Below are 56,458 nucleotides of genomic sequence, written 5' to 3'. Positions count from 1 at the left end.
GCGAGACCCGGCTGACCTTTGATCAGGCGGTCACTTTCGGGGAGGGGATGATCGCGCTCGCCGTCGCGCCCATCGTCCCGGACACCGCCTTCGAGGCGCGGCTGAAGGACTGGCGCACACGCTGGCCGGACACCCTGTATCTTGCGGCCCAGCCCCTGTGGCGCGGCGACGACCGGGCGCGGCTGAACCGGCTGGCGGCTATGGCCGAGCGCACCGGCGCCCCCCTGATCGCCACCAATGCCGTTCTCTATCATCGCCCCGATCGCCGCCCCCTGCAGGACGTCCTGACCTGTATCCGCGAGGGGACCACCATCGACGCCGCCGGCGTCCGGCTCCAGGCCAACGCCGAACGCCACCTGCGCGGCCCGGCCGCCATGGCAAGGCTGTTCAGGGGGCATGAGGCGGCGCTGGAGCGGACCATGGAGGTGGTCGCCGCGTGCAAATTCTCCCTGCGTGAGCTCAGCTACCAGTACCCCGATGAGCCGGTGCCAAAGGGTTGGACGGCGCAGGCCTGGCTTGAGAACCGTGTGTGGAAGGGTGCTGACGAACGCTGGCCGGAAGGGGTTCCTGAGCGAATTCAGGCGACCATCCGCAAGGAACTCGCACTGATCGAGACGCTGAATTATCCGAATTACTTCCTGACTGTGCACGACATCGTCGCGTGGGCGCGCGAGGAGCCGCGAGAGATCCTGTGTCAGGGGCGGGGGTCTGCCGCCAACTCCGTGGTCTGCTTCTGTCTGAAGATCACCAATGTGAACCCACTCGATCAGGACCTTTTGATCGAGCGCTTCATCTCCTCGGAACGCTCAGAGCCGCCGGACATCGATGTCGACTTCGAGCACGAGCGGCGCGAGGAGGTGATGCAGTACGTCTATGACCGGTACGGCCGCGACCGGGCGGGCATTGTGGCGACCATCATCCACTATCGCCCCCGCTCAGCGATCCGGGACGTGGGTAAGGCGCTAGGCCTGACCGAAGATGTGACGGCGCGGCTGGCTGACACGGTCTGGGGCTCCTACGGCTCATCGGTCAAGGACGAGCACGTCGATCAGACGGGTCTGGATCGGGACGATCCCCGCTTCCGGATGGCGCTCGAACTGACCGCCGAGCTGATCGAGTTTCCCCGCCATCTGTCCCAGCACGTCGGCGGCTTCGTGCTCAGTCAGACCCCGCTGGTCGAGATCGTGCCTGTCGGGAATGCGGCCATGGCCGATCGGACCTTCATCGAATGGAACAAGGACGACATCGATTTTCTCAAGCTGATGAAGGTCGATGTTCTGGCTCTGGGCATGCTGACCGCGATGAAGCGGGCCTTCGCCATGATCCAGACGACCTATGGCCGCCGCCTGCTTGATACCGCTGCCGTGCCGAGGGAAAGACGGGGCGTCTACGCCATGCTCCAGAAGGCGGATTCTCTCGGCGTCTTTCAGGTCGAGAGCCGGGCCCAGATGGCCATGCTGCCGCGCCTTCAGCCCAAGGTTTTCTACGACCTGGTGGTGCAGGTGGCGATTGTCCGGCCCGGACCGATTCAGGGTGGGATGGTCCATCCGTATCTGAAGCGCCGCACGGAACGCCGGGCGGTCGAGGCTTTGGGGCAGGTCTACGATTTCGAGATGCCCGGACCTGTGGGCGGCGACCCGGACGAGCTCAGGAATGTCCTGCGAAAGACACTGGGCGTCCCGTTGTTTCAGGAACAGGCCATGAAGATCGCCATGGTCGCTGCCGAATTCACCGGCGAAGAGGCCAATGGCCTGCGCCGGGCCATGGCCACCTTCCGGCACATGGGCACCATCGGGAAGTACGAAGAAATGATGGTCGGCCGGATGATCGCGCGCGGCTATGAACCCGACTTCGCCCAACGCTGTTTCGACCAGATCAAGGGGTTCGGCGAATACGGCTTCCCCGAGAGCCACGCCTGTTCTTTCGCCCATCTGGTCTATGTCTCCGCCTGGGTGAAGCGGTTCTATCCCGAGGTGTTCGCGGCCTGTCTGCTGAACAGTCAGCCGATGGGCTTCTACGCCCCGGCGCAGATCGTTCGAGATGCACGCGAGCACGGGGTCGAGGTGCGGCATCCCGATGTGAACGCCAGCGACTGGGATGCGACCCTTGAGTCCCGTCCCGCAAGACGTCGCTGCGCCCTTCGCCTCGGCTTGCGCGCCATCGATGGGTTCAAGAAGGACTGGGCCCTGAAGATCGCCGCCGAGCGCGCCATCGCCCCCTTCGCCGATCTAGAGGATCTGCGGCTGCGCGCGAAACTGCCGCCGACGGCGCTGGACAGGCTGGCCGAAGCGGACGCCTTCGGGTCGCTGAAACTGTCGCGCAGGCAGGGACTGTGGGCCGCACGCGGCGCCCCGCCGGCGTCGGGCGCGCCCCTGTTCGAGGCCATGGGGCTGAATGAGGCCGACGGCCGTCCGCCCGAGGCCCTGCCCGAACTGAGCCCCGGCGAGGAGGTGGTCGGCGACTACCAGACCATCCGCCTGTCGCTGAAGGGCCATCCGGTGTCCTTCCTGCGCGAGCGGCTGACGCAGGCCGGGGCCCTGACGGCTCTGGCCTATCAGTCGGCCCCGGCGGGGCGGCGGGTCGCGGTCGGCGGGGTGGTGCTGGTGCGCCAGAGGCCGGGCTCGGCCAAGGGGGTGGTCTTTCTGACGCTGGAGGACGAGACCGGGGTGGCCAATCTGGTCGTCTGGCCCGACGTCTTCGAACGCCTGCGCCCCGTCGCCATGGGCGCGCGGATGATCCTGGCGAAGGGGCGCGTCCAGCGCGCCGAGGGCGTCAGCCATCTGGTGGTCGAGGATCTGACCGACTGGACCCCCATGCTGGGCCACATCAGCGAGGACGGTCAGATCGCGCCTGACCCGGCTCCGGGATCGGGACATTCGCCGAGCAACCCCAACCGCCGCCGCCACCCCCGCGACGTGCGCATCCTGCCCGGATCGCGCGACTTCCACTGAGCGGAGGGGTTGCGGACGGCCGCATGCGACACTGAGGCGACGGTCCGGATTCATCCTTAAGACTTGTCCGGTCTTTCCCGGCGTGCTGCTTATGCGCCCAATCGCGCCGGATGGGCGCACCTGAAGGAGCAGTCGCTTGAGTATGACGGATGGGGGAGGGGCTGTTGAGGCGCCTCACAAACAGTTTCTGGGTCACCCACGGGGGTTGGTGATCCTGTTCTTCACCGAGATGTGGGAACGGTTCTCCTTCTACGGCATGCGGGCCTTGCTGGTCCTGTATCTGACGCAGCATTTCCTGTTCGACGCGAACAACGCCCAGGGCATCTACGCGGCCTATGCGGCTCTGGTTTATCTGATGCCGGTCATCGGCGGGGCCATCGCCGACCGCTTCCTGGGCTCACGAAAGGCCGTCACCATCGGCGCGCTTCTGCTGGTGGCCGGTCACTTCCTGATGGCGTTCGAGGGATCGGGCGGCAAGGAGTTCATCCAGTACCAGGGCCGCGAATATCCGATCGCGGTCGAGGGTCGCGACACCAACCGCCAGCTGTTCATCACGGATGGCGACAAGCGGGTTCCGATCCACATCAGCCCGGAAGGGGTGCGCGTCACCAACCTGCCCACGGCGACTGAAACCGCCCAGGCCGAAGCCGCCGCGCCCTCGGCTGCAGCCGTTCCGGCCTCCGCCACCGTGACCGATCCGGCCGCGGCCGCGGTTCCTGCGGACGGTCCGGCCGCCGCTGCCGCCACCTCGCCCGAGGCGACGGTCGCCCGCGCCCAGGCCGAGAACGCCGCCGCCGGCTTCCCGGCCCGGATCGCGCCGGGCGGCTATGAGATCAAGAAGGTCGTCGACCTGCCCGGTCAGGCGACCCTGTTCTTCGCCCTGGCCCTGATCATCGTCGGCGTCGGCTTCCTGAAGCCGAACATCTCGACCGTGGTGGGTTCGCTCTATGAACAGGGCGACCGTCGTCGCGACGCCGGCTTCACCATCTTCTATGTCGGCATCAACCTGGGTTCGGTCCTGGCCTCGGCGGTCTGCGCCTGGCTGGGCATCAAATACGGCTGGAAATACGGATTCGGCCTCGCCGGTATCGGCATGCTGGCCGGTCTGGTAACCTTCTGGCTGGGCCAGAGCTGGCTCGGCAACCGCGCCGACCCGCCGGCGACCGCCAAGCTGGACAAGAAGACCTTCGGCATCCCGCGCGAGGCCTGGATCTATATCCTGGGCATCCTGTTCGTCGTGCCGATGTGGCTGATCGTGCAGCAGCACGACGCGGTCGAGGCCTCGCTGCTCTATCTCGTGCCGGCCGTCTTCATCGGCCTGCTGGCTTATTCAGTGATCTTCATCAAGGGCGACGGGCGCTGGAAGATGCTGGCGGCTCTGCTGCTGACCATGTTCTCGGTGGTCTTCTGGGCCCTGTTCGAACAGGCGGGCTCCAGCCTGACCCTGTTCGCCGACCAGTCGACCGAAATCCCCGGCTGGTTCAATGCGGCCATGACCCAGACCTTCAACCCCGGCACCATCATCATCTTCGGCCCCATCATGGCCGGTCTGTGGGTGTGGCTGGGCAAGAAGGGTCTGGAGCCCAATGTGCCGGTCAAGTTCGGCATGGCCCTGGTCGGCGTCGGCGCCGGCTTCCTGCTGCTGGTGTGGGCCGCCAACACCCAGGCCGACAGCGCCTTCAAGGTGCCGTTGATCTGGCTGTTCCTGGCCTACTTCCTCCACTCGATCGCCGAGCTGATGCTGTCGCCGGTCGGCCTGTCCATGATCACCAAACTGTCCGTGCCGCGGATGGTCGGGATGATGATGGGCGCCTGGTTCATGGCCTCGGCCCTGGCCCACATCATCGCCGGCCTGGTCGCCAAATCGACCTCGACCGAGACGGTCGGCGGCGTGGTCACCAACCCGGAACTGGCGCTGGCGACCTATGCCAAGGTCTTCCAGGAGATCGGCATCTGGGGCGTCGGCTTCGGCGTGCTGCTGCTGCTGGGCTCGCCGGTCCTGAAGTGGATGATGAAGGGCGTGAAGTAGCGCTCCTCAAAATCGGTTGAAATGAAAAGGGCGGCGCCTCCGCAGAGGCGCCGCCCTTCTTCTTTGCGCTCAAGCAGCGAGCGACCCCGTCGCTCACGTTAGGGCCTCGCGCAGCGACCCCTCTAGAACGTCTTCCTGACCCGGAAGGACCAGAAGGTGCGCGGGTCGATCTGGCGATCCTCGGTGAACAGGACCGTCCCGGCGGCGCGGTCGGAGTAGACCGTCCGGTAGGGTTCGAAATCGTCCCAGATGTTCAGCTGGCCGCGGATCGAGATGGTCGTGGTCGGCTTGTACTCGATGAAGGCCTCATAGTAGCCCGCGCCGCGCCAACCCGAGACCTGGTCCGGATAGAATGACTTCTGGCCCAGACGCGGCAGGACGTTGATGCCCCACTGGGTCTTCCACGAATGGATGTCCTGCGAGAAGCCGATATTGGCCTGGCTGGCGCGCACGCCCGAGATCGGACGGCTTTCCTGGGTGGTCGGGTCGGTGACTTCGGTCTTGTTCCAGTCGTTGCGGAAGGTGAAGCGGCCGCCGGGAATGTGCAGCTTGTCCATCGGGACGACGATGTTGACGGACAGCTGGTCCAGGGTCCCGTCGCCGATGTTGCCGGTCGCCGACAGGCCGCCGGGCAGGGGCAGGCTGTCGATCACGTCGATGATCTTGTCGTGGCGATAGCCGATGGAGACGATACCCTCGCCCCAGAAGCGGCGCTCGTAGGTCAGTTCCGAGATCCAGCGCTGTTCCGGCTCCAGATCGACGTTGCCGCCATAGACGTTGCCGTCGTTCAGGTCGGCCGAGGCGGCGAAGTCGCCGAAGTCCAGCTGGCCCAGCTCGCGCTCGAAACGGAAGCGCAGCTGGTTGTTGGGCATGGGCGTCCAGGTCGCGAGGAAGCGCGGCTTGGCGAAGAAGAAGCTCTTCTCCTGATCGGCGTCGCCCGACTGGCTGATGGTCGAGGCCTCCATGCGCAGGCCGCCTTCCAGGGTCAGGTCGGGATGGATGCGCCAGGTCGCCTTGCCGAAGGCCTCGCCGCGCGTCTCCTCGACCTTCACCGAGGCCGAGGGCAGGGGGATGTTGGTCCCGCCGATGGTGAAGGCCTGCTCGACCTCCAGCATATTGTAGGCGATCTCGGCGCCGGCCTCGAAGGTCAGGGCGGGCGAGCGTTCATTGCGGACCAGGCCGCGCAGGATGCTCTCGGACGAGTTGCCGCTGGCGTTGAAGGCCTGTTCCGGATCGGCGACGTTGTTGAACGTGGCGTTGCTGGTCGAGGTGTTGTCGAAGTCCTCGTACTGGTGGATCAGCCGGGCCTCGGCCGTCCAGCGGGCGTTCAGCGGGCGGGTGTAGACCAGGCCCAGTTCACCCGAGGTGCTGTCCTGATCGTCGCGGCTGTCGCGCAGCACGGTCGCCGAGGTCTGGGTCTGGACGCCGTGCCAGTCATTGGTCCCGAGGCGGGCAGTCAGGTCGATCTTGCCGCCGGCGAAGGGGCCCGCATAGTTGCCGCGAATGCTGTTGCCGCCGCCATAGCCGTCGGTGAACTGATGTTCGTCGCGGGTGACGGCGCCGTTGGCGTCGCGGCGGATCACCCGACCGACCCCGTTGGAATCGCTCATCCCCATGCCGTCGCTCAGGGTCACGCCCCAGCTGCGGTCGCCGTTGGTGGCGGTGAACTGGTAGCTGCCGCCGTAGATGTCCTGGCCGCCCTCGAACAGGGTGGAGTTGAAGGTCACGATCGACTGGTGGCTGGTCCCGCTCTTCAGGATCACGTTCACGACGACCGAATAGCCCTGCATGTCGATGCCGGCGGCGCCGCCGCGGACCAGTTCGATGCGCTCGACCCGGTTGGCCGGGGTGCGCGACAGGACGTTGGAGCCGGTGTCGTTCTTGGACGCCGGGCGGGCGTTGTTGATCAGGACGTTGCCGACCGCGCCCTCGAAGCCGCGGCTGCCGGAGCCGTCGTCGACCGAGAAGCCGGGGACGCGGTTGACCATGTCCAGGGCCGTATTCGGGCGCTGCTCGGCGAAGAAGTCCGGGGTGAAGACCAGGACGCCGCGCTGGGTCGCATCGGCGAGGGGGGCGACGCCGGGGCCGGCCTGGGTCGGGCCGGTCGGCACCGGGGCCTGGGCGACCTGGGGATCGGTCCCCGCGAAGGCGCCGCCAGCGCTCAGGATAAGGGCCGTAGTGGCCAGCAGGATTGTCTTGGTCATCGCCTGGGGTTCCCCTCTTTGGTGATGAGGGTTTTGGAGGGACAGGCGATCCGTCTCCAGTTACAAGGCTGAAAGGTGGATTAAATCGTCTCCATCATTACAGGAAAGTCATGTGGATGTTCTGTAATCATCGGGCCATTATTCGAACATGATGACATTCGGACGTTTGATTTCAGTGTTCGCGCTCTGCGCAGGCCTTGCCGCCGCGCCCCTGGCGATGGCCCAGACCCCGCCGCAGGACGAGCAGGTCGACACCGTCGATGAGGTGGTGGTGGTCGCCCGTCGCGCCGGGGCGCCGATGTGGGAGATTACCAGCGGCGACAGCACCGTCATTCTGGTCGGGGCGATCAGCGGGGTGCCGCGCGATTTCGAATGGCGGCCCGAGGCGCTGGAGGCGGCGACCGCCCGGTCGCAGCGCATCCTCTATCCGCAGGAGGGGCGGGCGTCGTTGAGCGACCTCTTCCGGCTGATCTGGCGCATCCGCACCATTTCCCGCCTTCCGGACGGCAAGACCACAGCGGACTATCTGTCGCCGGAGTGGCAGGCCCGGCTGGAGGCGTTGAAGGCCGGGGAGCGGACCGAGATCTGGCGCACCCAGAGCCCGGTCGTGATGAGCCTGGATCTGATGGAGGAGACCGGGTTCGACCGCAACGGACGTGGCGCGTCGGATGCGGTGCGTCGGGCGGCGCGCCGGGCCCATGTCGACGGCGGACCGATCGGCGTCGTCCGCGGCGACGAACTGGTCGACAATCTGATCACCCAGCCGCCGGAGATCTACCTGCCCTGTCTGGAGGCTTCGATCCGGGCGGCGGAAGCGGGCAAGGCGGGGGCGCAGGCGCGGCTGGAGGCGTGGCGGTCGCTGAAGGTGCCCGAGGTTCTGGCCACACCGCTGGATCAGGCGCTGAACCTGTGCTGGCCGTCGGGGGATCCGGAGATCGCACCCGTCCTGCGCGGCCAGTGGGCCGATGCCACCAAACTGGCCCTGACCCAGCCCGGCGTCACCATGGGCGTGGCGCCCTTGCGTATCCTCGCCGAGCCCGGCGGGGTGCTGGACCAGCTGGAGGCCCAGGGGCTGGAGATTAACGGTCCGATCTGGCGTGAAGATCAGCGCTAGATTTCAGTAGAACAGGCCGGGGCTGGACGCGGGCTCCGATCGCGGCGCGGGGCGGGACGCAGGCGGCGGCGCCGATTCGCGGTCGACGTAGGGATGGACCTCCTGCCCCGGCTGCGGCGGCGGCATCTGCTGGACGCGCGGCTCCACATAGGCGGGCTGTTCGGCGTAATAGTCGTCGGCGACAGCGGGCCCATCAGCCGCCGGCTGAGCTTCGGGCATCTTGCCGTCGAAGCCATTGTTGAGCTGGCCCACGTCCATGACGCCGCCGGGCGCGACGTCGGGCTCGACCGGCGCGACGACCGAGATGTTGAGGCCGGGGCCGCCGGCGGCGCGCGCTTCGTCATCGCCGCCCGCCAGCATCAGCCCACCCAGACCGAGCGCGGCGACGACCACGACCCCGGCGATGATCCACCGGGCCCTGGGCTGGCTGAGATAGTCGAGCACTTCCTTGCCGGTCATCGGCCTGATCCCTTCACGCCCTCACGGCGCCTTCACGGGGCGTCTCGATTGCGAAACCCGGCCGCCCCCGACCGGTTCCGGAGCGGTGTTTGCTCAGACCGCAGTGCCGCCGACGGTCAGGCCGCCGATCTTGAGCGAAGGCTGGCCGATGCCGACGGGGACACCCTGTCCGGCCTTGCCGCAGACGCCCACGCCCGGATCGAAGGCGAAGTCGTCGCCGATCATGGTGACGTTCTGCAGGGCCGTGGCGCCGTCGCCGATCAGGGTCGCGCCGCGCACGGGCGCGGTGATCCTGCCGTCCTCGATCAGATAGGCCTCGGTGCACTGGAAAACGAACTTGCCGTTGGTGATGTCCACCTGTCCGCCGCCGAAATTGGCGGCGTAGAGGCCGCGCTTTGTCGAGGCGATCATATCGGCCTGCTTGTCCTTGCCGCCTTCCATGAAGGTGTTGGTCATGCGCGGCATGGGCATGTGGGCAAAGGATTGGCGCCGGCCGTTGCCGGTGGCGCGCTGGCCCAGCTGCCGGGCCGAAAGCCGGTCGTTCATCAGCCCGACCATGATGCCGTCCTCGATCAGGACGGTGCGCGAGGTCGGGGTGCCCTCGTCATCCACGCTGAGCGAACCGCGGCGACCGGCGATGGAGCCGTCGTCGACCACGGTCACGCCCGGGGCGGCGACCCGCTTGCCCATCATCCCGGTGAAGACCGAGGAGCCCTTGCGGTGGAAGTCGCCCTCGAAGCCGTGGCCGATGGCCTCGTGCAGCAGGACGCCTGGCCAGCCGGCGCCGAGGACCACGTCCATCTCGCCCGCCGGGCAGTCGACGGCCTCGAGGTTGACCAGGGCCTGACGCAGGGCCTCGTCGACCTGGGCCTGCCAGCGTTCCGGGGCCACCCAGGCCTCGAAGCCTGCACGGCCGCCCGCGCCGGCGGAAGCGCTTTCGCGGCGACCGTCCTTCTCGACGGTAACCGAGACGTTCAGCCGGACCAGCGGACGGATGTCGCGCACCGTCATGGCGTCGGCGCGCAGGATCTCGATGGCCCGGCGCTCGCCGACCAGGGAGGCCGAGACCTGGACCACGCGCGGATCGCGGGCCCGGGCCCAGGCGTCGATCTCGGCCAGCAGGGCGATCTTGTCGGAGAAGGCGGGCGAGGCGAGAGGGTCGACCTCGTCATAGAGCTTCTGATTGGTGGCGCGCGGGCCTTCGGCGGTCACGCCCGCATGGCCGGCCTTGGCCAGGGAGGCGCTGTCGGCGGCGCGGCGCAGGGAGGCGGCGGAAATCTCGTTGGCGTGGGCGTATCCGGCCGTCTCTCCGGCGACGACGCGCAGGCCAAACCCTTCGGAGGCGTCATAGGCGGCGGACTTCAGCCGGCCGTCGTCGAACACCAGGGATTCCGATTCCGACCGCTCGAGGAACAGTTCTCCGTCGTCGGCGCCGACGAGAGCGCTTTCGAGGATGGACAGGGCTTCGGACGGGTCGACCCCGGCGGTTTCGAGGATCGGGGGCGGGGAGGTGTGGACGGTCATGGACGATAGATAGGACGCAGACGGCGGTTCGTCACGGGGAAGTGGGCGGACCGGGCCGAGCCCAAAAGAAAATCCCCCTCCCGGCGGGCGGAAGGGGGATCGGCAGGTCACGTGTCGGGGCGGTTAGTCTTGGCGGACGTCGCCCGAACCGGTGATCGACTGACGCAGGGTCGCCGGCGGGGTGGCGAGGTCGAGGTCGCCGGAGCCGGAGAGGTCCGCCACGACGGCGCCGGTCGGGGCGACCCGGGCGCCGCCGCTGCCGGAGATGTCGACATTGGCGTCGGTGGTCAGAAGGTCCGTCAGGTCGCCGTCGCCCGACCCCGTCATGGTCAGGTCCAGGGCCTTGGTGACGCCTGAGACGCTGAAGTCGCCGCTGCCGGAAGAGTCGATCGTCAGGGTCGGCTGGTCGTAGGCGCGGACGGTCAGGTCCGAGGAGCCGCGCAGGTCGAAGATCTTCACGGCCGGGGCGGTGACCACGATGTGGACCTCGCCGCTGTCGACCCAGATGCCCCGGCCATTGGCGCGGCGCCCGAAGACGATGGTTTCGCCGTGGTGGCTCTCTTCGCCGGTCCAGACCAGTCGGTCGCCCTCGATGCGAACCTTGTCGACCCGGTCGGCCGGGCCCCGGACGGTGATGCCGGGGGTGTCGCCCTGGACGTATTCGACGTCCGCGGACAGGTCGACCACCAGTTTGTCGCCGCCGGCCCAGGCCAGGGTGCGGGTGACCTCTTCGGCGTGTGTTCCGTCCTGACGGCTGATGATCAGGTCGCCGCCGTCGCCGTGACCGGGGAAGGTCCAGTTCCAGCCGTGGGCGGCCATGTCGCGGCCGCCGATGGCGACGCCGCCGGCCATGGAGGCCAGGGCCAGCACGAAGGCGGCGCCGGCGATGACGAGAAGGGTGCGGATCATGCCGGATCTCCCGAGGTCGAGTTGACAGCGTGGGGTTCAAGGGCCGGCTTGAGCAGCCGGTAGTGCAGGCGGGCGAACCAGATCAGGCCGTTCACCAGCAGGATGGTGGCGATGGACAGCAGGGCGCCGACGGTGACGGCACAGGCCATCAGGCCCAGGCCGATGAAGAAGGCCGCGAGGCCGCCGCCAGGGAAGGCGGCGAAGGGACCGGCGACCATCACCGCGATACCCGAGCCGAACAGGGCCACGACCGCGACGAAACAGCCGAACAGGGTCCCGATGACGCCCATCAGGATCGGCAGCAGGATGATGATGTCGATCGCGCCCAGGCCCAGGACCGCGAAGACGGCGCCGGCTGCGGCAGACGGGGTCTGTTCCTGGGTCCAGCGCCTGACCCCGGCCTCGGCCTTGAGTTCGCGCGCCAGACGGTCGGGATCGCCGAGCGCATCCGCCACCTCGGCCTCGGATCGGCCGGCGGCCTTGCCGTCGTCGAAATGGGCCTCGTAGTCGTTGAGGATGTCGGCGGCGGTCGAGGTCGGCAGTCCGACAAGGCCCCGCTTCAATCGGGCGAGAAAGTCGGCGCGCGTCATTTGACGTCTCCAGTCGTGAGGGTGGTTTCGGGCACGGGCGTCAGCGGGGCCTCGTTGAGGACCGCATCGACCGCGTCGGTGAACGTCTTCCAGTCCGCGGTCTGGACGGCGAGCGCCTCGCGACCGGCATCGGAAAGACGATAATATTTGCGCGAGGGGCCGGCGCTGGATTCGACCAGATAGGTCTCGACCAGCCCGTCGGACTGCATCCGCCGCATCAGCGGGTAGATGGTGCCCTCGCCCATGTCGATCGCATCCGACAGGCGGCTGGCGATCTCATAGGCGTAGCTGTCGCCTCGCTTCAGGAGGGCCAGGACGCACAGTCCCAGCACCCCCTTCTTCAACTGGATCTCTATGGTTTCGGGCACGTCGTGTCCTCCTTCGATGAAGAGAGACTATGGCAAGGTATCGTGCGTCGCAAGGTAGCTGTTTAAACATGTATGCGATTTAATGATCGACCCTGATGACTGTGTGGCTTCTTCGCGGCCCCGACCGCTTGGCAAGCGCGAAACGAGCCGATAAGGACCGGCAGAGCGCCGTGTTCAGAGAGCGCGGCGGGCGTTGCGAGTCGCTCGCAAAGGCCTGTTGCAAATGGGTTTATGGGGGTTCCGCATGGGATTGGGGCTGGGGCAGAACATGGCGCGTATGCGCAGGACCGCAGGTGGGCTGATGGCCTCCGCGGCGGTGGCGCTTATGTCCGCGCCGGCCTGGGCGCAGGATCGTCTGGGTCAGCCTACGCCCGGCGGGATCGACCTGCAGCCGGCGGCCTCCGTGCTCAAGCGGGACGCCATCTTCTTCCACAATGCGATTCTGCTGCCGATCATCACCCTGATCTGCGTCTTCGTTCTGGCGCTGATCGTGTGGATCGTGATCCGCTACAACAAGAAGGCCAATCCGGTCCCCGCGCGCTGGAGCCACAACACCGCCATCGAAATCGTCTGGACCGTGGTCCCGGTGCTGATCCTGGTCGGCATCTCGTTGTTCTCGTTCCGGCTGCTGTTCGCCTACCACGACACTCCGCCCGTCGACCTGACCATCAAGGCGACCGGCAACCAGTGGAACTGGGCCTACGAATATCCGGACCAAGGCATCCCCGAATATATTTCCAACGTCCTGCCCGAGGCCGAGCTGGCCAAGCGCGGCATGCCGCACGACCTGTATCGCCTGGCCGCCGACGAGCCGCTGGTGGTGCCGGTCGGCAAGGTGGTCAAGGTGCTGGTCACCGGCGCCGACGTGATCCACGCCTTCGCCCTGCCGGCCTTCGGCCTGAAGACCGACGCTGTCCCGGGGCGGGTCAACGAGACCTGGTTCCGCGCCGAGCGTGAAGGCGTCTTCTACGGCCAGTGCTCGGAGCTGTGCGGCGACGACCACGCCTTCATGCCCATCGAGATCCACGTCGTCTCCCAGGCGGCGTTCGAACAGTGGGTCGTGTCCAAGGGCGGTTCGATGACGAAGAAGGATGATGCGGCCGCTGCCGCCGCGACCGCCATCGCGACCACCGCCACGGCTGCTGCTGACGCCGCCGAACCCGCAGCCGCCGCCGCCCCTGTGGGCGCGACCACCGGCGCCCCCGCAACCGCTCCTGCCGCGGCGCCCGCCGCGCCGGCCGCCCAGTAATCGCGAGCCTGGAAGAGATCATGGCCACCGACATCACTGCTGACGATCACGCGCACGGGCACGACGCCGCCCACGACGCTCATGACCACAAGCCCGGCTTCTTCACCCGCTGGTTCCTGTCCACCAACCACAAGGACATCGGCACCCTGTATCTGCTGTTCGCCATCATGGCGGGCATCGTCGGCGGCGCCCTGTCGGGCCTGATCCGCTGGGAACTGGCCGAGCCGGGCATCCAGATCTTCCGCGAGGGTTCCTCGATCAACCTGCTGGGTCTCGTGGACCAGTCCAAGCACGGCTATAACGCCGTGGTCACCGCCCACGCCCTGATCATGATCTTCTTCATGGTCATGCCCGCCATGATCGGCGGCTTCGGCAACTGGTTCGTTCCGATCATGATCGGCGCGCCGGACATGGCCTTCCCGCGCATGAACAACGTGTCGTTCTGGCTGCTGGTCGCCGCCTGGGTGCTGCTGATCATCTCCATGTTCTCGGACGGCGGTTCGGGCCACGGCATCGCCGGCGGCTGGACCATCTATCCGCCGCTCTCGACCAAGGGCGCCCCCGGACCGGCCGGCGATCTGGCCATCTTCGCCCTGCACGTCGCGGGCGCCTCCTCGATCCTCGGCGCGGTCAACTTCATCACCACCATCTTCAACATGCGCGCCCCGGGCATGACCCTGCACCGGATGCCGCTGTTCGCCTGGTCGGTGCTGATCACCGCCTTCCTGCTGCTGCTGTCGCTGCCCGTTCTGGCCGGCGCCATCACCATGCTGCTGGCCGACCGCAACTTCGGCACCAGCTTCTTCGATCCGGCCGGCGGCGGCGACCCGGTGATGTTCCAGCACCTGTTCTGGTTCTTCGGTCACCCCGAAGTATACATCCTGATCCTGCCCGGCTTCGGCATCATCTCGCACATCGTCTCGACCTTCTCGCGCAAGCCGGTCTTCGGCTATCTCGCGATGGCCTACGCCATGGTCGCCATCGGCTTCATCGGCTTCATCGTGTGGGCGCACCACATGTACACGGTCGGGATGTCGGTGAACCTGCGCGCCTATTTCGTCGCGGCGACCATGATCATCGCCGTGCCCACGGGCGTGAAGATCTTCTCCTGGATCGCCACCATGTGGGGCGGCTCCATCAGCTTCAAGACGCCCATGCTGTGGGCGATCGGCTTCATCTTCCTGTTCACCGTCGGCGGCGTGACCGGCGTGGTCCTGTCGAACGCCGGCATCGATTACAGCCTGCACGACACCTATTACGTGGTCGCCCACTTCCACTACGTCCTGTCGCTGGGCGCGGTGTTCGCGATCTTCGCCGGCTTCTACTACTGGTTCGAGAAGATGTTCGGGGTGAAGTACAACGAAGCCCTGGGCTGCGCGCACTTCTGGATCATGTTCGTCGGCGTGAACGTGATCTTCTTCCCGCAGCACTTCCTGGGCCTTCAGGGCATGCCGCGTCGCTACATCGACTATCCGGACGCCTTCACCCTGTGGAACCACGTCTCGTCGATCGGCTATGTGATCACCATCGTCGGCGTCGGCGTCTTCCTGATCATGCTGGCCGAGGCCGCCATCCGTCGTCGTCCGGGCGTCGCCAACCCGTGGGGCGAAGGCGCCACGACGCTGGAATGGACCCTGTCCTCGCCCCCGCCCTACCACCAGTTCAACGAACTGCCGGTGGTCAAGGACGAGCACGAGCACTGAGACCGGCGCTCCCGGAAGCGGGAGCGAAGGTCGAAGCGAAACACGGAACCCCGGTGGCCGCCGCGCCGCCGGGGTTCTTCTCTTCCAGCGCCCCGGATCCGGGGGTAAGAGACCCGCGTGACCAAGATCGCCGCCACCCCCGTCCTCTCCACCGCCCAGCCGGAAGACTATTTCCAGCTGCTCAAGCCGCGCGTCATGTCGCTGGTGGTGTTCACCGGCGCGACCGGTCTGGTGGTGGCGCCGGGGTCGATCAATCCGTTCGTCGCGGCCATCGCCATCCTGTGCATCGCCGTCGGCGCGGGCGCGGCGGGGGCGCTCAACATGGCCATCGAGGGCGAGACCGACGCCCTGATGCGGCGCACGCGCGGTCGCCCTGTCGCGGCGGGCCGCGTCAACAAGAACGACGCCATGGCCTTCGGGGCGGTGCTGAGCCTGTTCTCGGTCATGCTGCTGGGCATGAACACCAACTGGCTGGCGGCCGGTCTGCTGGCCCTGACCATCGTCTATTACGCCGGCTTCTACACGGTGATGCTGAAGCGCCGGACGCCCCAGAACATCGTCATCGGCGGCGCGGCGGGCGCCCTGCCGCCGGTCATCGGCTGGGCCGCGGCGACGGGGTCGGCTCCGTGGCAGGCCTGGCTGCTGTTTCTGATCATCTTCCTGTGGACCCCGCCGCACAGCTGGGCGCTGGCCCTCTATTCCGCCGGCGACTACGCCAAGGCGGGCATTCCTATGATGCCGGTGGCCCGGGGCGCGAAATCGACGCGGCTGCAGATCCTGCTCTATTCGCTGGTCTTCGTGCCGGTGGCCATCGCGCCGGGTCTGACCGGTCTGGGCGGCTGGATCTATCTGGCGGTGTCGGTGGTCGGCGGGCTCGGCTTCCTCGGTCTCGCCTGGCGTCTGTTCCGCTCGCGCGCCGGGGATCCGGTCGGCGCCGAGGGGCCCGACAAGGCCGACACCGTGGGGCGAGAGGCCGCATTGTACGACGTCAAACAGGCGTCGAAACCGGCCCGCAACCTGTTCGCCTTCTCCATCCTGTATCTGATGGCCCTGTTCGCGGCGCTGCTCGTCGAGAACCTGTCCAGCCTGCCGCCCGTTTCCCTGTAGGACGCCGCTTACGATGGTCATCCAGCTTTCCCCCGCAGAGTTCGCGGCCCGCAGTCGCCGCAACGTCTGGATCGGCCTGGCCCTGGCGGCCTTCGTGGTCCTGTTGTTTTCGACCACCTTCCTGAGGATGCAGGCCAACCAGAAGGCCGAGCAGGAGAAGCAGGCCGCATTGGCCGCCGGCCCGATGCACCCCGAGAAGACCTACGATTCGACGCTGGCCCGATGAGCCAGCCCGCGAGCAAACGGGCGCGGATGATCGCCGCGATCTGCCTGCTGACCGTGATCGGCATGACCGGCGCCGCTTTCGCCGCAGTGCCCCTCTACCGGATGTTCTGTCAGGTCACCGGCTTCGACGGCACGGTGCGCCGGGCCGAGAAAGCGCCGGACCAGGTGCTGGACCGGATGGTGACGATCCGCTTCGACACCAATGTGCGCGACCTGCCGATGAAATTTGTCGCCGAACAGACGCTGCAGCGGGTGCGGATCGGCGAAACGGGCCTGGCCTATTTCGACGTAACCAACACCTCGGACCAGCCGATCCAGGCGCGGGCCGCCTACAACGTCGTGCCGGAATACGCTGGACCCTATTTCCAGAAGCTGCAGTGCTTCTGTTTCGACTCCCAGACGATCGCGGCCGGCGAGACCCGCAAATTCCCGGTCCAGTATTTCGTGGCGCCTGAATTGGCGACGGATCGGGAGGCCAGGGGGGCGACCGAAATCACCCTGAGCTACACCTTCTATCCGGCCAAGGACGGCGCGCCGCAGGCCTTGGGCAATGGCCAGACGGGGCTGGCGATTCCGACAAAAGGCTGAGGCTGCGGGCTTGCAGCAACGCTCGCCTCATTTTTGCCCCGCGCCCCGCTCGACGGACCGTCAAAATCGGCTATAGCCTGAAGCTGACGACTTTCGTGTTCTCAATGAGATCCTGTAGATGGCCGACAACCACGCCGCTCCGCATCACGACTATCACCTCGTGAATCCCAGCATCTGGCCGCTGTGGTGCTCGGCCACCACCGTGGTGATGATGCTCGGCGCGGTCATCTGGATGAAGGGCCTGTTCGGCTTCGAGGCCGGCACCCACTGGCCGTTCTTCGTCGGTCTGGTCCTGACGCTCGGCGGCATGGGCCTGTGGTGGGCCGATGTGGTCAAGGAAGCCAACCAGGGCGACCATACCCCGGTCGTGGCCATCGGCCTGCGCTACGGCATGGTCCTGTTCATCGCCTCGGAGATCATGTTCTTCGCGGCCTTCTTCTGGATGTTCTTCGAGATGTCGGTGTTCCACACCGCACGTCAACACATTCCCGAAGTCGCCGGTTGGGCCGACACCGCCAAGGCCTGGTCGGCCTGGCCGCCCAAGGGGATCGAGGTTCTGGACGCCTGGCAGCTGCCGCTGCTCAATACCGTCACCCTGCTGCTCTCGGGCTGCACCGTGACCTGGGCTCACCACGCGCTGCAGGTCGGTGACCGCAAGGGCGCCAAACTGGCCCTGGCCCTGACCATCGCGCTCGGCCTGCTGTTCACCTGCGTGCAGGCGTACGAGTACCACGAGATCATCGCCGAGAAGCTGTTCTTCAACGAGGAGGCCGCCAACTCGGGCCTCTATGGCTCCATCTTCTTCATGGCCACGGGCTTCCACGGCTTCCACGTTCTGGTCGGCACCATCTTCCTGATCGTCTGCCTGATCCGTCTGCTGAACGGCGCCTTCACGCCCAAACAGCATTTCGGCTTCGAGGCCGCCGCCTGGTACTGGCATTTCGTCGACGTGGTGTGGCTGTTCCTGTTCGCCTTCGTCTACGTCATCTTCGGTTGATCCCCGCTTTCGCGGGGATGACAAATGAACGCCGAACCTGAGGTTCCTGCACCGGCCCGGATCGACCCGATCCGGGCCGGTCTGCTTTGCCGCTGTCCGAACTGCGGCAAGGGCCCGCTGTTCGAGGGCTTCCTCAAGGTGGTCGAGCGGTGCGCGACCTGTGGTTTCGACTTCACCCGGCTGAACACCGGCGACGGGGCGGCCATCTTCATCATGCAGATCGCCGGCGGTATCGTGGTGTTCACGGCCCTGTATCTGCAGATCGCGCTCGACCCGCCGATCTGGCTGATGCTGCTGATCGCCCTGCCGATGTCGCTGATCCTGTCGCTGGGGCTGATGCGGCCCGGCAAGGGGCTGATGATCGCGCTGCAGATGAAGAACCGGACGAAGGGCTGACTGTGAAGCGCTTCCCGTGGATCCTGACGCTAACCGTCCTTCCCTGCCTCGTCCTGCTGATCGGGCTGGGCGTGTGGCAGGTCCAGAGGCTGCACTGGAAGGAAGGCCTGATCGATCAGGCCGACGCGGCCGCAAAGACGCCGCCGGCGGCCATCAACGAGGTTCTGATCGCGTCCGATCCCGAGTTCAGGAAGGCCCTGATCGTCTGTCCGGGCCTGCCGACCGCGCCCTATGTCGAGCTGCAGTCGATCCATGAGGGACAGGTGGGCGTGCGGCTGGTCTCGGTCTGTCGCGCGCCGGGAGAGGCGAAGCCCTTCCTGATTGATCGAGGCTTCCTGCCTGACACGGTGTCGGCGCGGCCGCGTGTGATCGAATCGACCCTGCCCCTGTCGCTGCTGGTGGAGCTTCGGCGCACGCCGAAGGCCGGGGGCGGGATGACGCCCGCGCCGGCCGGCAATCATTTCTACGCTCGTGACAGCGTCGCCATGGCCAAGGCGCTGGGGGCTCCGGACGCCTCGGAATTCACCCTCTACGCCCTGTCGTCCAGCAATCCGGAGCTGGGCGCGCTGCAGGCCTCGGCGCCGCCCGCCGCCTTCGCCAACAACCATTTCGGCTATGCCCTGACCTGGTTCGGACTGGCGGTGGCCCTGATCGGCTTCTATGTGGCCATGCTCCGTCGGCGACTGGCGCCGGCGTCCGCGAAAGACTCAAACTGACCGCCACCCTCCATACCCTCGCCAACGGCGTCCGCGTCGTCTGTGATCCGATGCCCGGCCTGAAGACTCTCGCCCTGACCGTCGCCGTGCGCGGCGGGGCGAGGTGGGAGAGCGAAGCGCAGTCCGGATGGTCCCATCTTCTCGAACATCTGGTGTTCAAGGGCGCGGGCGACATGGGGGCCAAGGACATCGTCGAGCGGATCGAGGCCGAGGGCGGCACGATCAACGCCGCGACCGGATACGAGCGCACCAGTTTCGAGGTCCGGGCGCTGGACGGCTCTCTTGGGTTGGCCATGCAGGTCGTTTCCGACCTCGTCTTCCGCCCGACGCTGGATCCGGCCGAGATCGAGCGCGAGAAGGACGTCGTGGCCCAGGAGATCGCCGAGGCCTTCGACACCCCCGACGACCATGTGTTCGAGATGGCCCAGACGAAGGCCTTCGCCGGCCAGTCGATGGGGCGGCCGATCCTGGGATCGGTCGAAAGCCTGAAGCCGGTCACGCGCGAAAGCATCGGCGACTGGCGCGCCCGGCTCTATTCGCCCGACCGGATGGTGGTGGCGGTGTCGGGAGCCGTCGATGAGGCTGAACTGCTCGACCTGGCGGGGCGCTGGTTCGGCTCGGCCGTGGCGAGGCCCGCCGAAGCGCCAGAGCCCGCGACCTTCACCGGCGGGGCGGCGACGCTGAGCCGCAAGATCGAACAGGCCAATATCGTCTTCCAGCTGCCGTCGGTGTCGGCGACCGATCCCGACATGACGGCCATGCGGCTGTTCACGGAAATCCTCGGCGGCGGCATGGCCTCGCGCCTGTTCCAGAGCGCGCGCGAGGAGCGGGGTCTGGCCTATGCCATCGACGCCTATCAGGAACCCTATGAGGACATCGGGGTGCTGGGTGTCTATGCGGGCGCCGCCGCCGACCGGGCCGTCGAGCTGGCCGAGGTCTGCGCCGACGAGATCAAGGCCCTGGCGACGGACGGGCCGACGGACGCCGAACTGTCGCGCGCCAAGGCTGTGGCCCGGGCTGGGCTGTGGATGTCGGACGAGAGCCCGGCCAGCCGTGCGGGCCGCAACGCCGCCCAGACCCTGATCTATGGCGCGCCTGTGTCTTCGGAGGACAGCGAGGCCCGGATCGAGGCGACGACGGCGGACGATCTGCGCCGGGTCGGGCAGCGGGTATTGGCTTCAGGCCTCTCCGCCACCTCGGTGCTGGGGCCCAGGGCGGCGAATCCGGCTGGCGCGGCTTTCGCCAAACGACTGAAACTCGCCTGAGGAAACTCACGGGTTCCCTTCCGGTCATCCCCCACGCTAACCTCTCGCCATGGCCCTTCTCGACTGGATGACGGATGCGACCGGCCCGGTGGTCGAAGGTCGGGGCGTGATCCTCAGGCCGCCGCGTATCGGCGACTATGCCGCCTGGGCCGATCTGCGCGAGAGCTCGCGCGACTATCTGCAGCCGTGGGAGCCGGCCTGGCCCGATGACGACCTGACCCGGGCGGCCTATCGGCGGCGGCTGACCGTCTATGCGCGCGAGATGGAGCTGGGCAACGCCTGGCCCTTCTTCGTGCTCGATCCGACCGGCCGCACCCTCTACGGCGCCATCACCCTGTCCAATATCCGCCGGGGCGTCGCCGAGACCGGGACCCTGGGCTACTGGATCGGCCGTCCCTATGCGGGCGAGGGGCATGGCACGGCGGCGGTAAAGGCCCTGGCGCGGCATGCCTTCCGCCAGCTGAAGCTGCACCGGCTCGAGGCGTCTTGTCTGCCCTCCAACGCCCCATCGCGGCGCGTGCTGGAGAAATCCGGCTTCCGGCTGGAGGGTGAGGCGAAGGCTTATCTTAAAATTAACGGCGCATGGGCAGATCATCTGCTGTTCGGCCTCTTGTCAGAAGACGCCGAACGGGCCGACTTAAGGTCCTCCTGAAGGAAGAGCGCGCCCCCCGTGACCCCCACGCGATCCCGAACACTGGCCTGGGATGCGACGACGGCGATCGAAGCCCTGGCCGCGGCCGACACGGCGCTGTGGATCTGGACCCCTTCCGAAGACACCCTGAGATTCACCGGGGCGACCCGGCCGCTGGGTCTGGGCCCGCTGGCGCCGGAATGTTCGGGCGCCGCCTTCGTCGCCGTGACCCTGCCGCAGGACCGGTCGCTGGCCGAAAGCATCCTGACCCCGCGCGAGGAAGGCTCCGAAATCGCCGTCCGGCTGAGGATGCGCGGGTCCGAGACCTGTCTGTGGCGTGGCGTCTGGCTGGAAGACGGCTTGCGCGCCGCCGGGATGGTGGCGCTGGAGACCAAGTTCGCGAGCGCCGACAAGGATGCCTTGACCGGGCTGCTGGACCGCCGCGCCTTCCTCGCCCGCGCCTCCGATATTCTGGCCGTGCCGGGCGATTATGACGTGGTCGTCGCCGACGTCGACCGGCTGCGGCGGCTGAACGAGGCCCTGGGCCACGAACGCACCGATCTGGTGCTGTCGGCCCTGGGCTCGCGGCTGGCTGCGGCCTTCTCGGAAGGAGCCGCGCCGGCGCGGATCGGCGAGGACGAGTTCGCGGTCATCCTGCAGCGCGGCATCACCCATTCCAGCGACCGGGTGCGGGACGCGCTTGAGCAGCCGCTGCGCATCGCCGGCTTCGACATCTATCCGACCGTCTCGATCGGCTCGGTCGCCTGCGAGGGCGGGGCCGATGCGCCCGATCCGGCCGAGCTGCTGCGTCGCGTCGAACTGGCCGTCGGTCAGGCCAAAGGCGCCGGGCGTGGCGGGTCCGCCGCCTACGGACGCGCGCTCGAGAGCGACAGCCTCAGCCGTCTGGCGCTGGAGGCGGACCTCAGGAACGCCTTTGTGCGCGGTGAGATCGAACCCTTCTTCCAGCCGATCGTGAATCTGAACACCGGCGCCGTCGCCGGCTTCGAAGCCCTGGCCCGCTGGCGTCACCCCAAGCGCGGCCTGGTGCCGCCGGACGAGTTCCTGGGCCTGACCGACGAAATGGGCCTGATGAACGATCTGGGCCTGATGATGATGACCCAGTCGGCGCGCCAGCTGGCCGAATGGCTGCAGCGCCACCCGCTGGCCGGCAAGCTGTTCTGTAGCGTCAACCTGTCGGTCGGCGAGATCGAGCGGCCCAATCTGGTCGAGGACGTTCAACGGGTCATTCAGGAGACGGGCCTGCCCAAGGGGGCGCTCAAGCTGGAAGTGACCGAGGGCGACATTATGCGCGACACCGCCCGGGCGGCGGTGATCCTGCAGCAGCTGAAGGACGTCGGGGCCTCGCTGGCGCTCGATGATTTCGGCACGGGCTTCTCGTCCCTGTCGTATCTGGCGCGCCTGCCGTTCGACACGCTGAAGATCGACCGCTACTTCGTCCTGACCATGGACAAGGACGAGGGCTCGGCCAAGATCGTCAAGTCGGTGGTCAATCTGGGCCGCGACCTGAACCTCGAGGTCGTCGCCGAAGGGGTGGAGAACGCCGGGCTGGCCAAGCTGCTGCTCGACGCGAGCTGCCACTATGGTCAGGGCTTCGGTTACGCCCCCGCCCTGCCGGCCCAGGAGGCCGAGGTCTATCTCAACGAAAGCCTGTCCGACGGCGCCGCGCCGCTGAAGCAGCGGTCGGCTTGATCGCGGAGATCAGGAAGTCCGGCGCCTTGCCGATCCTGATCTGGTTGTTCCTGTTTCCGACATTGATGGTCAGCATGGCCTTCTGGGAGCGGACCGGCCAGCGTCGGGTCGTGGTCGAGGCCGTCGAGGCCGCGCTGGGGCCCGACGCCGTCGGAACGGTGCGGATCACCAGCAACATGCGGTGGGGCAACAAGCGTACGCGGTTGGCCTGTGGCGTCGCCGGCACAAATGGCGAACGCGCCTTCGCCGCCGTAACGTATCGCAGCCCGCGCGCCTTCCGGCGCGAGGTCTATCAACTGGCCATGACCCTTCCTGAGGGACGCGTACTGATGCCGGAGGAGGCGGAACTCCTGCAGGCCTGCGCCTGATCCTCAGGTTCCCGGTTGGCGGTAGGGGATCAGGCCGACCAGACGGCGCTCCTCGCCGCGCGGATCGGAGTTGGCCTTCGAGACGGTGTTCCACTGCATGGTGACCCGGCCGGGCAGTTCGTACTTCGGCCAGGCAGGGACGCCCGAACCGTTCGGATCGCCGGTGCGGGCGAAATTGATCAGGGCCGAGGACATGGCGTCGGCGATGGCGTCCGTCTCGGGCCCGCCGCCTGTCATCGAGACCATCTCGCGATGATTGCGGAACATGAAGGGGATGTCGCCGCAGTGGGGCGCGCCCATGCGGCCGTCCAGCACCGGGCTCTGCCAGTCGAACTGATAGACCCAGGTATTGGCCCCCGGCTGGACCGCGCGGCGGTCGGCCTGAATGATCTGGGCCCGCCAGGAGCGCAACTCCGTAGTCATGGCGAAGAAGATCTGGCTGGGCGAATAGGTCGGGTGTTTGTCGCGGTACCAGGCCAAGGCCGATTCCGGCGTCAGGGGGCCGAAGAAGTTCGGGATCGACCGCTTCAGGGCGGGCAGCAGTTCGTCCCAGGTCAGGTTGGACAGGGCCGGGTCGTCCAGACCGATCAGATAGCGGGTCTCGTCATGGGTGTTGCCCATGATCAGGGCGACGTCGCGCGAGATCGGGGTGGCGTCGGGCTCGAACGGGTCGCGGGTCAGGGAGCGGCCGTCCAGCACCGGGCCGGTCGAGACACCGCGCGTCGCCGCGATCAGCTGGTCCTTCGACAGGGTCAGCAGAGCCTCGGGGCCCTCGACCGCGGCGTTGGTCAGGAATTTCCGGGCGGCGGTCGTGGCCATCTCCGGCGGGACGACGGTGACCTGCTGGCCGCTCATGGTCATGACGCGGTGGAACAGGCCGCGCGCGGCGGGCATGGCCATCAGGACCGAGGCCTTGGCCCCGCCGCCGGACTGTCCGAACAGGGTGACCCGGTTCGGGTCGCCGCCGAAGCTCTCGATATTGTCGCGAATCCACTGCAGGGCCAGCACCAGATCGAGCATCCCGGCATTGCCGGAATCGGCGAAACGCTCGCCTCCGAGCTGGCCCAGATACAGATAGCCGAAGCTGTTCAGGCGGTGGTTGACGGTGACCACGACCACGTCGCCCCACTTGGCCAGATTGGCGCCGTCATAGAGGGGGCTGTTGGCCGACCAGCCCGAGAAGCCGCCACCGTGAAACCAGACCAGCACCGGCCGCTTCGCGCCATCGGTGGCCGGGGTCCAGAGGTTGAGGTTCAGGCAGTCCTCGGAGGTCTGGTCCTGGGTGTAGGCGCTGTCCGGCAGATAGCCGGCGCCGGGGTTGCCGCCGGGCTGGGGGGCGGGGGCGCCGAAGTCGAGGCAGGGCCGAACGTCGCGCCAGGGTCGGGGCGGCTTGGGCGGCGCGAACCGGGTCTGGGCCGTGTCGGCGCCATAGGGCACGCCCTTGAAGACGGCGACGTCGCGGTCGCGGAAGCCCCGGATACGGCCGGCAGAGGTGCGGGCTTGGACACCGGTGTCATTTCGAGACCCGGCGAAGGATGGCGAGGCCACGAGGCTCAGGCTCGCGGCGGCGCCGGCCAGCAGGCCGCGGCGGTCGATAGGGTCGGTCATGGCGTTTCCTCGGTGCGGTTGCCGCGTCTCGTTGCGGCGACCTTCGACCCGCGAAGGAGGACGGTCAAGGTGGAGAGGAGGCGGATCGGGCTTGCTTCGCCGCCCTGCGGGGCCGAGGTTGGCGATGGGAGACGAAACCATGTCCAGACGCCCTCTCGCCGCCTTCGCCCTGATGTCCGTGCTGGCCGCCTGTGGTGAGCGCAAACCGGCGGATGGTTCGCCGCCTGCCGCCGCCCCCGCCGCCGCGCCTGCCCCGGCGCCTGTGTCCACGACGGGGCCCGCCGTTCCGGCCGGGTGGAAGACGTACAGCGATCCGGCCCTGGGCATCGCCTTCGACTACAGCCCTGACCGTCATACCGACGGCTGCGGCGACGTCGGCGAGGGGGTGGTCTGCATCGGTCTGTTCGGGGCGGACTCGAAGAAGGCCCTGATCTATTTCCAGCCGGTCGACGGGTCGCTGGACACAGTGGCTAAGGACCAGGCCGGGTTCGAGAAGAACGCCCAGGGCGTGCTGATGACCACATACGGCCGATTCGAGCCCGTGCCGGTCGAGCGGTTCACGGCGCAGGGCGGGCCGGGGCTGAAGGCGACCGTGACCTGCGGGACCGACGACGAAAACGGCTTCCATGCGGCGGGCGGCGAATGTCTGTGGGCGGTGGTCAGCGACGGGACCCGGTCGGTGGTTGCGACGACGCAAGGGGTGATCGGGCTCGATGCGGAGACGATACAGACCCTTACCTCGGTGCGGTTCGTTCCGCGCTCCGGAACTTGAAGGTCAGGCGCCGGGCTCGATCCGGGTTCCCGCGCCGCCGTCCACGACCATCCGCCGCCCCCCGAGGGTGCTGACCTGGGCGCGGCTGTAGCGGAGGCGGGTGTTGGTCGCGCCGGGAGACACTCGCAGGGCGTCGCGGGTCCGGTTGGCGCGTCGCAGATCGATCTCCATGCCGTCGGTCACCACGCCCGGCCGGGGCCGCACCTCGACCCCGAGGCCGGAGCCGGGGCCGTTGTTGAACATCTCAATCTCCCAGCTGCTGTCGCGGCCGGCCAGGGAAACGTCCGGACTGCCGTTGTCCGAGGGGCGGTTCATGGTGACCACCAGACCTCGCGCCTGAATCCGGTCTCCCACCCCGGTGACTGCGCGGTTCGCGCTCGCGGCCATGACCAGGGAGACGGCATTGAGGGTTCCGTCCCAACAGCGGGTCGCGCCGTTGCCGTCCTGAAGACCCACGACCACAGCGCCGACACCGCCCTGGTCATGGGCCTGCCGGGCTGTGACGCCGGATACGGTGAAGCCTCGAACGCTGATCAGGTTCAGGGCGCCGGCCCGGTCGGAGACGAAATTCGATCCCAGGAAGCCGTCGGTGAACTTGATCTGGACGGGCGCGGCGTTCGGGCAGTTTTCGGTGCGGATATCGTCGACCGTCAGGTTGGTCGACCGGAATCCCTCGGTGCCCGTCGCATAGACGGTGCGCTGGAGGTTGGGGCTTCCGGGCGAGAGGGTGATGTCGTGGGCGCGCACCTGCCGGACGACGGCGCCGGCCTGACCCTTGAGCACGACGCCGAAATCAAGGTTCGACAGGCGCAGTCGCTCCACCCGGTTGCCCCGGTTGTCAGCCCGGTTCTCGCGTCCGTTCCAGGCGCTCAGCCAGACGCCGCTGACATAGCCGTCGATCTCGACGTCGGTGACCCGGTTGTTGGATCCGTTCAGCCAGACGGCGGCTGAACCGGAATAGAAATTGTCGCCCCGGAAGGCGCGGTCGCCCGGGTAGATCCGGGGATAGTCGGCGACGAGCTTCAGGTCGCGGATCCAGCAGTCGTTGACGCCGATGCCGTCCAGGGTCCGCTCATGCAGCGCCTTCTGCAAAAGAACCGCGCCGGTCTGGCCCTGGATCGTCAACCCGTAGCCGGTCGGCAGGGGCATGGAGCCATCGATGACATAGGCGCCAGCATCGCCCGGGATCAGGATGTGGCGGGCGCCCGACGTCAGGGCCGCCGCGATCCGGCGGGTGACGTCGGTCCGGCCGTCACCCACGATGGCGGGATCGAAGCTCTTCAGGTTGCGAGGGGTGTTGTCGAGGGCGTCGCCGAGCGCCGGCAGGCGAGCGGGCGCGGCGAAGGCGCGTGAGCCGGCCAGTGCGGCGCCAAGGCTTGCGGCTCCGGTCAGCAGGCGGCGGCGGTCGAGGGAAGCGCTCATGCGTGTCCGGGCGGGAGGGCGGCGGCCAGAATGACCGCCGGGGCTGACCTTCGGCCCGCGACCGGCGAACGGTCAAGGCGTCGAAAGGTCCCTTGCGCCGTCGCGCGCGGAATCCGGACATCGTGGTGTCGCGAACCGGTGGCGATCCTGGCCGTTTCCTGCGATCTAGACCGAAGAAGCGCACGATCGGGAGGATCGAATGACGGGAACGGTACGGGTCGGTATCGGCGGCTGGACCTTCGAGCCCTGGCGCGGCGTCTTCTATCCGGACAAGCTGAGCCAGAAGAAGGAACTGGGGTACGCCAGCTCGAAGCTGACCTCGATCGAGATCAACGGCACCTACTATTCCGGGTTCAAGATCGACACCTGGATGAAGTGGCGCGACGAAACGCCCGATGACTTCGTCTTCGCGGTGAAGGCCAGCCGCTTCTGCACAAATCGCAAGATTCTGTCCGAGGGCAACGAAAGCCTGGAGCGGTTTCTGGATCAGGGGCTGACGGCGCTCGGTGACAAGCTGGGGCCGATCAACTGGCAGTTCATGGCGACCAAGAAATTCGATCCGGTCGATTTCGAAGGGTTCCTGAAGCTGCTGCCGAAGGAGAAGGACGGGGTCCGGCTGAGGCACGCCCTGGAGGTTCGCAGCCCGACCTTCGACACCGAGCAGTTCTATGATCTGGCCCGCAAATACGGCGCGGCCATCATCTACGCCGTCGATGACGAGAGCCCGACCTGGCCCCGGATCGATCAGGAGACCGCCGACTTCGCCTACGCCCGGCTGATGTCGAGCCGCGAGGATGAGCCGACCGGCATGACCTCGGCCGAACTGGACGCGGTGGTCAAGCAGACCGAGGGCTGGGCGAAGCGCGGCGACGTCTTCGCCTACTTCATCGCCGGGGCCAAGGTGCGCAATCCGGCGGCCGCCATGGCCCTGATCGAGAAGCTCAAGTAGGGCGGGCCGATCAGGTCGCCGGCGTTGGCCGGGCGATATTGGGCACGGGCGTCGAAGGCGGGGCTCCAGCCCTGAGTTTGGCGATATACTCCAGCTCGCCCTTCGCCACCTCGCTGTCCGGATCGGACTTCAGCGAGGCCTCATAAGCCGCCTGGGCCTCGTCCAGTCGGTTCAGCTCGATCAGGCTGAAACCGCGCCGCCGCTGCACGAGACCGACGCCCGCGCTGCCCAGAAGGCCTTCCAGCCCACTCACCTGAAGCGCGGCGTCGCCGACCGCCAGGGCGTCGGCCCAGCGGCGCTGGCCCTGTATCGCGCCCATCTTTTCGGCGGTGAGCGGAAGATAGTCGGGCTGAAGGGCCAGTCCCTTGTCGAGGAAGGCGATCGCCTCGTCATAGGCATGGCGCTCGACAGCCTCCGAGCCGAGCATCAGGGCGATCGCCGGATAGATATTCGGGCCGGTCTCGACCGTGGCCCGGACGCCGGGCTCCGCGCTTTCCGCCATCTGGGAGGCGACAGCCCCACGCATGATCGCCTGACCCATGTCCTCGGCGCGGACGATCCAGCGTCCCCGGCCCGCGTGCTCGATGGCCGGATAGGTCTTGGGGGCGTTGTCCAGCGCACGCCTCAGCCGGGCCAGATGCGGCCGCAGGGCAGCGTAGGAGCCACGCGAGTAATCGCGCATCGCCGCCTCATAGGCGGACTGGGCCTGGGCCTCCGCCCGGGGCAGGCGGGCGCCGCCGATGACGATATTGGCGCCGCCGTCTTGTGGAGGCGTCGCGGCCGCACTGCCGGTCGCGGACGCCAGCGTCACGGCTGCGATCACGGCCCCCAGACCTCTGAGTTGTCGCTTCATCATCCCCTCCTGCAACTCCGACGGGCAACTGAACATGATTTCGGTCGGCTGGCGAGGCGCGAGCCGACCGCCGATGCGTCGTCACGCCGCGCGGAACCGGATCAAGCCGCGTAACACCGGCTTTTCGCGCAACCCCGCGCGGGCTAAAGCTTTTTGGCAGGACAGTCGGGGCGGCAGATCTCGACGGCAAAGACAATCAGGACAGGAAGACGCACATGGCTCGAGTGGCGCTTGTGACCGGCGGAACGCGCGGCATCGGCAAGGCGATCGTTCAGCGGCTGAAAGAAGACGGCATGTCCGTCGCCGCCGGCTATTCCGGAAATACCGAGGCCGCCGAGGCCACGGCCCGCGAACTGGGCGTCATGGTTGTCAAGGGCAATGTCGGCTCGTTCGAGGACTGCGCCCGCGCCGTCGCCGACGTCGAGGCCGAGCTCGGTCCCATCGACGTCCTGATCAATAACGCCGGCATCACGCGCGACGGCTTCTTCCACAAGATGAGCCACGACCAGTGGTCCGATGTGATCCGCGTCAACATGGACTCGGTCTTCAACATGACGCGCCAGGTGATCACCGGCATGCGCGACCGCAACTATGGCCGTATCGTCAACATCTCCTCGATCAACGGCCAGAAGGGTCAGGTCGGCCAGACCAACTATTCCGCCGCCAAGGCCGGGATGATCGGCTTCACCAAGGCGCTGGCGCTGGAGAACGCGCGCAAGGGCGTGACGGTCAACTGTATCGCCCCCGGCTATATCGACACCGAGATGGTCGGCGCCATGGACCAGAAGGTGCTGGATTCCATCATCGCCCAGATCCCGGTCGGGCGGCTGGGCAAGGGCGAGGAGATCGCCGACATGGTGTCCTGGCTGACGGGCGAACGTGCCGGATATGTCACAGGCTGCACCCTCAGCCTGAATGGCGGCCAGTATCTGGTCGGCTGAACACAGCGGCGCCCAAAATCCGCCGCGCCAAGCTTGCACCGATAAGCGCATGAAGTTGCAACGGGTCGAGACGGCGACAGGGCCGCTTTCGGCGACGATGGCGTTCGTCGCCTCCGTCGCCCCGACCCTTATTGTCCTGACACTCCTTGCCCTGACCGTTCCGGCGGTTGCTGAGGCCCAGGTCCGGTCCAACGCTCAGGCTGAACAGGCGCGCAGCTTCAGCCGCCCCCCGGCCCGAACCCAGCCCGAAACCGGCCGCTATGTCGCCGAGACGGGTGAGAGCTTCATCTTCGACCGGTCGGGGCCGCGTCCCCTGTTCCGCTTCGCCAGCCGTAACGAGACCTGGGCCCTGACGGCCCGCCCGGCCCCGCGCGGCGACATCATCTATCGCAACGATGCGGGCGACCAGATTCTGCGGGTCACGCCTGACGGCGGGATGACCCTGTATTCGGTTCGGGCCCCGAACGGCTCGCCGGCCTCCATGGCGGGCCCGGCGCCGGCGCTCGAGCGTCCGCTGCTGGGACCGATCCAGCTGTCCAATCTGATGGTTCAGCGCAGCTTCCTGATGAGCCGTGCGCTCGGCCGGATGATCAGCGTCCAGCTCGACGGCGAACAGGACGAGGGTCTGTGCACCGACGCCCTGATGGTGACGACCGACGCGGTCCTGCGCATGGCCGCCTCGCCGGCGCTGCGGGCCCAGCTTAACGGCCTGCAGACCGTGACCATCATCGAGGGACGGTCCAGTTCGGTGACCTATTCCGGCGGGGAATTGCGCGTGACGGTGCAGCCGAACCAGGGCCTGACGGGTCGCCCGTCCTCGGCCCGGATCATCCAGGCCGTTCGCCGCTAGGCGTCATCCTCAACCCTTGAAGTCGTCCTTGGCCGCCCGCCGGGCGCCGAAGTCGGCCGCGTCCCGGGCGCGCAGGAAGGGGTTGAAGGCCTTTTCCACCGCCAGCGTCGTCGGCTCGGTCGGTTCGCCTCGCTCACGCATGGCGAAGATCATTTCGGCATGGGCCAGCATCTCGGGCCGGTCGTCGATCGACAGGGCGAAGCGGGCGTTGGCGGCGGTGTATTCATGGGCGCCATAGAGGACCGTCCGGTCCGGCCAGGCGGTGATGGCTGAAAAGCTGGACCACATCTGTTCGGCCGTGCCCTCGAACAACCGGCCGCAGCCGAGCGGGAACAGGGTGTCGCCGACGAAGGCGATGTCGTCGGCCGCCGAGCGATAGAGGATATGGCCGAGCGTATGGCCGGGGGCCGCGGTGACCTCGAACGCCGTCTCGCCCAGCATCACCGTCTCGCCGCCCGCCAGCACCCGGTCCAGAGGCGCGATGCGGCGGACCTCTTCGGGGCCCAGGATTTCGCAGCCGGTCGCGGCCTGGATCGCGGCATTGCCGCCTGCATGGTCGGGATGCCAGTGGGTGTTGAGGATCAGGTCCAGCCGCCCCCAGCCCAGCCGCTCCAGCTCGGCCAGGATGGCCTCGGCGTCGGGGGTGTCGACCGTCGCCGTCATGCCAGTCGCCTCGTCGCGCAGCAGGAAGCCGTAGTTGTCCGACAGGCACGGGAAGAGGTGGACGGTCAGGGCCATGCGGGTTCTCGACAGGGTTTCGGAGGAAGGCGACGAACGCCGTCCGAACGCATATAGTGCGCGTCATGCGCCGCAGCATCGAGGATCTTCGCGCCTTTTACGGCGAGCCGACCGGGGCCCTGGTGCGCCGGTTGCTGGCGCGGCGTCTGGACGACGCCTGGGGCGAAGCGACCAACTGCGATGTGCTGGGCATCGGCTATGCCACGCCCTGGCTGGACGCCTTCGTCGGCGCCCGTCGGGTGGTCGCCGCCATGCCGGGGGGGCAGGGGGTGGAGCTCTGGCCCGCCGCCGGGCGCAACCGCACCCTTCTGGTCGATGACAAACGCCTGCCGTTCACGGCCGGGGCCTTCGACCGCATCCTGATGATCCATGCGCTGGAGGAGGCGGACGATCCGGCGCTGCTGCTGACCGAGGCCGTGCGGGCCCTGGCGCCGGCCGGGCGGATCATCCTGGCGGCGGCGGCGCGGGGCGGCCTGTGGGCGCGCGCTGAGGCGACCCCGTTCGGTCATGGGCGGCCCTTCACCCGGGGACAGCTGGAGCGGCTGGTGCGCTCGGTCGGTCTGGAGCCCACCGCCTGGTCCCAGACCCTCTATACGCCGCCCTGGCGGCCGCTGCTCGGCATGGCCGACGGCATCGAACAGATCGGCAAGACCCTGGCGCCGGGGACGGCCGGGGTGATCCTGCTGGAGGCCTCGCGTCAGGCCTATGCCCGCGTCCGCCCGGGCGGGGCGGCTGTGCGCGTGCGGGCCACGCCCGATCTGGTTCCGCAACCGGCGTCTCGAAGCCACAGGTCGGCGGCGGAAATGAAACCGCGGACCGGCGACGGTCTGGATGCGACGCCCGAAGCGCCGTAAAGCCGGGCCATGCACCGACTTATCCTGATGCGACACGCCAAGACCGAGCGCGCCGCCGCTTCCGGGCTCGACCGCGACCGGTCGCTGACCGACCGCGGTCGAGCCGACGCCGCGATCATGGGCCGTGTCCTGGCCGAAAAGGGCCTGAGGCCCGACCTGGCCCTGGTCTCCACCTCCACCCGGACGCGCGAGACCTGGGAGGTGCTTCAGGAAGCGTTCGGAGACGTCGAGGTGCGGCTGGAGCCGACCCTTTACAACGCCCCCCAGGACGTCATTCGCCGCTTCGTCGAGGGCGCGGAGGACGAAGCCGGCTGCCTGCTGGTTCTGGCCCACAATCCCGGCGTTCACATGCTGGCTTATGAATATCTGATCGAGAGCGCGGCTTCGCCGAGCGTCATGGACAAGATGGCCGGCGGCTTCCCGACGGCTGCGGCGGCGGTGTTCGAGGTCGATGTGGCCGGACGCTGCGCCTATGACGGCTATCTGATCCCCAAGACTTTCGGCGGCGGCGCGGACGAATGAGCGCCCATCCATCCGAGGCCTTCAAGGTGATCGACGCGGCCGAATGGGCCCTCGCCGAGGCGGCGGGATCCTATGGCGGATCGGCGGTGGATCTGGCGGATGGATACATCCATCTGTCGGCCGAGGACCAGTTGGCGGAGACTGTCAGCAAGCATTATGCGGGCCGTGGAAACCTGCTGCTCCTGACCGTGGACCTGACGGTTCTGGGTGAGACGATCGTCTGGGAGCCCTCGCGCGGCGGGGCGCTGTTTCCGCACATTTACGGGCCTCTGCCGGTCGCGGCCGTGACGGCGAGCAAGGCCTTTTCGGTCGAGGCCGACGGCGCGATGGTGTTCGCATGAGCGGCCTCACCGATCTCGGCGCGGCCCTGCTGCGCAAGCTCGATCCTGAGACGGCGCACGGTCTCGCGATCAAGGCCCTGCAAGCGGTTCCCCTGCCGACGCCGGCGGCCGACGATCCGATCCTGACAACCCGGATCGCGGGCCTGACCCTGCCTAATCCGGTGGGTCTGGCGGCGGGTCTGGACAAGAACGGCGAAGCGCTGGGCGGCCTGTCGAAACTCGGTTTCGGCTTCGTCGAGTGCGGCTCGGTCACGCCGGTGGCCCAAGCGGGAAATCCGAAGCCGCGCCTGTTTCGCCTCAGCGAGGACCGGGCGATCATCAACCGGATGGGGTTCAACAACGCCGGGCTGGAAGCCTTTGCCGCCCGGCTCGGCGACCGCAGGCCCGGAGCGGTGGTCGGGGCCAATCTGGGGGCCAACAAAGACACCGAGGACCGCGCCGCCGACTATGTGATCGGTCTGGAGCGGCTGGACGGACTGGCCGACTATTTCACTATCAACATCTCCTCGCCCAACACGCCCGGATTGCGGGCCCTGCAGGGGCGCGAGGCGCTGGACGACCTGCTGGGCCGGATCGCCGAGGCGCGACCGAAGGTCGCAGGCCGGCCCGGGGGGCGGGCGCCCGTCTTCCTGAAGATCGCGCCGGACCTGACGGCGGCCGAGATCGGCATGATCGTCGAGGCCGCCATCGCCCACGGCATCGACGCCCTGATCGTGTCCAACACCACCCTGGACCGGACGGGCCTGCGCTCGCCCGATGCGGGGGAGGCCGGCGGCCTGTCCGGCGCGCCCCTGAAGGACAGGGCCCTGAACGCCCTGCGCGATGCGGCAGCGGCGGCGCAGGGCCGGTTGCCCCTGATCGGCGTGGGCGGCATCGGCTCGGGCGAGGACGCCTATGCGCGCATCCGCGCCGGCGCCTCGGCGGTCCAGCTCTACTCCGCCCTGATCTATGAGGGGCCCGGCCTGATCGGGCGGATCAAGCGCGATCTGGCGGCCCGTCTGCGCGCGGATGGCTTTTCCAGCGTTTCTGAGGCAGTTTCGACCTGACGTTGACGGAGCGTTAGGGCCAAGGCGTCATTGTCCCGCGATCGGGGGCGCGTATTCGCCTCGGCCGGGGACACTCATGTCGGAGGTTGCCATCCAGACGACCGCTGAGCGTTGGGAGCCCGCCGTCCTGCAGCGCCGCAAGGCCTTGCTGCAGCGTCTCGGCATGGGCGCGGCCACGGCCATGATCTTCAGTCCCCTGTTCGGCTGGGAAGTCAGCGCGGCCTGGATCGTCGTCTATTTCGCCGTCCAGCTGGTGGATCTGGTCGTCTTCGCCCCGCTCAACTCGGGCAAGCCGGGGAAGATGGGGCCGCTGCGCACCGTCGTCGGCGGGATGGTCCTGTTCCTGAACGCCGCGAGTTTCGGCAGTCTGTCGGTCGCCCTGTGGCTGTTCGGCGGGCCGATGGGCGGAGTCTGCGCCGCCATCGTCCTGGCGTCCGGCGCCATCTATGGCGTGGTCAATTCGCCGCGTTCGGCCGAGGTCCTGGTCATCACCATCGCCCCGCACTGCATCTATATGGCGATGATGCCCTTCTTCATGATCGCCAACGGGGCCGAGCCGGCCTTTGTCACGGCGGTGGCCATCTCGGTGGTGGTCTTCATCGCCTATTGTATTTCGACCTGGCGCAGCATGAACGAGGCCTATGAGGCCGAGAGCCGGGCCCGGATCGACGCCGAGCGCCGTGGCATCGAAGCCGAGCGCGCCATGGCCAGCCGGTCCGCCTTCCTGGCCGCCATCGGTCACGACCTGCGCACCCCCATCGGGGCCATCCTGACCGGCGCGGCCGAGATGGATCGTCTGGCCGGCGACTCCGCGTCGCGCGCCAACGCCGCCCTGATCACCGACGCCAGCCTGATGATGAAGGGGCTGCTGGACAATCTGCTGGACCATTCCAAGCTCGACGCCGGCAGGATGACGGTCGAGGCCGGAGACTTCAACCTGCGCGCCATGCTGGCCCAAACCCTTCGTATGTGGGCCGGTCCGGTCAAGGCCAAGGGTCTGTCACTGCGGGTCGAGGGCGCCAGCGAAATGCCCGCCATGGTGCGCGGCGACGCCATGCGCCTGCGTCAGGTCCTCAACAATCTCGTCTCCAACGCGCTCAAGTTCACGGACACCGGATCGGTGACCCTGCGGCTCAAGTCGTGGGCCGAGGAGCCGTCGGGCCACGCCATCCTGATCGAGGTCCAGGACACGGGCCCCGGCATGACCGCGGCCCAGCTGTCGCGCCTGTTCACCCCGTTCGACCAGACCGCCGAAGGCATCAGCGCCCGTCACGGCGGCACCGGCCTGGGGCTGGCCATCAGCCGCGATCTGGTCGGTCTGATGGGCGGACGGCTCACGGCCCGCAGCCTGCCGGGTCAGGGCGCCTGTTTCACCCTGTCGCTGACGCTGGCCCCGGCGATCAATCCCGAGGCGGTGATCAAGGTTCTGGACGCCGACAGTCGCGCCGATGTCGCCCGCGTCCTCCGCCCCGCCGAAGTCGCCCGCGCCGCGCTGAAGCCTGTGCCGGAGGCGAAGCCCGAGCCGGTCACGACGCCGGTCGCCGCCACCGAACCGGGAAGCGCCGCCGAGGCCCTGCTGGCCTCGCTTCTGTCCGGGGCGCCCGAACCTGTGGTCCTGACGCCTCCCGTCGCGGCTTCTCCTGCCGAGGCGTCTCCGGTCGTGGACGCCGTTTCCCCGGCCGATGCGGATGCAGAGGCCGCTGTTGAGGAGGAAGAGGACCGGCCGCTGCGGGTTCTGGTCGTCGACGACCACGATATCAACCGCCGCGCGGTCGAGCTGATCCTGGCCCCGCTGGGCTGCGACATCTCCACCGCCGCCGACGGCATGGCCGCCCTGCGCCAGTGCGACGCCGCCGCCTTCGACGTCATCTTCATGGATGTGCGGATGCCGGAGCTGGATGGGCGCGAGACCACCCGTCGCCTGCGCGCCGGAACGAGCCCCAACGCCACGACCCCGGTCATCGCCGTCACCGCCGATACGGCGCCGGACGACATCGCCGCCTGTATGGCCGCGGGAATGGATTATTTCGTCTCCAAGCCCCTGACTCCGCCGGCCCTCCTCGGGGCCCTGCAGCAGGTGCTCTCGGCGACGGAAGAGGCCCAGACCGTCGCCGCCTAGACACTGTCGGAGGGTCTGATCTTCGCGATCAGGTCGCGAGCGAAGTCGGGCGCCTTCATCGCGCATTCCCAGACGGTGACCACCTGCCAGCCCTGTTCGGTCAGGGCGGCCGTGTTGCGTGCATCGCGGTCGCGATTGCGGCCGATCTTGGCGATCCAGTAGTCGGCGTTGGCCTTGGGCTGACGCGCGCCGCGCGCGCAGTCGTGGCCGTGCCAGAAACAGCCGTGGACGAACAGGGCCACGCGCCGGCCCGTCATCACCACATCGGGCTTGCCGGGCAGGCCTGAGCCGCCCAGCCGATAACCGATCCCGGCCTCCCTCAGCAGGCGGCGGACAGCCAGTTCGGGCGCGGTGTCCTTCCCCTTCACCCGCCGCATGACGGCGCTGCGTTTTTCGGGCGAATAGACGTCGGTCACATCAGTCACCGCCCATCCCGGCGACCGCCGGGATGGGCGGTCTCCGGATCAGAGCTGCGCCAGCAGGTGCTCGGCGGACGACACCTTGAACTCGCCGCCAGCCTCAATGTTGAGCTCGGTCACGACGCCGTCCTTGACCAGCATCGAATAACGCTGCGAGCGCTCGCCCATGCCGAAGCCGCGCGCATCCAGGGTCAGGCCCAGGGTGCGGGTGAAGTCGCCCGAGCCGTCGGCCAGCATCAGGATGTCCTCGGCGCCGTCGGTGGCCTTTGCCCAGGCGCCCATGACGAACGGGTCGTTGACCGACAGGCAGGCGATGGTGTCGACGCCCTTGGCTTTGAAGTCGGCGCCGTTGTCGATGTAGCCCGGCAGGTGGCGGGCCGAGCAGGTCGGGGTGAAGGCGCCGGGGACGGCGAACAGGGCCACGGTCTTGCCCTTGAAGATCTCGTCGGTGGTGATCGGCTTGGGGCCGTCCGCCGTGGGCGTGCCGAGGGTCGCGGCCGGGATGGTGTCGCCGATCTGGATGGTCATGGGTGTCTCCAAGGGTTTGGTTGGAAGCCGTGGCTCCAGAAGCGCAGATAGGCCCGCACGGTTGCGTCGCCAAGCCGCAAACGGGGCCGTGACTTGCAAAGGCGCGCTCTCGCACCGATCATTCGTCACATGGACGATTTCCAATCCCTCGTCGGACGGCTTCTGGTCGCGATGCCGGGCATCGGCGACGACCGGTTCGAACACGCGGTGATCCTGGTCTGCGTGCATGAGCCCGACCACGCCATGGGCCTGAGGCTGGACCTGCCCGCCCCCGCCGTCGACCTGAAGTCGGTTCTCGCCAAGCTGGAGATACCGGCCCCCGACAGCGCCGCCGGCCGCCCCGTCATGGACGGCGGCCCCGTGGACCGCGAGCGCGGCTTCGTCCTGCACACCGACGACTGGATGTCGCCCGAGGCCAGCGTCGGCTTCTTCAGCGGCCTGGCCATGACCGGCACCAAGGACGCGCTTCTGGCCATGACCGACGTCGCCACGGGGCCGCGCCGGTCCAAGCTGCTGCTCGGCTATGCCGGCTGGGGCGAAGGCCAGCTGGAAGACGAGCTCGGCGAGAACGTCTGGCTGACTGCCGACGCCGACATGGACCTGATCTTCGACGGCGACCACGAGACCAAATGGAGCCGGGCTCTGGCCCGTCTGGGTGTCAACGCGGCCTTCCTGTCGGGACAGGCGGGACGGGCCTAGGGTCGAGCTGTGGGAGGCGGGATTTGCACCCACAACTGCGGTTGTAACCGGCGTTTTATTTAAACTACTCCCGCCCGGACCATAGCGGCGGGGCCATGCCGATCAATGCCCTGAGGCGTCCCGCTCGTAGACCACCTTGCCATCCACCACGGTCAGGACCGCGTGGCCGTGCGGGATCTGCGCCGCCGGGACGGTCATCAGGTCGATGTCGAAGGCGGTGAAGTCGGCGCGCTTGCCGACCTCGATCGTACCCAGCTCGTTTTCCCGGAAGCTGGCATAGGCCGGCCAGAGGGTGAACATCTTCAGGGCCGTCTCACGCGACACCGCCTCTTCCGGATGCCAGTCAGGGCCCTGGAAGCCTTCCAGATCGCGCCGGGCGACGGCGGCGTAGAATTCGATCAGGGGATCGCCGCGCTCGACGGGCGAATCCGAACCGCCGACGACGATGACGCCGAGGTCGACCAGGCTCTTCCAGGCATAGGCGCCGTTCAGCCGTTCCTCGCCCAGACGGGCGGGCGCGAAGTGGAAGTCGCCGATGGCGTGGCTGGGCTGCATGGAGGCGATGATCGGCAGGTCGACGAAGGCCTGATAGTCCGACGGCCTCAGGATCTGGGCGTGTTCGATGCGCCAGCGGATGTCGGATCCGCCCTTCCATTCGGAACGCGGGACCTCGGCCATGGCCTGCCGATACCATTCGATCACCGAGCCGTTGCCCCGGTCGCCAATGGCGTGGGTGGCGACCTGGATCCCTGACCGCAGGGCGCCTTCATAGATGGGCACGATCTCGGCGGCGGTGGTCTGCATCAGGCCGCGCGTCTCGGGCGCATCCGCATAGGGGGCGTAGAGGGCCGCGCCACGAGAACCAAGCGCGCCGTCGGCATAGAGTTTGACCGCGCGGGTGATGATCCGACCGTCGGCGACGCTCCGCGGGCCCGAGGCGAACAGGGCCCGGGCGCCGTCGGGGGTGACCGAGTTGTAGACGCGGATCGGCGCCTGGCCCGCCTCGGCCATCTGCTCCAGCAAGGGGATATCCTTCCACGGCGCGCTCATGAAGTGGACTCCGGTCCAGCCATAGGCGGCCTCGACCCGGAAGCCGGCCTGATAGGCGGCGCGCACGGCGGCGGGATCGGCCTTGGGTTCGAGGGATTCGACGAGGGCCATGGCGGCGTCGACGAGGAAGCCGGTGGGCTTGCCGTCGGGGCCTTTGGCGATCTCCCCGCCCGCCGGAGCCAGGGTCGTCTCGTCGATGTGGGCGGCGGCAAGGGCGGCGGAGGAGGCGGTGACCGCATGGCCGTCGGCGCGGCCCAGAAGCACGACCCGGCCAGGAGCGGCGGCGTCGAGATCGGCCGCCGTCAGGAAGCGGGGCCCGTTGGCGGACTCGGGCCAGCGGGTCTCGATCCAGCCGCGTCCGATGATCGGCCCTTCCGGATGGGCGGTGGCCCAGGCTCTGAGCCGGGCCATGGCGTCCCCGACCGAGGTCGAGCCTTCGAGGTTCAGGGTCAGCTCACGCCAGCCGATGCCGTCCAGATGGGCGTGGCCGTCGGTGAAGCCGGGGAACAGGGTCGCGCCCTTCAGGTCCACGACCGGGACGCCGGGCGCGACGGGCAGGTCGGCGGCCCTGCCTACGAAAGAGATGCGGCCGTCGCGGACCTGAACTGCCTCGGCCGTGACGTCGCCGGGCAGGCCGGTGTGGATGGTCCCGCCGCGCAGGATCAGATCCTGGGCCAGAACGGGGGATGCGCCGATGCTGAGCGCGATGGCGAGGGCGGTGAGGGACGGCTTCATGCAGGCGGCTCCAGCGAACCCGGCATGGGTGCGGGTGGTCGAGCGTCGCGTCAAGCGCTTCGCCCCGGAGGGTCCTGCCCCAAAAAGAAAGGAGGCGGCCCGTTTCCGGACCGCCTCCCAGGTCTTCAGTCGTTTGGCTTCGTCTTAGAAGCGCGTGCCGATCGTCAGGACCATGGTGCGCGGAGCGCCCAGGCTGAAGGTACGGACCGAGCCGGTGAACGGACGGATGCCCGGGCCCGGATCGATGTCGGCGATCGTCGCGGCGTTGGAGCCCGACGAGATGTTGCCGGCGTGGAACGAGTCGAACAGGTTCGTGACGTTGAACTGAACGTAGGCGTCCTTGATGCCGAAGGTGTTGGTCAGGTCGTAGCGGGCGTCGAAGTCGACGACCGTGTAGCCGGGGACCTTCTCGTCGTTGACGTCGGTGGTGAACCGGTCATCGACCCACTTGGCCTGCAGGCCGAGCGACAGTTCTTCGGTGGCCTGCCAGTCGCCGCGGAAGGTGGCTTGCCATTCCGGGGTTTCAACGACCTTCTTACCCTTGGTCGGCAGGTACCAGTACTGGGTCGTGCCAGCGGTACAGCCGGCGCCGGGGGCGGTGCCGGTCGGCGGGGTGGCCGGGCAGGTGAAGGCCAGAGCGACCTGGTCTTCCTGCAGTTCCGAGTCGGTGTAGGTCGCCGAGGCGTACAGCGAGATCGCGTCGGTCACGCGCCAGCCGAGCGAACCTTCGACGCCCTGGGTCTGAACCTTGCCGATGTTACGGTCGACGGTCAGGCCGAAGGTCGGCGAGGTCGGGTCGTTGTCCAGGGTGGAGACGACGCGGTTGTTGTACTCGTTGAAGTAGGCCGAGATCGAGGCGACGATGGCCGAGGTCGTGTAGCGGTAGCCCAGCTCGTAGTTCTTGCTGGTTTCCGGCTGCACGCCGTTGAAGGACAGCGGCTGAACCGTGGTGGCGTTCGGCGTGCGGTTGGCGACGTAGAGGTTGTCGGTCCGCGGCACGGCGATCTGTTCCGAGTACGAGCCGAAGACGTTCGAGGCGCCGAAATCATAGCCGACGGTGATGTTCGGCAGGATGTCGTCGTACTTGAAGGTCTGCTGGTACGGGCGGATGTACTGGTTGGTGTTGCCGACGAAGGCGACGTTGCCGTTCGCGCCCTGGGTCAGGGTGGTGTCCGGCGTGGTGGTCACGACGCCCGTGGAGCTGGTCGTGGTGGTGAAGCCGACCGGCGTCTGGGTGGTGCAGAGCACGTTCGACGAACCGTTCTGCGAGTAGCAGAACTGGTTCAGGTTACGCGTGAAGTAGGGCGCCCGGATGCCGACCATGACGGTCAGGGCGTCGTCGAAGAACTGGCCGCGGTAGTCGAGCGAGAACTGGTTCAGGATGGCTTCCGAGAACCGGTCGCGGGTGCGCAGGTAGGAACCGTCGCGGCCGATGACGCGGGCGTTTTCATCACCCCAGGTGTTCTCGCCGCCGAAGACGTTGATCGGGAGGCCGCCGCCGATGGTGCGGGTGGCTTCGCCGGTCTGACGGTGACGACCGTAGTCGTTCGAGTACGAGAAGCGCAGACGCTGGGTGTCGGTGAAGTCCCAGATGAGCGAGCTCAGCACGCCGTAACGACGGGTGTTGGTGTTCGACGGCGTGTAGAGGGTGACGCTGTCGCAGCTGTCGCCGTCGCCGTTCAGATCGACGCCGGTGCGGTTCACCAGAACGTTGGTGCAGGCCAGGGCGTTGGCGGCGGTGGTGGAGTTGGCGGAGTTCTGGTCGAGGCGGTCGTCGCGCTCGCTGACCACGGTGAAGCCGCCGCCGTTGGCCATCGTGTACTGGAACGACGGGTCGATGGTCAGGCGCAGGTTGTCGCGCAGGTGGTAGCTGAAGTTACCGCGCAGGCTGCCCGTGTTCGACGGGTTGTTGCGCAGTTCCGAGGCGTTGGTGCAGCTCGTGTTGTTCAGCACGCCGCCGAAGTAGGTGATGGCGGTCGACTGGGTGGTTTCGTTCTGGGCCGTGCCGTCGACGGCGAGCGGCGCGAAGCAGGCTTTGTCGTTCTCGGGGCGCAGGCCGGCGTTGAACGTCGCCAGGTTGTTGAAATTGTTGTAGGAGTTGTTGCGGTTTTCGTTCCAGTTGAACGCCAGGGCGGTGAAGTCACCGTTGTCGCCGAGGGTCTGGTAGACGCGACCGTTGTACTGCTTCTTCTCGAGTTCGCCCGGGCCCTTGAACTTCTGGTAGTTCGTGTAGGAGGCGGCGAGGAAGGCGGTCGTGCCCCAGGGGCCGAAGGCGCCCGAGTCGACGCGGCCGAAAACGCGGCCGTAGGAGAAGGTGCCCTTCGAACCGGTGAAGGTCGCGCCGGGCTCTTCGTACGGACGGACGGTCTGGTAGTTGATGATGCCGCCGAGCGCCGCAGCCGTCGGGCTGTCGTTGTCGGTCGTGCCCTGGTTGACCGAGGCGCGCTCGATCAGTTCCGGGTCGATCTGCTGGTTGGTGTAGGTGGCGTAGTTGCCGGTGTCGTTCAGCGGCACGCCGTCGACCGCCAGGCCGACGCGGTTGCCGTCATAGCCACGCAGACGGATGTTGCCGCCCGAGTTGCCGTAGGGGTCGGAGTTGGTGAAGTTCAGGCCGGGAACCAGGTTCAGGGTCTGCAGGATGGTCTGGCCCGGCTGTTGGCGGCCGATGACTTCCTGTTCGATGGTCGAGCGGGCCTTGTCGACGGTCTGGGCGACGGCCGGGCCGATGGCGCGCGGGCCGCGCGTGCCGGTGACGACGACTTCTTCGACCGACGTGGCTTCAGCGGCGCTGGTGCCGGTCGATTGGGCCGAGGCGGCGCCGGCGATGATCATGCCGGTAAAGAGGGCGGAGGTCGCCCAGAACACGCGTTTGCGGTTCATCATGTATCTGTATCCCCAGATGTGACGGGCGAACGCGCCCATTACCGCCAGGTTACTAACCTGACGAAATCCCGCCCCATCTAGGGCCGCTCTTGAAACGCTGGGCGACAGTTATGTGACAGTCGCATGACGACGCCACAGGGTTGCCCCTCGGCCACAGTCGCGAAAACGGCGATATAATCCCTGTGCGAACGGGATTTCAGCTTCCCCAGACCGCCCTCAGTCGGGCGGCGCGGCCACAGAATCGCGAATAGCCTGCATAGCGGGCCGGATTCAAGCGGGCAAAATCCTGGTGATAGGTTTCAGCCGGCCAGAAGCGGCCCGCATCACGGACCGGGGTGACGAACCGCCGGGCCCCGATGACGGCCATGGCAGCCTGGCGCGACGCCTCGGCGGTCGGCTTCTGGGCGGGAGTAGCGAAGACCGCAGTGCCATAGGCGGGGCCGGTGTCACAGAACTGGCCGCGCGCGTCCGTGGGATCGATGGTGCGCCAGAAGCGATCGACCAGCTGACGATAGCTGATCCGGCCGGGATCAAAGGTGACCTGCACCGCCTCAACATAGCCGTTGCCGGCTTCGACCGCTTCATAGGTGGGGCGCGGCGAGGTTCCGCCCGCATAGCCGGACACGGCGGTGACCACGCCGGGGATATGCTCCATGTTGGATTCGACCGACCAGAAGCAGCCGCCCGCGAAGACGGCGACCTCCCGGCGACCGGTGTCGCGTTGCGCCGGAGCTGGAGCCTGGGTCTGGGGGCGGGCCTGGGCCGCAGCGGGCGTCTCGCCCTGGGAGCAGGCGGCGGCGCCCAGGATGGCGGCGACGGCGATCAGTCTGGGGCGAAAGGCGCGCATGGGATCTGGCTCTCGACGATGGAGGATCGACGCCTCGCTTCCGCTGCCGAAAGGGCGTCGTCCAAGATACGTTCGAAAGGACCGGCCGGATACAATCGGGCCTGAAGGGCAGCTAGAGGGGCCCGCCGCGCGTCTCGAAGACGGTGGCCAGGGCCAGGGCCGTCGGGAGCATCGAGCGGGGCTCGTGATAGTTGCCGTTGACCTGGCTGCGCGCGATGACGTGGGCGCGGAAGCGGTTGAAAAGGGCCTTGTCGGGTTCCTGCGGATCCGACCAGAAGGCATCGAGAGGCTTCTGGTCGGTCAGGCCTTCAAAGTCGAAAAAGGCCTGGCCCAAGGCCTTGACCGGCGTCTGGAAGCCGAGCGCCGACAGGGCGGCGCTGGAGTTGTTGACCACCATGCCCCGCGAGGCGCGGCACAGCTGGGCCAGGTTGCCGCCGTCGATAAAATCCACCCGGTCAGTCAGCCCGCGCTCTTCCGCGAGGGCCCGGGTGATCAGGCCCAGATTGACCAGGCCAGGGTCGAGCGGATGGTTCTTGACGACGAGCCGTGCCTCCGGCGGGGCATGATCCGCGAAGCTGTTCATGACCTCGGCGAGGAAGGCCGTGTTGTCGGCGAACCGGGAATAGCGCAGCAGCTGGGCGTCGCCCTCGCGCTGGAGGCAGGCGATGAAGAAGGGGCCGCGCGCGGCGATCACTTCGGCGTCGCAACGGTTCCGTGACTGGAAGGCCAGGCCGAAATAGCGACGAATATGCCCCGCGCACTGCAGCCAGGGCGCCTGGGTATAGGGAGCGACATACCGCGGGAACAGCCAGCGCCCGGGCAGCTGGATCAGGTGATAGATGCTGATGTTGAGCACATGGTACGGCAGGATGCGGCCGACCGGTCGGGTCACCGGAGTCTCTGGAACCGGGGGCTCATAGGCCAGGCGGTGACGGGGCAGGGCGCTGGAGGCGTTGACGCCATTGCGCTCGACCGTCACCCAGTCGGGGCGGAAGTAGCCGTTTTCCAGCACCCAGACCCGGACGCCGGAGGCCGCAGCGTCGCGCAACACGGCCTGGTTGTAGGCTCCGCCCTCGCCGAAGACGATGACGTCGGTATGGTCGGGCAGCAGGGCTTTCAGCCGCTCGGGCCACTGGGCGGCGCGGCCCTTGAACCGGATCGCTCCGGGCCCACGCCAGTACAGGACATCGCCGGCGTTGAAGAGCATTCGGGTGACGTCGGCGCCCCGGGACCGCAGCGCCTGGGCCAGAACCCGCCCGAAAGGTCCGAAGGGTGCGGTGACGATCAGAAAGCGGCGCCCCACCAGCCCGTTGGTCGCGGCGCCCACCATGACGGGGGCGGGCGCTTCCGGATAATCGGGGTCGAGACTGGCGAGCAAACCCGTGGACTTTCTGAGTTCTGCGCTGAGGTCTCTCTTACTAGAGCGCCACCTTGGCCGCTGACAAGGCGGCTCGCGCGTGGGTCGTAGGAAAGATGTCGATTCCGTCATGCGGGGGGCGAAAAGGTGACGCCGTGACCGGCGCTCCCGCCCGGAATGCATTGGCTCGGCGCGGGTTCCGCTGCGCACGGCGGTCGAGTCGCGGGTGTGGATTTCCGGTTACCCCGCTGCGGGACACGGCCCTGGGCAAGGATGGGTTCGCCCCTAAAGCAGAAACGCCGGCCTCGCTTGCGCGGGGCCGGCGTTTCAAAGTCTTCGACATCCGAAGACCGTCGGGGCCTGCCTGAGCAGGCCCCTCGGGGCTTAGAAGTTGATGTCGATGGTGGCGCGGCGGTTCAGCGGCTCGCGGACACCGTCGGCGGTGGCGCGGGCCAGCTGGGTTTCGCCCTTGCCGTCCAGCGAGATCACGCCGCCGGCGACGCCTTGAGCGACCAGGGCGTCAGCCGTGGTGCGAGCGCGGCGGTTCGACAGGCCGATGTTGTAGGCGGCCGAACCCGAGGTGTCGGCGTGGCCGACGACCAGGACGCGGGTCGGAGCGCCGGTCTTGGAGTAGGCGGCAGCCTGGGCGATGACCGCCTGGGCTTCCGTGGTCAGAACCGAGCGATCCCAGTCGAAGTAAACGACGAACTGGCGAGCGGCGGGCTTCTGAACCACCGGCGGGCGCGGCGGCGGGGGCGGGGCGACCGGCGGCGGGGCCGGCGGAGCCACGTACGGCGGCGGGGGCGGCGGGGCGACGACCGGCTCGGCGCCGAAGGCGTAGCGCAGACCCAGGGTCACGGTGTGGCTGTTGTCGTAGTCGCCTTCGAACGTGCCTTGGTTGTAGGCAGCGACCGAGGTGATCGAGGCGAACTCAGCGTCACCCGTCAGGTAGCGGTAGGTCAGGTCGATGTTGGCGCGGTCCGAGATGGCCCAGGCCAGACCGGCGATCGCTTGGGCGGCGAACTTGGTCGAGCTGTCGTCAGCGACGAAGCCGACGCCGCGGTTGTTGCGCAGGCGGCCGACGACGTCGGTGTTGACGTGGTTCACACCGGCGCCGAGGCCGACGAACGGACGAATGCCCCAGGCTTCGTAGCCGAAGTCATAGATGACATTGGCCATGAGGGTGGTGGATTCGATGTCGCCTTCCGGCGAGGTGCAGGGGCCGGTGGCGGGCGCCAGGTTGCAGACGCCGTTGGTGCCGGAAACGGCGCGGACCTTGCCCACGTCGCCCGAGCGGTAGCCGCCCTCGACTTCAACGCGCCAGTTCGGGTTGAACCGGTAGCCCAGACGGGCGAACGCGGCCCAGCCGTCGTTCACTTCGAAGTTGAAGTTGTTGCCGGTCGATTGGGATTCGGCGTTGATGCCGTCTTCCATCGTGTGATAGCCGGCGTCGATCGCGCCGTACCAGCCGTCCGGCTCAGCCGAAGCGGCGCCAGCCGACAGGGCGATAGCCGCCGCGGCGCTGGACGCCAGAAAAACAGTCTTAATACGCATGGGTGTGAGCCCTCCGCAGCCAATATTGTTTCATGCGGCGGTCTCACCGCCTCAGGCCTTCTAACAGCGTTGCCATTGGAGGTCGAGCCGATATCGCCGGTATTTCCCCGGTGGCGACTCAACCGTGACGCTGAAGCTACACGGCAAAATCGCGCTCTTGTTCCGAGGGTTCCGGCCATGAGCGTCAGTGGCTTCCGGCAGACGGCGAAGCGTCCTATGCACTGGAGGCATGAGATCCGACCCGTCCTGCGAAATCATCGCCGAAGCCGGCGTCAATCATGATGGGCGCGAGGATCTCGCGCTGCGGTTGGTCGAGGTCGCCGCGGCGACCGGTGCGGACACGGTCAAATTCCAGACCTTCGACCCCGCCGAACTGTCCACGGCCTCCGCGCCGACCGCCGCCTATCAGGCCGAGGCGGGCCAGGGCTCGGTCCAGGCCGAGATGTTGTCGCGGCTGGTCCTGCCCCGCGACGCCTTGTCGCGGGTCGTCGATCACGCCCGCGCCTGCCGCGTCCGCTTCCTGTCGACGCCCTTCGACATCCGCTCTGCCCATCTTCTGGTCGACGATCTGGGGATGGAGCGGATTAAGGTCGGATCGGGCGAGTTGACCAACCTGCCCTTCCTGCTGGCGCTCGCCCGGATGAACCGGCCGCTGCTGCTGTCGACCGGGATGGCGACGATGGACGAGGTCGAACAGGCGCTGGGCTGCGTGGTGTTCGGACGGGTTGCGGGGGCTGTCGAGGCGCCGTCGCTGGCGGCCTTCGCCGAGGCGTTCCGCTCGTCCGAAGCCGCGCCAGTGTTGGCGGAAACGGTCGTCATGCAGTGCGTGACCCAGTACCCGGCGCCGCATGACCAGGCCAATCTGAGCGTGATGGACGCCTACGCGGCCCTGGGCGTCCGCCCCGGCTATTCGGACCATACTCTTGGCATCGACATCGCCCTGGCTGCGGTGGCGCGCGGGGCGACAGTGATCGAGAAGCATCTGACCCTGGACCGCACCGCGGAAGGGCCGGACCACAAGGCCTCGCTGGAGCCGGACGAGATGGCGGCTCTGGTCGCCGGGGCTCGGCGGGTCGCCGATGCCCTGGGCGATCCGGTCAAACGGCCGGTTGCCGCGGAAATCCCCAATATCGCCGTGGCGCGGCGCGGACTGGTCGCGGCCCGGCCCATCGCGGCGGGCGAAGCCTTCAGCATCGACAATCTGACGGCGCGGCGCGCGGGCGGCGGTCTGGCGCCGGGCCTGCTGTGGGACCTGATCGGCCGGCCCGCCACCCGGGCCTATGCCACCGACGAGATCATTGAGGCGTGAGCCAGGCCCCTGCGAGGATCGGCGTCTTCACCGCGACCCGGGCGGAATACGGCCTGCTGCGGCCGGTGCTGGCCCGGCTGGAGGCCTCGGCGCGGCTTGAGCCCGTCCTGATCGTCAGCGGAACCCATCTGTCCGAGAGGCATGGGGCGACGGTCGCGGAGATCGAGGCCGACGGTCGGGCGATCGCGGCGCGAGTTCCGGTTCCTCTGGCGGGCGGCGACGGCGCCTCTGTCGCGGACGATATGGCGGCGGTGCTGGCGGGCGCGGCAAAGGCCTATGTCGAACTGAAGCTGGACGCGGTCATGATCCTCGGCGACCGGACCGAGGCGCTGGCGGCGGCGGCAGCAGCGGTCCCGCTGGGCCTGCCGATTGTGCATCTTGAAGGCGGACATCGGACGGCGGGGGCCGTGGACGACGCCATCCGTCACGCTGTCACCAAACTGGCGGCCCTGCATTTCACCGCCGCCGAACCTTACTCCCGCCGCATCATCCAGATGGGGGAGCCGCCGGAGCGGGTCTTCACGGTCGGCGCGACCGGGGTCGACAACCTCGTCGTCTTCGGCCGCTCCAGCCGGGCCGAGGTGGCGGTGATGCTGGGTCTGGCTCCCGACGGGCTGGAGCCGGGGTTCGTCGTGGTCACCTTCCATCCGGAGACCCTCGCGGCGGTCTCCCCCGAGACGCAGATCTCGGCCTTTCTGAAGGGGCTGGGGACGATCACGGACCGGAAGATCGTGATCACCCTGCCCAATGCCGATGCCGGCGCCGAGTCGATCCGGGCGGCGACCAAGGCTTTCGGGGACGACCGGCCCGATCAGGTCCTGACCTTCGAGTCCCTCGGCGCGCGGCGGTATGCGGCGGCCCTTACGGCCTGCGACGCCGTGGTCGGCAACTCCTCCAGTGGGGTGATCGAGGCCCCTGCGGCGGGGACGCCTTCGGTCAATGTTGGGGACCGACAGGCCGGACGGCTGAAGCCCCCGAGCGTCATCGACTGCGCCAATACGCCGGAGGCGGTCGCGGCGGCCCTGAAGCAGGCGCTCGACCCTGCTTTCCGCAAGGCCGCGTGCGCCCAGCCGGCGCCGTTCGGCGACGGACATGCGGCGGAGCGCATCGTTGAGGTGCTGGAGCGGACCGACTTCGCCGGACTGGCGAGGAAGCCCTTCGTCGATCGGACCTAGCGGCGAACCCCGCCCAGATCCTCACCCGTCGTCACATGAGGCCACAGGGCCTCGCACACCACGAAGTCAAACAGGGTGTCGACGTCCCAGCCGCGCTCGGGCGGCATCGACCAGGTCAGGGTCCCGTCGGACTGGAAGGAGCGGTCGCGGCTCAGGATATCCGGCCGTCCGACATAGATGGCGCCGTTGATGATGACGGATTCATCCGTGTGCGGATCGTTCCGTTTCCACAGACCATCGGCGCCGAGCGAGCCATAGAAGCCGGGCGGCTTGGGCATGGGTGAGACCCCGATCATCGAGGGGGCGTTTCGGGAATGACAACGGGCCACCGCGCCGTCGATGTCGGCTGTGGTGCGCAGCGGCGAGGTGGGCTGGAGCAGAACGACATAGTCCCAGTCTTCGGCGATCGCGGTCAGGGCGTGTTCGATGGCGTCCATGACCGAGGCGGAGGCGCTCGCCAGTTCGGGGGGGCGGCGCAGGGTCTCGACGCCCATGTCGCCAGCGAGGGCGATGACGGCCTCATCGTCGGTCGTGACCACCAGCCGGTCGATGGTGGTCGAGGCCTGACCGGCCAGCAGCGTCCAGCCGATCATCGGGCGGCCGGCGAGGGCGCGCAGGTTCTTGCCCGGCAGGCCTTGCGAGCCCGCGCGGGCGGGGACGAGGCCCAGCACCCGTTTGCCGTCGATCATGCCGCCACTCCTCAAGAGATAAGGACTAATGCCGATCCCGGCCTTACGCGCGGTTAACCACGTTCGGAGAATCATGCGCGCGACAGCGGCCCGCCGGGGAGCGCGGCCGCACGGAGCAGACGGCGTGGACGATCTATTGAAGGCCTATGCGGGCAAGCGCGTGCTGGTCACGGGCGCGGGCGGCTTCATCGGCAGCCGCCTGACCGAACGCCTGGTCGAGTTGGGCGCGAACGTGCGGGTGCTGGTGCGCTATACCTCCGACGGCGACGCCGGCTGGCTGGACCGGTCGCCTGTGCGGGCCGAGCTCGACGTGCGGCGCGGCGATCTGGCCGACCGCGACAGCGTGTACGATGCGGTGAAGGACCGGGAGATCGTCTTCCATCTCGGCGCCCTGATCGCCATTCCCTATTCGTATCTGGCGCCGGAGAGCTACGTCCGGACCAATATGATGGGCACGCTCAATGTGCTGCAGGCGGTCCGCGAGCTGGGTGTTGGCCGACTGGTCCACACCTCGACCAGCGAGGTCTATGGCTCGGCCCAGACCATTCCGATGACCGAGGCCCATCCGCTGGTCGGCCAGTCCCCCTATTCCGCGACCAAGATCGCCGCCGACAAACTGGCCGAGAGCTATCACCGCAGCTTTGAGACGCCGGTCGTGACGCTGCGTCCGTTCAACACTTTCGGGCCGCGCCAGAGCGCCCGGGCCGTCATCCCCTCGATCACCATGCAGGCCCTGGCCGGACGGCCGGTTATGCTGGGCGACACCCGGCCGACGCGGGACTTCGTCTTCGTCGATGACACGGCCGACGCCTTCCTGCGGGCGGGGATCGTCCCGGGCATCGAGGGGCTGACCGTCCACACCGGCGGGGGGCGCGAGGTCCGGATCGGCGACCTGCCGGCCATGATCGGCAAGGCGGCCGGGATCGAGGTTCAGGTGGTCGAGGACAAACAGCGCATCCGCCCGCCGGCCAGCGAGGTCGAGCGGCTGATCGCCGACGCCTCGCTTGCGAAGGCGAAACTGGGTTGGGCCCCGACGGTCAGCGTCGAGGAGGGGCTGGCACGCACCGCCGACTTCATCCGCGAGCACCCGCAGCTGTATCGCCCGGCGGAGTATGCGGTGTGACCGCTTCCTCCAGATTGCCGACCAGCTCGCCCTCCAATCTCGAGGCCCAGATGATGGGCCCGGAGACGCCGCTGTTGGCCGCCATCGAGCGGCTGGATTCGGTGCGGCGCAAGTTGATCCTCGTCGTCGATGAGGAGCGGCGGCTGGTCGGTTCGGTCTCGGACGGCGACATCCGGCGGGGCCTGATGCGGCGCCTGACCATGGACGCCCCGCTGAGCGCGGTGATGAACGCCAACCCGGTGTCGCTGAAGTCCGGTGTCTCGGACAAGGATGCGGTGCGCGCCCTGTCGGATCGCGGCGTCGGCCTCGCCCCGTTGGTAGACGGCAAGGGGCGGGTCATCGGCCTCTACCCCGATGTGCTGGGCGTGGCAGCGCCACGCGACAATCTGGTGGTGCTGATGGCCGGCGGGCGCGGGGCGCGGCTGTTTCCCCTGACCCAGAACTGTCCCAAGCCGATGCTGAAGGTGGCGGGTCGCCCCTTGCTGCAGACCATCATCGAGCGGCTTCAGGCCCAGGGTTTCCGGCGCTTCCGTCTGGCGGTCAACTATCTGGCCGAGATGATCGAGGATCATTTCGGCGACGGTTCCTCGTTGGGCGTCGAGATCGACTATCTGCGGGAAGACCATCCGCGCGGCACGGCGGGGGCCCTGTCCCTGCTGGCCGACACGATCGACCAGCCGATGCTGGTCATGAACGGCGACCTTCTGACCCGGATGAGCTTCGGCGAACTGATCGACTTCCATGTCGAGCATCAGGCCAAGGCAACGCTGTGTGTTCGCGAGCATAATTTCCAGTCGCCCCACGGGGTGGTGGAGACGGACGGGCCGCGCGTCACCAGCCTGACGGAGAAGCCGACTTTCCGCTGGCTGGCCAATGCCGGCGTCTATTGTCTGTCACCCGAGGTGCTGGCGCGGGTGCCCGCCGAGGGGATGTATGACATGCCCGACCTGCTGAACGCCCTGAACGTGGATGGAGAGACCGTCGGCGCCTATCCGATCCACGAATACTGGCTGGATATCGGACGTCCCCCGGACTTCGAAAGCGCCCAGGCGGAGTTCACCGCCATCTTCGATCCGGCGGAATAGTCAGCCGCCGCCCGTGCGGCCCGTCGCCTTGCCCGTGCCTTCGCAAACCGGACAGGTTTCGCCGTCGGGCAGTGACCCCGTCCCCTCGCATTCGGGACACAGGGTCGCGTCGTGATGCTGGGCCTCGGCCGGGTCCGCGGGGGTCAGGCCGTGGTCGTCGATGTCGTGTTCTTTCATGTCGCCCTCCTTGTCGAAGCCTGAACGGTCAGGCGGGGCGTGAGTTTCATGGCCTTTCGCCGTGACAGCGCCACGCTTCGCGTCTATCAGCCCGCCGATGATGGACGAAGTTGAACGCCAGTCGGAAGAGCGCGGCTGGGCCACGGCGAAAACCCTCGCCGAGGCCCTGCCCTATATCCAGATCTACGACCGCGAGACGGTGGTGATCAAATACGGCGGCCACGCCATGGGTGAGACCGCCGTGGCGAAGCAATTCGCCGCCGATGTGGTCCTGCTCAAGCTGATGGGCGTGAACCCCGTGGTCGTCCACGGCGGCGGACCGCAGATCAGCGCCATGCTGGACAAGGCCGGAGTGAAGTCGAACTTCATCGACGGCCTGCGCGTCACCGACCGGGACACGATGGTCGTCGCCGAGATGGTCCTGTCCGGCGCCGTGAATAAAGAGATCGCCCACTGGATTTCGGTGGCGGGCAAGGAGGCCGACGTGCGCGGCATCGGCCTGTCGGGCAAGGACGCCGGCCTGCTGACCGTCGAGAAGACCACCCGCACGCGCCGCGACCCCGACAGCCTGATCGAGCACGAGGTCGATCTCGGCTTCGTCGGCGAACCGACCAAAGTGGACCCCAAGCTGATCGCCGGCCTGATCGCGTCCGAGACCGACGACTGGGTTCCGGTCATCGCCCCGATCGGCGTTGCCGAGGACGGCATGACCTATAACGTCAACGCCGACACGGTCGCGGGCGCGGTCGCGGGCTCGCTCAACGCCAAGCGCATGCTGCTGCTGACGGACGTCAAGGGCGTGCTCGACAAGAACGGCCAGCTGATCCGTCAGATGACGGTCGCCGAGGCGCAAGGGCTGATCGACGACGGCACCGCCTCGGGCGGCATGATCCCCAAGCTGCAGACGGCGATGGACGCGGTGAAGGCCGGGGTCGAGGCTGTGGTCATCCTCGATGGCCGCCGTCCCCACGCCATGCTGGTCGAGCTGTTTACCGAGCACGGCGCCGGCACCCTGGTGAAGGCGTGACCGCGGAGCCTGTCGCGGCGCCTGTGGACACGGGTGAACCGGCGACCGAGCTTTCCGCCGACCTGACCGGGATCACCACCTGGCTGTTCGATCTTGACGACACCCTCTATCCGCCCGAGCGCCAGATCCTGAAGCGGGTCTCGGGCAAGATCTTTGACTATATGGTGCGGCTGACCGGCCTGCCGGAGGACGAGGCGCGGGCGCTGCAGTTGCGCTATTTGACCGACCACGGCGCGACCCTGGGCGGTCTGCTGCAGGACTACAAATTCGATCCGGCCGACTTCCTTGCCGACGTCCACGACGTGCCGCTGGACGGGCTGGATCCCGAGCCGGGCCTGCGTCTGGCGCTCGAACGTCTGCAAGGCCCTCGCTACGTCTTCACCAACGGATCGACCGAACACGGACGGCGGGTGCTGGAAGCGCTCGGCCTGACCGACCTGTTCAGCGGCCTGTTCTCGATCGAGGACGCCGACCTGCTGCCCAAGCCGGCGCCCGAAACTTTCGCGAAGATGATCGCCCGCTTCGACATCGATCCGACCCGCACCGCCTTCTTCGAGGATACGCCGCGCAATCTGCAGCCGGCCAAGGCTCTGGGGATGACCACGGTGCTGGTCGGCCCGAGAGCGCTGACCTCGACAGACGCCTATATTGATTTCCGGGCCGCCGCGCTCGGCCCCTTCCTCGCCACCGCCCATCTTGCGGAGACCAAAGCATGACCCTCGACCGCGCCCAGCTGGAAGCCGTCATCGAAAAGGCGTGGGACGACCGCGCCGAGCTTTCGCCTTCGACTCATGGCGAGGTCCGCCATGCCGTCGAACAGGCCCTGGCCCTGCTGGATTCGGGCGAGGCCCGGGTCGCCACGCGCGGCGATGACGGCGTCTGGACCACGCACCAGTGGCTGAAGAAGGCGGTGCTGCTGTCCTTCCGCATCAACGAGAACCAGATCATGCGCGCAGGCGAACGCGCCGTGGCCAGCCCAACCTCGGGCGCCCCCGGCGTCGGTCCCTTCTGGGACAAGGTGCCCAACAAGTTCGGCGACTGGACCGCGGCTGACTATCAGGCCGCCGGCTTCCGTTCCGTGCCCGGATCGATCGTCCGTCAGGGCGCGCACATCGCCAGGAACGTGGTCCTGATGCCGTCGTTCGTGAACATCGGCGCCTTTGTCGATGAGGGCTCGATGGTCGACGCCTGGGCCACGGTCGGCTCCTGCGCCCAGATCGGCAAGAACGTCCACCTGTCGGGCGGCGCCGGCATCGGCGGGGTGCTGGAGCCCCTGCAGGCCAATCCGACCATCATCGAGGACGGCTGTTTCATCGGCGCCCGCGCCGAGGTCGCCGAGGGCGTGATCGTGCGTGAGGGCGCGGTCCTGGCCATGGGCGTCTATCTGTCGGGCTCAACCAAGATCGTCGACCGCGCCACGGGCGAAGTCTTCCGCGGCGAGGTCCCGGCCTACAGCGTCGTGGTGCCCGGCTCCCTGCCTGATCCGAACGGCGGCCCGTCGCTCTATTGCGCGGTCATCGTCAAGCGCGTCGACGCCCAGACCCGGGCCAAGACCGGCGTCAACGAACTGCTGCGCGACTAACCCACCAGCACCGGTCTGCCGGCGCCGTCGGGACAGACGGCGCCGAGCACCGTCACGTCTGCCTCGCCGAAGCTCAGGCCCAGTGTGTCGAGGATCGGATTGATCACGGCGTCCAGCACGGGGCCGAGCGGCGTTAGCAGGGTCCCGAGCGCGCTGACCAGCCCGCCAAGGCCCAGCGGCAGGCCGATAATGTTGACGGTGACGTCCAGCTTCTGAACCAGGCTGACGACGACGCCGTTCACGAGACCGGTCGCCTTGACCGTCTTCGTCGTCCGGGCGCTGATCTCGGCGTCGGTGAACGCGGTCGGCCTGAAGCCTTGATCCGCGGCCTCGATCGTGGCGCGGCCGGTCAGGCTGACCAGACCGGCCACCGACATCAGCGTCGCGGGCGTCACTGTCAGGCTGTGTGTGAAATCCTTCAGCTTTGTCTCGTCGATGATTCCGATGTCGGCGCGCGCCAGCCCGGGCCGGACGCCGAGAGTGACGGCGCGTGATGGCTTGCAGGCGATGGAGTCCAGTCGCGCCTCGGACGAGGCGAGTTCGATAAGGATCGGCAGATTGACCTGGGCGAGGCCGGACAGCTTCTGGCTCGTCCGGGCACGGATATAGAGTCGGGTCTGGGCCGTGCGGACGATCGGTTCGCCCTTGGAAGTGACCGTGATCCAGGGCGAATGGTTGGGGCGTTCGCCGATGGCCAGATCGATCTTCAGCTCGGCGATCCCGGTCTGGGCGGCGGTGGTCAGGGCGATCTGGCGGTCGCCGCCACCGATCTCCAGCATGGCCATGGCGAGATCCATGGCCGAGACCGAGGCGTCCAGCCCCCGGGCAAGACCCCCGGTCGCGTCGGCCTCGGCCCCGATCAGGTCGCCAACCTTGAGCTTCGTCCCGACGGCGGCGTTTCCGAGACGTGACAGGGCGCTGGAGGATTGGCCGCCGGCGAGGGCCCCGAGAACCCGCAGGGCCTGACCAGCGTCGACCTCTTGGGCCAGAAGGTTGTCATAGTCTCCGGCCTGAACGCCGATGTCCGCAGCGAGGGCGTCGGAGAAGGCCAGCAGGTTCACCTGCGCCCCGGCCAGGGCGTTGTAGTCCATGACGCTGAGCGACACGCTGCTGCCCGTCAGGCCGCTGAGCAGCTGATTGGCGACACCCCCGTCCAGCGCCGCCAGCCGTGAGCCGATAGAAAACAGGGCGCGTGGCTCTCCCGGGGTCGCGGCCGTGCCCGAGCGGGTGATTTTCAGCGTATCCCGCCCGAGGATCCAGCGCCCGAAATACAGCGGCGCCTGGCTGGTGAGGGTGACTCTGACCGCATTGGGTTGCGGTGCGGCGACGGTGAAGCGTTGGGCCGGGGCGAGGGTGCGGTCGGAGACGTAGCGGCCCTTCAGGACAGTCGCGATCACGCTTGTCCCGGCATTGGCCTGGGCGGTGGCGCGGGCAGCGGCCTCGGCATGGTCCAGATCGCGGGCGCCGGAGAGGGCGGCGAGATCAGCAGCGCCCTGGAGCTGGCGGGCGTGCAGGGCGAGGGAGCCGATGTCGACCGTCACGGCCGCCATGGCGCAGAACAGGCCGCCTGCGACGGCGGCCATGATCGCGATCCCGCCCTTCCGGTCGGCGAGGAGGCGGCCCGACACGCCCTGATAGAAGTCCGGTTTCCGGCGGCCCCGGGGGCGCATCTCAATAGCCGCCGATCCGCACGGTGGCGGAGCGCTCAATCACGGTGGGGGGCTTGGGCAGGGGTCCGGCCAGCAGCATCACCGGGTTGGCGTGGGCGTCGTAGGCGACCTGAACCCGGATCGCCTGGGCGTCGCTGGTGACGCTCACCGTGACGAAGGTCGGGTCCAGCCCGGCGGCCCCGCCGGCCTGGTCCGTCACGAAGGTCCGCGCCAGCTGTTCGCGTTCCGCGGCGTCCAAACCCCCCACTGCGGCCCGGGCCCCCTCAGTAGCCAGCGACTGCACGGATTGCGCGAGCCAGAACCAGCCGCCGTAGACGACCATCCCGGCCAGAAGCAGGATCATCATCGGGCCGATCATGGCGAATTCGATGGCCGCAGACCCCTGTCGGCCACGCTCCGCGCCGCGTCTCAGGTCCTGCTCCGCCGCCTCG

Annotated in this window: 53 protein-coding genes and 1 tRNA gene (2 of these 54 cut by a window edge); 32 read left to right on the top strand and 22 right to left on the bottom strand. The window is 67.9% G+C overall.

The genetic code is table 11. The features are described from left to right. Together AC07U0_RS09395 and AC07U0_RS09390 are read left to right on the top strand one after the other, a co-directional pair. Nucleotides 1–2,951, top strand: partial view of an error-prone DNA polymerase gene (locus AC07U0_RS09395; RefSeq protein WP_494719756.1) — the 3' portion only. It extends 454 nt beyond the left edge of the window; the window shows 2,951 of its 3,405 coding nt (coding positions 455–3,405); its start codon lies off the left edge, out of view; it ends in the stop codon at nt 2,949–2,951. 208 nt (nt 2,952–3,159) lie between these two features. Beyond that, nucleotides 3,160–4,980, top strand: a complete 1,821-nt coding sequence (locus AC07U0_RS09390; protein ID WP_494719755.1) for a peptide MFS transporter — start codon at nt 3,160–3,162, stop codon at nt 4,978–4,980. A gap of 122 nt (nt 4,981–5,102) precedes the next feature. Here the strand turns inward: AC07U0_RS09390 and AC07U0_RS09385 are convergent, their stop codons facing one another. Beyond that, complete coding sequence (locus tag AC07U0_RS09385; protein ID WP_494719754.1) at nt 5,103–7,184, bottom strand: TonB-dependent receptor plug domain-containing protein; 2,082 nt, start codon at nt 7,182–7,184, stop codon at nt 5,103–5,105. 148 nt (nt 7,185–7,332) lie between these two features. On the opposite strand from AC07U0_RS09385, the gene AC07U0_RS09380 reads away from it, so the two are divergent. Beyond that, nucleotides 7,333–8,298, top strand: coding sequence for a TraB/GumN family protein (locus AC07U0_RS09380; RefSeq protein WP_494719753.1), 966 nt, complete (start codon nt 7,333–7,335; stop codon nt 8,296–8,298). A gap of 3 nt (nt 8,299–8,301) precedes the next feature. Here AC07U0_RS09380 and AC07U0_RS09375 read toward each other — a convergent pair whose 3' ends face one another. The 5 genes from AC07U0_RS09375 to AC07U0_RS09355 all read right to left on the bottom strand — a co-directional run bounded on the left by AC07U0_RS09375 (nt 8,302) and on the right by AC07U0_RS09355 (nt 12,148). Continuing rightward, entirely contained in the window at nt 8,302–8,757 is a 456-nt protein-coding gene (locus AC07U0_RS09375) for a hypothetical protein (RefSeq protein WP_494719752.1), read from the bottom strand. A 93-nt stretch (nt 8,758–8,850) separates the two neighbouring features. After that, nucleotides 8,851–10,281 (bottom strand): metalloprotease TldD, encoded by a 1,431-nt coding sequence (gene tldD / locus AC07U0_RS09370; RefSeq protein ID WP_494719751.1) that lies wholly within the window; start codon nt 10,279–10,281, stop codon nt 8,851–8,853. A gap of 123 nt (nt 10,282–10,404) precedes the next feature. Continuing rightward, nucleotides 10,405–11,190 carry a GIN domain-containing protein gene (locus tag AC07U0_RS09365; protein ID WP_494719750.1) on the bottom strand — a complete coding sequence of 262 codons (786 nt, stop codon included), beginning with the start codon at nt 11,188–11,190 and terminating at the stop codon, nt 10,405–10,407. Then, nucleotides 11,187–11,780: a DUF1700 domain-containing protein gene (locus AC07U0_RS09360; RefSeq protein ID WP_494719749.1), complete on the bottom strand. Its 594-nt coding sequence runs from the start codon at nt 11,778–11,780 to the stop codon at nt 11,187–11,189. Before AC07U0_RS09360 ends, AC07U0_RS09365 begins: the two co-directional genes overlap by 4 nt. Then, nucleotides 11,777–12,148, bottom strand: a complete 372-nt coding sequence (locus AC07U0_RS09355) for a PadR family transcriptional regulator (RefSeq protein ID WP_494719748.1) — start codon at nt 12,146–12,148, stop codon at nt 11,777–11,779. Before AC07U0_RS09355 ends, AC07U0_RS09360 begins: the two co-directional genes overlap by 4 nt. A gap of 277 nt (nt 12,149–12,425) precedes the next feature. On the opposite strand from AC07U0_RS09355, the gene coxB reads away from it, so the two are divergent. The 12 genes from coxB to AC07U0_RS09295 all read left to right on the top strand — a co-directional run bounded on the left by coxB (nt 12,426) and on the right by AC07U0_RS09295 (nt 23,103). Beyond that, nucleotides 12,426–13,397 (top strand): cytochrome c oxidase subunit II, encoded by a 972-nt coding sequence (gene coxB, locus AC07U0_RS09350; RefSeq protein WP_494719747.1) that lies wholly within the window; start codon nt 12,426–12,428, stop codon nt 13,395–13,397. Between the two features lie 20 nt (nt 13,398–13,417). Beyond that, the gene (gene ctaD / locus AC07U0_RS09345) at nt 13,418–15,100 is read left to right on the top strand and encodes a cytochrome c oxidase subunit I (protein WP_494719746.1); all 1,683 of its coding nucleotides are present in this window, start codon (nt 13,418–13,420) and stop codon (nt 15,098–15,100) included. Between the two features lie 117 nt (nt 15,101–15,217). After that, on the top strand, nt 15,218–16,207 hold the full coding sequence (gene cyoE / locus AC07U0_RS09340) for a heme o synthase (RefSeq protein ID WP_494719745.1): 990 nt from the start codon (nt 15,218–15,220) through the stop codon (nt 16,205–16,207). Nucleotides 16,208–16,220: 13 nt separating this feature from the next. Further along, entirely contained in the window at nt 16,221–16,433 is a 213-nt protein-coding gene (locus AC07U0_RS09335) for a cytochrome c oxidase system small membrane protein (RefSeq protein WP_494719744.1), read from the top strand. Beyond that, a complete protein-coding gene (locus tag AC07U0_RS09330) occupies nt 16,430–17,020 on the top strand; it encodes a cytochrome c oxidase assembly protein (protein WP_494719743.1) in 591 nt (196 codons plus the stop codon). Before AC07U0_RS09335 ends, AC07U0_RS09330 begins: the two co-directional genes overlap by 4 nt. Before the next feature lie 118 nt (nt 17,021–17,138). Beyond that, nucleotides 17,139–18,017 (top strand): cytochrome c oxidase subunit 3, encoded by an 879-nt coding sequence (locus AC07U0_RS09325; RefSeq protein WP_494719742.1) that lies wholly within the window; start codon nt 17,139–17,141, stop codon nt 18,015–18,017. Nucleotides 18,018–18,041: 24 nt separating this feature from the next. Next, nucleotides 18,042–18,413, top strand: a complete 372-nt coding sequence (locus AC07U0_RS09320) for a DUF983 domain-containing protein (RefSeq protein ID WP_494719741.1) — start codon at nt 18,042–18,044, stop codon at nt 18,411–18,413. 2 nt (nt 18,414–18,415) lie between these two features. Beyond that, nucleotides 18,416–19,129 (top strand): SURF1 family protein, encoded by a 714-nt coding sequence (locus AC07U0_RS09315; protein WP_494719740.1) that lies wholly within the window; start codon nt 18,416–18,418, stop codon nt 19,127–19,129. 50 nt (nt 19,130–19,179) lie between these two features. Continuing rightward, nucleotides 19,180–20,394, top strand: coding sequence for a M16 family metallopeptidase (locus AC07U0_RS09310; RefSeq protein WP_494719739.1), 1,215 nt, complete (start codon nt 19,180–19,182; stop codon nt 20,392–20,394). A gap of 49 nt (nt 20,395–20,443) precedes the next feature. Continuing rightward, nucleotides 20,444–21,046, top strand: coding sequence for a GNAT family N-acetyltransferase (locus AC07U0_RS09305; RefSeq protein ID WP_494719738.1), 603 nt, complete (start codon nt 20,444–20,446; stop codon nt 21,044–21,046). 18 nt (nt 21,047–21,064) lie between these two features. Next, a complete protein-coding gene (locus AC07U0_RS09300; RefSeq protein WP_494719737.1) occupies nt 21,065–22,735 on the top strand; it encodes a putative bifunctional diguanylate cyclase/phosphodiesterase in 1,671 nt (556 codons plus the stop codon). Then, nucleotides 22,732–23,103, top strand: coding sequence for a hypothetical protein (locus AC07U0_RS09295; RefSeq protein WP_494719736.1), 372 nt, complete (start codon nt 22,732–22,734; stop codon nt 23,101–23,103). The genes AC07U0_RS09300 and AC07U0_RS09295 overlap by 4 nt, the downstream gene beginning before the upstream one ends. 3 nt (nt 23,104–23,106) lie before the next feature. Here the strand turns inward: AC07U0_RS09295 and AC07U0_RS09290 are convergent, their stop codons facing one another. Beyond that, nucleotides 23,107–24,711, bottom strand: coding sequence for a carboxylesterase/lipase family protein (locus tag AC07U0_RS09290; RefSeq protein ID WP_494719735.1), 1,605 nt, complete (start codon nt 24,709–24,711; stop codon nt 23,107–23,109). Nucleotides 24,712–24,850: 139 nt separating this feature from the next. Between AC07U0_RS09290 and AC07U0_RS09285 the strand changes: the two genes are divergently transcribed. Then, nucleotides 24,851–25,483 (top strand): hypothetical protein, encoded by a 633-nt coding sequence (locus tag AC07U0_RS09285; RefSeq protein WP_494719734.1) that lies wholly within the window; start codon nt 24,851–24,853, stop codon nt 25,481–25,483. 3 nt (nt 25,484–25,486) lie between these two features. Here AC07U0_RS09285 and AC07U0_RS09280 read toward each other — a convergent pair whose 3' ends face one another. Next, nucleotides 25,487–26,905 carry a hypothetical protein gene (locus tag AC07U0_RS09280; RefSeq protein ID WP_494719733.1) on the bottom strand — a complete coding sequence of 473 codons (1,419 nt, stop codon included), beginning with the start codon at nt 26,903–26,905 and terminating at the stop codon, nt 25,487–25,489. Between the two features lie 199 nt (nt 26,906–27,104). On the opposite strand from AC07U0_RS09280, the gene AC07U0_RS09275 reads away from it, so the two are divergent. Further along, nucleotides 27,105–27,854 (top strand): DUF72 domain-containing protein, encoded by a 750-nt coding sequence (locus tag AC07U0_RS09275; protein ID WP_494719732.1) that lies wholly within the window; start codon nt 27,105–27,107, stop codon nt 27,852–27,854. Between the two features lie 10 nt (nt 27,855–27,864). Here the strand turns inward: AC07U0_RS09275 and AC07U0_RS09270 are convergent, their stop codons facing one another. Next, nucleotides 27,865–28,707: a hypothetical protein gene (locus tag AC07U0_RS09270; protein ID WP_494719731.1), complete on the bottom strand. Its 843-nt coding sequence runs from the start codon at nt 28,705–28,707 to the stop codon at nt 27,865–27,867. A 215-nt stretch (nt 28,708–28,922) separates the two neighbouring features. Between AC07U0_RS09270 and phbB the strand changes: the two genes are divergently transcribed. Then, on the top strand, nt 28,923–29,648 hold the full coding sequence (gene phbB / locus AC07U0_RS09265) for an acetoacetyl-CoA reductase (RefSeq protein ID WP_492948469.1): 726 nt from the start codon (nt 28,923–28,925) through the stop codon (nt 29,646–29,648). Between the two features lie 49 nt (nt 29,649–29,697). Next, complete coding sequence (locus AC07U0_RS09260; protein ID WP_494719730.1) at nt 29,698–30,498, top strand: DUF4908 domain-containing protein; 801 nt, start codon at nt 29,698–29,700, stop codon at nt 30,496–30,498. 9 nt (nt 30,499–30,507) lie between these two features. On the opposite strand, the gene gloB is transcribed toward AC07U0_RS09260, so the two are convergent. Next, nucleotides 30,508–31,236, bottom strand: coding sequence for a hydroxyacylglutathione hydrolase (gene gloB, locus AC07U0_RS09255; protein WP_494719729.1), 729 nt, complete (start codon nt 31,234–31,236; stop codon nt 30,508–30,510). Between the two features lie 65 nt (nt 31,237–31,301). Between gloB and AC07U0_RS09250 the strand changes: the two genes are divergently transcribed. The 5 genes from AC07U0_RS09250 (at nt 31,302) to AC07U0_RS09230 (ending at nt 36,118) form a co-directional block, all read left to right on the top strand. Beyond that, on the top strand, nt 31,302–32,090 hold the full coding sequence (locus AC07U0_RS09250; protein WP_494719728.1) for a methyltransferase domain-containing protein: 789 nt from the start codon (nt 31,302–31,304) through the stop codon (nt 32,088–32,090). A 9-nt stretch (nt 32,091–32,099) separates the two neighbouring features. After that, a complete protein-coding gene (locus AC07U0_RS09245; RefSeq protein ID WP_494719727.1) occupies nt 32,100–32,612 on the top strand; it encodes a SixA phosphatase family protein in 513 nt (170 codons plus the stop codon). Further along, nucleotides 32,609–32,953 (top strand): DUF952 domain-containing protein, encoded by a 345-nt coding sequence (locus AC07U0_RS09240; protein ID WP_494719726.1) that lies wholly within the window; start codon nt 32,609–32,611, stop codon nt 32,951–32,953. Before AC07U0_RS09245 ends, AC07U0_RS09240 begins: the two co-directional genes overlap by 4 nt. Then, nucleotides 32,950–33,999, top strand: a complete 1,050-nt coding sequence (locus AC07U0_RS09235) for a quinone-dependent dihydroorotate dehydrogenase (RefSeq protein WP_494719725.1) — start codon at nt 32,950–32,952, stop codon at nt 33,997–33,999. Before AC07U0_RS09240 ends, AC07U0_RS09235 begins: the two co-directional genes overlap by 4 nt. 76 nt (nt 34,000–34,075) lie before the next feature. Continuing rightward, complete coding sequence (locus tag AC07U0_RS09230) at nt 34,076–36,118, top strand: ATP-binding protein (protein ID WP_494719724.1); 2,043 nt, start codon at nt 34,076–34,078, stop codon at nt 36,116–36,118. Here AC07U0_RS09230 and AC07U0_RS09225 read toward each other — a convergent pair. Further along, nucleotides 36,115–36,534: a very short patch repair endonuclease gene (locus AC07U0_RS09225; RefSeq protein ID WP_494719786.1), complete on the bottom strand. Its 420-nt coding sequence runs from the start codon at nt 36,532–36,534 to the stop codon at nt 36,115–36,117. The two genes, AC07U0_RS09230 and AC07U0_RS09225, sit on opposite strands and share 4 nt — an antisense overlap. A gap of 48 nt (nt 36,535–36,582) precedes the next feature. Then, the gene (locus tag AC07U0_RS09220; protein WP_494719723.1) at nt 36,583–37,065 is read right to left on the bottom strand and encodes a peroxiredoxin; all 483 of its coding nucleotides are present in this window, start codon (nt 37,063–37,065) and stop codon (nt 36,583–36,585) included. 129 nt (nt 37,066–37,194) lie between these two features. Between AC07U0_RS09220 and AC07U0_RS09215 the strand changes: the two genes are divergently transcribed. Further along, nucleotides 37,195–37,764, top strand: a complete 570-nt coding sequence (locus tag AC07U0_RS09215) for a YqgE/AlgH family protein (protein ID WP_494719722.1) — start codon at nt 37,195–37,197, stop codon at nt 37,762–37,764. Between the two features lie 8 nt (nt 37,765–37,772). On the opposite strand, the gene AC07U0_RS09210 is transcribed toward AC07U0_RS09215, so the two are convergent. The 6 genes from AC07U0_RS09210 to AC07U0_RS09185 all read right to left on the bottom strand — a co-directional run bounded on the left by AC07U0_RS09210 (nt 37,773) and on the right by AC07U0_RS09185 (nt 46,184). After that, nucleotides 37,773–37,838 (bottom strand) — tRNA-Cys (locus tag AC07U0_RS09210). Nucleotides 37,839–37,866: 28 nt separating this feature from the next. After that, complete coding sequence (locus AC07U0_RS09205; protein ID WP_494719721.1) at nt 37,867–39,549, bottom strand: amidohydrolase; 1,683 nt, start codon at nt 39,547–39,549, stop codon at nt 37,867–37,869. 144 nt (nt 39,550–39,693) lie between these two features. After that, entirely contained in the window at nt 39,694–42,432 is a 2,739-nt protein-coding gene (locus AC07U0_RS09200; protein ID WP_494719720.1) for a TonB-dependent receptor, read from the bottom strand. Nucleotides 42,433–42,628: 196 nt separating this feature from the next. Beyond that, nucleotides 42,629–43,279, bottom strand: a complete 651-nt coding sequence (msrA, locus tag AC07U0_RS09195; protein WP_494719719.1) for a peptide-methionine (S)-S-oxide reductase MsrA — start codon at nt 43,277–43,279, stop codon at nt 42,629–42,631. A 112-nt stretch (nt 43,280–43,391) separates the two neighbouring features. Then, entirely contained in the window at nt 43,392–44,657 is a 1,266-nt protein-coding gene (locus tag AC07U0_RS09190) for a capsule polysaccharide biogenesis protein (protein ID WP_494719718.1), read from the bottom strand. A 363-nt stretch (nt 44,658–45,020) separates the two neighbouring features. Continuing rightward, nucleotides 45,021–46,184, bottom strand: coding sequence for an OmpA family protein (locus tag AC07U0_RS09185; protein WP_494719785.1), 1,164 nt, complete (start codon nt 46,182–46,184; stop codon nt 45,021–45,023). A gap of 235 nt (nt 46,185–46,419) precedes the next feature. Here AC07U0_RS09185 and AC07U0_RS09180 point away from each other — a divergent pair, with 235 nt between their 5' ends. Together AC07U0_RS09180 and neuC are read left to right on the top strand one after the other, a co-directional pair. Further along, on the top strand, nt 46,420–47,499 hold the full coding sequence (locus AC07U0_RS09180; protein WP_494719717.1) for an N-acetylneuraminate synthase family protein: 1,080 nt from the start codon (nt 46,420–46,422) through the stop codon (nt 47,497–47,499). Then, on the top strand, nt 47,496–48,674 hold the full coding sequence (gene neuC / locus AC07U0_RS09175; RefSeq protein WP_494719716.1) for a UDP-N-acetylglucosamine 2-epimerase: 1,179 nt from the start codon (nt 47,496–47,498) through the stop codon (nt 48,672–48,674). The genes AC07U0_RS09180 and neuC overlap by 4 nt, the downstream gene beginning before the upstream one ends. Here neuC and AC07U0_RS09170 read toward each other — a convergent pair. Then, on the bottom strand, nt 48,671–49,363 hold the full coding sequence (locus AC07U0_RS09170; protein WP_494719715.1) for an acylneuraminate cytidylyltransferase family protein: 693 nt from the start codon (nt 49,361–49,363) through the stop codon (nt 48,671–48,673). The genes neuC and AC07U0_RS09170 overlap by 4 nt on opposite strands. Nucleotides 49,364–49,487: 124 nt before the next feature. Between AC07U0_RS09170 and AC07U0_RS09165 the strand changes: the two genes are divergently transcribed. After that, nucleotides 49,488–50,486, top strand: a complete 999-nt coding sequence (locus AC07U0_RS09165) for a GDP-mannose 4,6-dehydratase (protein WP_494719714.1) — start codon at nt 49,488–49,490, stop codon at nt 50,484–50,486. Further along, nucleotides 50,483–51,571, top strand: coding sequence for a nucleotidyltransferase family protein (locus AC07U0_RS09160; protein WP_494719713.1), 1,089 nt, complete (start codon nt 50,483–50,485; stop codon nt 51,569–51,571). Before AC07U0_RS09165 ends, AC07U0_RS09160 begins: the two co-directional genes overlap by 4 nt. On the opposite strand, the gene AC07U0_RS09155 is transcribed toward AC07U0_RS09160, so the two are convergent. Continuing rightward, nucleotides 51,572–51,748: a hypothetical protein gene (locus tag AC07U0_RS09155; RefSeq protein WP_494719712.1), complete on the bottom strand. Its 177-nt coding sequence runs from the start codon at nt 51,746–51,748 to the stop codon at nt 51,572–51,574. It lies immediately after the preceding gene. Nucleotides 51,749–51,848: 100 nt separating this feature from the next. Between AC07U0_RS09155 and argB the strand changes: the two genes are divergently transcribed. From argB to dapD, 3 genes are read left to right on the top strand one after another with little or no spacing between them, the layout of a single operon-like run. Beyond that, complete coding sequence (gene argB / locus AC07U0_RS09150; protein ID WP_207932683.1) at nt 51,849–52,775, top strand: acetylglutamate kinase; 927 nt, start codon at nt 51,849–51,851, stop codon at nt 52,773–52,775. Further along, on the top strand, nt 52,772–53,491 hold the full coding sequence (locus tag AC07U0_RS09145) for a pyrimidine 5'-nucleotidase (RefSeq protein WP_494719711.1): 720 nt from the start codon (nt 52,772–52,774) through the stop codon (nt 53,489–53,491). Before argB ends, AC07U0_RS09145 begins: the two co-directional genes overlap by 4 nt. Continuing rightward, entirely contained in the window at nt 53,488–54,357 is an 870-nt protein-coding gene (gene dapD, locus AC07U0_RS09140; protein ID WP_494719710.1) for a 2,3,4,5-tetrahydropyridine-2,6-dicarboxylate N-succinyltransferase, read from the top strand. The genes AC07U0_RS09145 and dapD overlap by 4 nt, the downstream gene beginning before the upstream one ends. Here the strand turns inward: dapD and AC07U0_RS09135 are convergent. Beyond that, the gene (locus tag AC07U0_RS09135; protein WP_494719709.1) at nt 54,354–56,027 is read right to left on the bottom strand and encodes a TadG family pilus assembly protein; all 1,674 of its coding nucleotides are present in this window, start codon (nt 56,025–56,027) and stop codon (nt 54,354–54,356) included. The genes dapD and AC07U0_RS09135 overlap by 4 nt on opposite strands. Before the next feature lies 1 nt (nt 56,028). Next, nucleotides 56,029–56,458, bottom strand: partial view of a TadE/TadG family type IV pilus assembly protein gene (locus tag AC07U0_RS09130; RefSeq protein WP_494719708.1) — the 3' portion only. It continues 20 nt past the right edge of the window; only the last 430 of its 450 coding nucleotides appear in the window; its start codon lies beyond the right edge, outside the window — the gene reads right to left on this strand; it ends in the stop codon at nt 56,029–56,031.

It is taken from the genome of Brevundimonas sp. GW821-FHT02A10 (genome assembly GCF_059422025.1).
This window is presented reverse-complemented; position numbering and strand designations above follow the sequence as displayed.

Excerpts from the sequence above, each read along its gene's own strand:
- AC07U0_RS09385 (WP_494719754.1), bottom strand. The coding sequence starts at position 7,184 with ATGACCAAGACAATCCTGCTGGCCACTACGGCCCTTATCCTGAGCGCT.
- AC07U0_RS09380 (WP_494719753.1), top strand. The coding sequence starts at position 7,333 with ATGATGACATTCGGACGTTTGATTTCAGTGTTCGCGCTCTGCGCAGGC.
- AC07U0_RS09375 (WP_494719752.1), bottom strand. The coding sequence starts at position 8,757 with ATGACCGGCAAGGAAGTGCTCGACTATCTCAGCCAGCCCAGGGCCCGG.
- tldD (WP_494719751.1), bottom strand. The coding sequence starts at position 10,281 with ATGACCGTCCACACCTCCCCGCCCCCGATCCTCGAAACCGCCGGGGTC.
- AC07U0_RS09365 (WP_494719750.1), bottom strand. The coding sequence starts at position 11,190 with ATGATCCGCACCCTTCTCGTCATCGCCGGCGCCGCCTTCGTGCTGGCC.
- AC07U0_RS09360 (WP_494719749.1), bottom strand. The coding sequence starts at position 11,780 with ATGACGCGCGCCGACTTTCTCGCCCGATTGAAGCGGGGCCTTGTCGGA.
- coxB (WP_494719747.1), top strand. The coding sequence starts at position 12,426 with ATGCGCAGGACCGCAGGTGGGCTGATGGCCTCCGCGGCGGTGGCGCTT.
- ctaD (WP_494719746.1), top strand. The coding sequence starts at position 13,418 with ATGGCCACCGACATCACTGCTGACGATCACGCGCACGGGCACGACGCC.
- AC07U0_RS09335 (WP_494719744.1), top strand. The coding sequence starts at position 16,221 with ATGGTCATCCAGCTTTCCCCCGCAGAGTTCGCGGCCCGCAGTCGCCGC.
- AC07U0_RS09330 (WP_494719743.1), top strand. The coding sequence starts at position 16,430 with ATGAGCCAGCCCGCGAGCAAACGGGCGCGGATGATCGCCGCGATCTGC.
- AC07U0_RS09325 (WP_494719742.1), top strand. The coding sequence starts at position 17,139 with ATGGCCGACAACCACGCCGCTCCGCATCACGACTATCACCTCGTGAAT.
- AC07U0_RS09320 (WP_494719741.1), top strand. The coding sequence starts at position 18,042 with ATGAACGCCGAACCTGAGGTTCCTGCACCGGCCCGGATCGACCCGATC.
- AC07U0_RS09310 (WP_494719739.1), top strand. The coding sequence starts at position 19,180 with ATGCCCGGCCTGAAGACTCTCGCCCTGACCGTCGCCGTGCGCGGCGGG.
- AC07U0_RS09305 (WP_494719738.1), top strand. The coding sequence starts at position 20,444 with ATGGCCCTTCTCGACTGGATGACGGATGCGACCGGCCCGGTGGTCGAA.
- AC07U0_RS09290 (WP_494719735.1), bottom strand. The coding sequence starts at position 24,711 with ATGACCGACCCTATCGACCGCCGCGGCCTGCTGGCCGGCGCCGCCGCG.
- AC07U0_RS09285 (WP_494719734.1), top strand. The coding sequence starts at position 24,851 with ATGTCCAGACGCCCTCTCGCCGCCTTCGCCCTGATGTCCGTGCTGGCC.
- AC07U0_RS09280 (WP_494719733.1), bottom strand. The coding sequence starts at position 26,905 with ATGAGCGCTTCCCTCGACCGCCGCCGCCTGCTGACCGGAGCCGCAAGC.
- AC07U0_RS09275 (WP_494719732.1), top strand. The coding sequence starts at position 27,105 with ATGACGGGAACGGTACGGGTCGGTATCGGCGGCTGGACCTTCGAGCCC.
- AC07U0_RS09270 (WP_494719731.1), bottom strand. The coding sequence starts at position 28,707 with ATGAAGCGACAACTCAGAGGTCTGGGGGCCGTGATCGCAGCCGTGACG.
- phbB (WP_492948469.1), top strand. The coding sequence starts at position 28,923 with ATGGCTCGAGTGGCGCTTGTGACCGGCGGAACGCGCGGCATCGGCAAG.
- AC07U0_RS09260 (WP_494719730.1), top strand. The coding sequence starts at position 29,698 with ATGAAGTTGCAACGGGTCGAGACGGCGACAGGGCCGCTTTCGGCGACG.
- gloB (WP_494719729.1), bottom strand. The coding sequence starts at position 31,236 with ATGGCCCTGACCGTCCACCTCTTCCCGTGCCTGTCGGACAACTACGGC.
- AC07U0_RS09250 (WP_494719728.1), top strand. The coding sequence starts at position 31,302 with ATGCGCCGCAGCATCGAGGATCTTCGCGCCTTTTACGGCGAGCCGACC.
- AC07U0_RS09245 (WP_494719727.1), top strand. The coding sequence starts at position 32,100 with ATGCACCGACTTATCCTGATGCGACACGCCAAGACCGAGCGCGCCGCC.
- AC07U0_RS09240 (WP_494719726.1), top strand. The coding sequence starts at position 32,609 with ATGAGCGCCCATCCATCCGAGGCCTTCAAGGTGATCGACGCGGCCGAA.
- AC07U0_RS09235 (WP_494719725.1), top strand. The coding sequence starts at position 32,950 with ATGAGCGGCCTCACCGATCTCGGCGCGGCCCTGCTGCGCAAGCTCGAT.
- AC07U0_RS09230 (WP_494719724.1), top strand. The coding sequence starts at position 34,076 with ATGTCGGAGGTTGCCATCCAGACGACCGCTGAGCGTTGGGAGCCCGCC.
- AC07U0_RS09220 (WP_494719723.1), bottom strand. The coding sequence starts at position 37,065 with ATGACCATCCAGATCGGCGACACCATCCCGGCCGCGACCCTCGGCACG.
- AC07U0_RS09215 (WP_494719722.1), top strand. The coding sequence starts at position 37,195 with ATGGACGATTTCCAATCCCTCGTCGGACGGCTTCTGGTCGCGATGCCG.
- AC07U0_RS09205 (WP_494719721.1), bottom strand. The coding sequence starts at position 39,549 with ATGAAGCCGTCCCTCACCGCCCTCGCCATCGCGCTCAGCATCGGCGCA.
- AC07U0_RS09200 (WP_494719720.1), bottom strand. The coding sequence starts at position 42,432 with ATGATGAACCGCAAACGCGTGTTCTGGGCGACCTCCGCCCTCTTTACC.
- msrA (WP_494719719.1), bottom strand. The coding sequence starts at position 43,279 with ATGCGCGCCTTTCGCCCCAGACTGATCGCCGTCGCCGCCATCCTGGGC.
- AC07U0_RS09180 (WP_494719717.1), top strand. The coding sequence starts at position 46,420 with ATGAGATCCGACCCGTCCTGCGAAATCATCGCCGAAGCCGGCGTCAAT.
- AC07U0_RS09170 (WP_494719715.1), bottom strand. The coding sequence starts at position 49,363 with ATGATCGACGGCAAACGGGTGCTGGGCCTCGTCCCCGCCCGCGCGGGC.
- AC07U0_RS09155 (WP_494719712.1), bottom strand. The coding sequence starts at position 51,748 with ATGAAAGAACACGACATCGACGACCACGGCCTGACCCCCGCGGACCCG.
- argB (WP_207932683.1), top strand. The coding sequence starts at position 51,849 with ATGGACGAAGTTGAACGCCAGTCGGAAGAGCGCGGCTGGGCCACGGCG.
- dapD (WP_494719710.1), top strand. The coding sequence starts at position 53,488 with ATGACCCTCGACCGCGCCCAGCTGGAAGCCGTCATCGAAAAGGCGTGG.
- AC07U0_RS09135 (WP_494719709.1), bottom strand. The coding sequence starts at position 56,027 with ATGCGCCCCCGGGGCCGCCGGAAACCGGACTTCTATCAGGGCGTGTCG.